Below are 57,671 nucleotides of genomic sequence, written 5' to 3'. Positions count from 1 at the left end.
TATGGCCTATGCCGGGATCATCATGCAGAACGGTACCGAGGAGCAGCCGATGCTGCCGGGGCCCTATGCCGGCGACTACTTCAACACGCTCATGATCGCAAGCTCGGCTCTGGCCGCCCTGTATAAGGCTGAGAAGTCGGGGAAGGGCGAGTCCATCGATTTGGCTATGTACGAGACGCTTTTGGCTATCGGCCAGTACTACCTGGTGGACTACTTGAACGAGGGCATCAAGTGGCCTCGCCCCGGTGCGCGCAACCAGAATCTCTGCGGCATTGGCGAGTTCGCCTGCAAGGACGGCTTTTTGGGCGTGTGCCTTTATGGCGTCGACCAGAACAAGTATTTCCTCGAGACCATCGGCTTGGGGCATCTGTGGGGCACGCCGGAGATTCCCGAGGACACGAGCGGGCTGTGGCTGTCGAATCCCCACGCCGAGGAGATCCAGCGCGCCTTCGAGGAGTATTGCCTGGCCCATTCCAAGTACGAGATTGAAGAGGACTTTGCCGCCCATCGCATTGCCGCCCAGGTCATCAACGACATGGAGGATTTGGTCGAGGAGGAGCATTTGCGCCTGCGCGACACCTGGGCCGATTGGGAGACGGCCGACGGGGAGACCTTCCATGGACTTGGCGTCTTCCCGAAGTTCCAGAACAACCCCGGTCGCATTTGGCGCCCCATGCCCGCTCAGGGCGGCGACACGGTAGACGTGCTGACCAAGCTCGGCTACAGCGATGAGCAGATCGCCCGATTCGCGGCTGATGGCATTGTGAAGTGCGCTGAGTAGCCGTGCCGTCCGCGCGAGCGCATCGCGCCAACTATGCGCAGGGAAGGCCCGCTGGGGAAGGGCGGGCCTTCCTCCCACTGACAAGTTCGAGGGAAGGAACGAACGCCATGGCGACCGTCGTAGGCAATGAGAATCTCCGCGATTTGTGGAACGAGCTGTCCGCAAGCCGCGGCGATCATCTTTTTCTGACCTGCGAGGATCGGGCCGGCCACCGCTGCTCGTTCACCTACGGCGAATTCGACCGCTTGGTGAACCGCACGGCGAACTTCCTGCGGTTGGCCGGGGTGAAAAAAGGCGACAACGTGGCCATCCAGCTGTACAACTCGCCAGAGTACGTGTCGGCCACCTTCGCCTTGGCGAAGATCGGGGCAGTGGCGGTGCCCATCAACATGCAGCTCGTCTTCGGCGAGTGCGCCTTCCAGTTCGACCGCTGCGCCATCCGCACCGTCATCTGCGAGCCGGATTGCCAGGGCTACTATTTCGCCGACGCCATGCCCCCGTGCCCGAACAACACCTGTGGAAAGAGGCGCGTCTATCCTATGGAGCGCGTGTTCGTCTGCCACAGCGGTGGGGAGGGGCTCGTCGCCGGTGCCGTGGACTTCGACGCCGGGGTAGATGCGTGCGCTGACGTGCTGGACGAGCGGTGCGATCTGGACGGCCAGGACACGGCCATGATCATCTTCACCTCCGGCACCACCTCGTGCCCCAAGGGTGTGGAGATCACCCATGCGAACATGCTCTTCGCCGGCCACTACGGCGATTGGCAGTGCGCCTTGGGGCCTGAGGACCGCATGCTTACCACCATGCCCGCCTTCCACTCGAACTTCCAGCTGGCGGCCCTCATGCCCGTGCTCGCGGCGGGCGCCAGCCTCGTCGTGCTGGAGAAGTACAGCGCGCGCAACTTCTGGCGCCAGGTGCGCGAGCATGGAGCCACGGCCATCCAGCTCGTGGCGATGATGGCCCGCACCCTCATGATGCAGCCGTGCGACGCCGCCGAGCGAGAGCACTGCGTCCGGTCGGTGCAGTACTACCTACCCATCACCGATGAGGAGAAGGAGGCCTTCGAGCGCCGCTTCTCCGTGCGTTTGCAGAACTGCTACGGCGCGACGGAGTCCATCTGCTGGGCGCTCACCGACTTGCCCTATGGCCCGCGCCGTTGGCCGAGCGTGGGGCGGCCGGGCCTTGGCTACGAGGCGGAGATCCTGGACGAGACGGGACGGGCGGTGCCGCCGGGGACGGTAGGGGAGATCGCCGTGAGGGGTATTCCCGGCATCAGTCTCATGAAGGGCTACTACGACGATCCCGAGGCCACGGCGAGAACCGTGAATGGGGAGGGCTGGTACCTCAGCGGCGACAAAGGCTACCGCGATGAGGAAGGCTGGTTCTATTTCGTCGATCGAAAATGCAACATGATCAAGCGAGGCGGTGAGAACGTGTCGGCCACCGAGGTGGAAGACGCGCTCTTGATGCACCCGGCCGTAGCCGAATGCGCCGTCATCGGCGTGGACGACCCGGTGCGCGACCAGGCGGTGAAGGCCTTTGTCGTGCTGGTGCAGGGACAGGCGGCCACCGTCGAGGAGATCACGCGCTTCGCCGCTTGCCGCTTAGCCGATTTCAAAGTGCCGACCTTGATGGAGATCGTGGACGAGCTGCCCCATACGAGCGTCGGAAAAGTGGAGAAGAAGCTGCTCTGCTCCCTTGATTAGATATGAAGCCCATTAACGAGGAGGATACAGCATGGCCATCTCAACGGAAATCGTCGGCAGGACGTTCGGCCCGTTCGTTCGGGACTACACCTTCAAGGACTTGGAGATCTGCGCGCTCGGCTGCGGCGCCGACTGGGACGGAAAGACCGATCTGGAGTACGTGAACGAGCACGATGCCGAGAACCCGCGGCTCAAGGTGCTGCCCATCTTCGGCGTGCCGCTGACGGTGAACGAGGAGGTGACGACCACGCTGGACTACGGCTTCGACTACAGCGGATCGCTGCACTACGGCATCGATGCTCACTTCCATGCGCCCTTTAAGATGAACGATCATGTGGAGACCTATGTCGTGCAGGAGGCCATCTGGGATCGCGGGGAGGGCCGCGGGTCGCTCTCCAAACAGGTGGGGAAGTCCTATTCCGCCGACGGCGTGCATCTGTGCACCGTGGAGACCTACGACTGCTGCATCTACGACGGCGGCTTTGGCGGCGAGAGGCCCCCGAAGGACGTCGTCGAGTATCCCGACCGCGAGCCGGATCTCGCCTACGAGGAGGTGTGCGGCTATCAGTGGCCCCTCATCTACCGGCTCATGGGCGACTGGCACCAGCAGCACATCGATTGGGCCTACACCGAGCAGACCGGGCTGGCGCGCCCCATCAACCACGGTGTCTGCACGGCCGGCATCGCCATGCGCCACCTCATCGCGCTGCTCATCCCCGGGCAGCCCGAGCGCCTGCGCCGCTTCAAGTGCCGCTTCACTTCTCCGGTGCTGCCGGGCACGCGCCTTTGCACCCAGGTGTGGAAGATGGGCGAGGGCGAGGCCCGCTTCCGCGTGGTGGACGCGGACGATGGGGCGGCCCGGCCGTTTCTGAACTTCTGCCTCGCCGAGTGGGAATAGGGGGGCGCGCCATGGCGAGCGATGTGAAGGCGATGACTCAGGTGGCGAGCCCGCCGGCAACCGCTGCGGCGAAGGAGATCAGCGGAGATATGGCCCGCAAGGTGCGTCAAACGGCGAAAAGGACCATGGACGATGTGGCCATGACGCCGTTTCTGCGCAAGATCACGTTCTTCTCGTCGGGCGGCTCCTTCCTCGACGGCTACGTGCTGTCGCTCATCGGCGTGGCGCTCACCCAGATCGTGCCGGCTTTCGGGCTGACCGATGTCTGGAGCGCGGCCATAGGCGCGTCGGTGCTCGTCGGCATCTTCGTGGGAACCATCACGGGGGGCTACCTTACCGACGCCATCGGTCGCAAGAAGATGTTCATCATCGATTTGGTGGCGATCGGGCTGTTCTCGCTTCTGAGCGTATTCGTTGCCGAGGCCTGGCAGCTCGTGGCCGCCCGGTTCTTCATCGGCGTGTTCGTCGGCGCCGACTATCCCATCGCCACGTCGCTCATCGCCGAGTTCACGCCCAAGGAGCATCGGTCGATCTCCATGGGAATGGTGTCGGCGGCGTGGTATCTGGGCGCCACCGTGGCCGCCGTGGTGGGCTACGGGCTCTACGGCGTGGAGGACGGCTGGAAATGGATGCTCGGCAGCGCCGTGGTGCCCTGCGTGGTTCTCCTCGTAGGACGGCACGATATTCCCGAGTCCCCCTTGTGGCTGGCGAGCAAGGGGCGCCATGCCGAGGCGCGGGCCGTGATGGATCGCGTGTTCGGCCCCGATGTGGAGCTTGCGCCCGTAAAGCCGACGGACAAGACGCCGCTGGCGACGCTTTTGCATGGCGAGTACCTCAAGCGCATGATCTTCCTCGGGGTGTTCATCCTGTGCCAGGTGGTGCCCATGTACGCCATCTACACCTTCGGTCCCGAGATCATGACCGCCTTCGGGTTGGGGGAGGGCCATGAGGCCATTCTGGGCGAGAGCGCTGTGAGCCTGTTCTTCCTGGTGGGAAGCATTCCGGCCATGTTCTGGCTGAATTCCATGGGGCGGCGCCCCTTGCTGCTCATGAGCTTCGCGCTCATGGCGGCGGGTCTGCTCGTGCTGGGGCTGTGGCCCACGGCGCCGGTGACGGTGATCATTCTCGCATTCGGGCTTTACGCGTTTTTCAGTGGCGGCCCGGGCATCCTGCAGTGGCTGTACCCCAACGAGCTCTTTCCCACCGAGGTGCGCGCGACGGCCGTCGGCATCGCCATCGGCTTCTCGCGCATCGGCACCATCGCGGCCACCTACGGGACGCCTCTCGCCTTAGATGCCTGGGGCGTGGGACCGGTGATGCTCGTGGCGGCGGGGCTCGTGCTGCTCGGGCTCGTTCTGTCGTACTTCTTGGCGCCCGAGACCCGGGGCAAGTCCCTCGCCGAGACGAGCGGCATCGACGATAGATAGAGCGTTGGTTCTCAGGGTTCCAGCTATCGGCAGAAGATCTTAAATTTCGAGAATGGAAGAGCCCCTCTGAGTGATGGGCTCTTCCTGCTTATGCGGGGCTTCGGCAGCAGGGGGGGAGACCCCCTTGGTGCATGGCGATCTTGCCGCACGGATTCGAGAGAGGGCTTGGGATGCGTAGTCTGGGAAGCAAGGAGCGCCAGCCTCTAAGCGGCAGAAGAGCCCGCCTCGGTGGCGGGCTCTTCATGTGCTGAATACCTATGGAGCAGTTCGCCTATCGGCCGGTCCAGTGGGGGGCGCGCTTTTCGACGAAGGCGGCCGGGCCCTCGATGCCATCCTCAGTCTTCTCCAGGAAGCGGTAGGCCGCATCGGAGAAGCGCATGGCGTCCTCCTCGGACATCTGGTCGGCGGCATGCACGATGAACTTCGTCCACTTCAGGGCCAGAGGCGCGTTCTTCAGGCACTCCTCGGCCAGCTCGATGGCGCGGTCGAGCACCTCTTCGGCGGGCACCACGTAGTTGATGAGGCCGAGCGCCTTAGCCTCGGGGGCCTTGATCTTCTTGCCGGTGAGCAGAAGCTCCATGCAGTCCTTGCGGTTGATGTCGCGGGCGAGGCGCACGATGCCGCCGGTGGAGGCGATGATGCCGAGTCCCACCTCGGTGCAGCCGAACTTCGCGTTCTCGGCGGCTACCACCATGTCGCAGGAAAGCGCGATCTCCATGCCGCCGCCGGCCGCCGAGCCGTTGCAGGCGCAGATGACCGGCTTGGAGCACAAGCGCGCAGTGAGGCCGCCGAAGCCGTGCTCGGTGACCGTCTGGCATTCGCCGCCCTCGGAGAGCTCGGAGAGATCCTCGCCGGCGCAGAACACCTTGCCAGTGCCGGTCACGACGATGGCGCGCACCGCCTTGTCGGTCTCGGCGTGGTTCATGATGTTCTCCATGGCCGCGGAGGTCACCCCGTTCAGGGCGTTGGCCACCTCGGGGCGGTTGATGCGGATGATGAGCAAGCCGTCATCGCGCAGCTCGGATACGACGGTGTCGGTGCCAAAGTAGTCAGCCATTGGTTCCTCCTAGATTCTTGAGAACTGATTGCCAGATGATGCGTCCCTCGCATCGAAATCTATGGTAGGCGGGGCGGCTTTCGAGGGCATCGCAAGGGGCGCGGTATATGGGGAATACCCAGCTTAAGGGGCATCACTACATTTTGAGTAACGATGCTTTCACGGGGTTTTGGCGATGACGGCCAAAGCGAGCCGCGGCACTATGGCACCAACGGAGCGCTATCGGCTGCAGCGAGGCGCTCCGCTTGAAACGAACCGATACGTGAGAGAAGTTCTTGAAGAGAAAGGTGCAGAAGTGAAGATCGCAGTGGCATTCAAGGTGGTTCCCGACGATCAGGACATCCAGGTGGCCTCCGATGGCACCCTGGACTTCTCCAAGGCGAAGGGGACGGTGTCGACCTACGACTTGAACGCGCTTGAGGCGGCGGCCCAGCTGGCTGCTGCCAACCCCGGCTCCACGGTGACCGCCGTGACGGTGGGGGCGGCCTCCATCGACGACTCCAAGCTGAAGAAGAACGTGCTCGCCCGCGGGGTCGACGATCTGGTCATGGTCGCCGACGACGCGCTGGCCGCTCTCGATACCGCCGGCACGGCCGAGGAGCTGGCCGCGATCGTGGGCGAGGGGGGCTTCGATCTCATCCTGTGCGGCGACGGCTCTGCCGATGAATACGCCCAGCAGGTCGATGTGCAGCTGGCCGCCCGTCTTGGAGTTCCTTCCGTGAACGCGGTGACGGCCATCAAGGCCGAGGGCGACTCGATGGTCGTCGAGCGCACGCTCGAGGACGTGGTGGAGGAAGTGGAGGTTCCGCTGCCGGCCGTCATCGCCGTGACGCCCGATGTCGCCACGCCGCGCATCCCCGGCATGAAGGACATTCTGGCGGCTGGCAAGAAGCCCATGGATGTGAAGGGCGCTCCCGTAGCTCCCGTGAGCGCCGTCGAGGTCGTCTCCTGTGCGGCTCCCGAGGCCGCCGAGCGCGCCTGCAATGTGGCTGACGCTTCGGCCGACGGCGCCATCGAGGCGTTTGCCGCGGCGCTCAAGGCGGCCCTGTAGGCGTCCCTCCCCACGTTTCGAATTCCACGACCCGATAAGGAGACATGAACATGAAAGCACTGGTTATTGCCGAGCATCCCGAGGCCGCCCGCGAGCTGGCAGCCGGCGCCCGCACTCTTGCCGACGAGGTGGCGCTCGTAGCCTTCGGCGAGGCTCCGGAGAACGTCGCCGATGCCGCCTATATCGTTGAGGTGCCCGAGGGCGCCGTGGCCGACGATGCCTACCTCACCATTCAGTCCGTCTACGAGAAAGAGCAGCCCGCTGTGGTGCTCGCCGAGCCGACCCGCCATGTGAAGTCGGTGCTGGGACGTTTGGCCGCTGCTGCGGGGGCCGCCGCCATCACCGATGTGACGGCTTTCGAGGACGGGGGCGCTCTGAGCCTCTACTTCGGCGGCGTGGGCGAGCGCGTGCGCAAGGCCACGGGAGATGTGGCCTTCTACACGGTGGCCCCTGGCACCTTCGCCGACGCCGAGCCTGCGGGCAGCGCCGTGGCCGAGACCGTGGCCTGGATCGCGCCGGCCCGTTCGCTGCGCCTGGTGTCCTCCCGCGAGCGCGAGAAGGGCGGCGCCGATCTGTTCAAGGCCGAGGCCGTCGTGGCCTGCGGCCGCGGGTTCGCCGAGGAGTCCGAGCTCGACTTGGCCCGCGCGCTGGCCGACAAGATCGACGGCGGTCTGGCCTGCTCCCGTCCCTTGACCGAGGGCGTCGACTGGATGCCCCAGAGCACCTACGTGGGCGTCTCCGGCCTCACGCTCACGCCGAAGGTGTATGTGGCCTGCGGTATTTCCGGCCAGATGCAGCACATGGTGGGCTGCAACCGCTCCGGAGCTGTGTTCGCCATCAACAAGGACAAGAACGCCCCCGTCTTCAAGCAGTGCGACTACGGTCTGGTGGGCGACATCAAAGATGTGCTGCCGGCCCTGACGGCGGCCCTGTAGGCCTTCTCGATTGAGGGCGGGAGGCGCCGACGCGGCCATGGTCGCCGGCCTCCCGCCCTTGGGATCGAGCGTGAATCTGAAAGGAGAGAAGCGTGTCTGACGCAGATTTCGACATCATTGTTGTCGGCAGCGGGTGCGCGGGCGCGGTGGCGGCCTACGTGGCGGCCTCGGCCGGCAAGAGCGTGCTCGTGGTGGAGCGCGGCAACTACGCCGGCGCCAAGAACATGACCGGCGGGCGCATCTACAGCCACTCGCTGAAGGAGGTGTTCCCGGACTTCGAGTCCGAGGCGCCCCTGGAGCGCAAGATCACCCACGAGCGGATCGCCATGCTGAACAGCGACTCCGAGATGACCATCGACTTCACGAGCCCCGTGCTCGCCGAGGAGGGCAAGGACTCCTACTCAGTGCTGCGAGGCCCCTTCGACCAGTGGTTGGCCGAGAAGGCCGAGGGCGCCGGCGCCGAGTACATCTGCGGCATCGCCGTGGAGGAGCTTTTGAAGGACGAGTCCGGCAAAGTCGTCGGCATCCGCGCCGGCGAGGACGAGATCACATCTCAGGTCGTCATCGTGGCCGAGGGCACAAACACGCTTCTGTCCGAGCGCTGCCTCGGGAACGCGCGGCCCGCGCCCTGCCAGATGGCCGTCGGCATCAAGGAGGTGTTCGAGCTGCCCGCGGGCGTGATCGAGGACCGGTTCCTTCTGCCCGAGGGCGAGGGCGCCGCGATGCTGTTCGTCGGCGACTGCACCCACGGCAAGGTGGGCGGCGGCTTTTTGTACACCAACAGGGACTCCATCTCGCTGGGACTCGTGGCCACCATCTCCACGGCGGCCGGCGGCGGAAACGACACGCCGGTCTACCAGATGCTTGAGGACTTCAAGGGCCATCCGGCGGTGGCGCCCATCATCCGGGGAGCCAAGATGGTCGAGCACTCCGGGCACATGGTGCCCGAGGGCGGCTACGACATGGTACCCCAGTACGTGTTCGACGGGGCGCTTCTGGCCGGCGAGGCAGCCGGCCTCTGCATGAACATGGGCTATCAGGTGCGCGGCATGGACTTCGCCGTGGCGAGCGGGCGCATGGCCGCCGAGGCGGCCGTCGAGGCCATCGACGCGGGAGATGCGAGCGCGGCGGGGCTTTCCGGATATGCGCGCCGCATGGAGGACTCCTTCGTCATCAAGGACCTTAAGACCTTCCGCAAGTGGCCCCACGTCATGGAGGAGTGGGACGCGATGTTCAACGACTACCCGACCATGGCGGCGGAGGTGTTCAACGCCATGTTCAGCGTGGACGGGCGCCCGCAGGAGCCCCTGCGCCGCCGCATCATGCCCATTATCAAGAAGCGCGGGCTTTTCAAGACCGCCAACGAGGTGAGGAAGGCGGTGAGCGCGCTGTGAGCCAGATCGCACCGATTACCGTGAACGTTGACGAGCTGATCGCCGTGAACAAGTACGAGGTGGACGAGGAGAGCGCCCACATCGAGCTTGTGGAGGATCCGGACATCGAGGAGTTCAAGAAGCTCGTGCGGGTATGCCCCGCGGCCCTCTACAAGATCGACGAGGACGGCGCGACGAGCTTCGACTACGCCGGCTGCCTGGAGTGCGGCACCTGCCGCATCGCTTGCGAGGGCACCATCGTGAGGAAGTGGGAGAACCCCCAGCCCACCATGGGCGTGGAGTACCGCTTCGGGTAGGCTGCACCTGTCTGCGGAAAAGCCGTGCATAAAAAGGCCCTGCGATTTGCGTCGCAGGGCCTTACTCGTGAGGGGGTGGCTGCCGATCGGTGCCTACAGGTCGGTACCGGCGATCCAGTCGAGGGCGGGGTATTCCACGACGCCGTCGTGGCGCTCCAGCTCGCGGGCGATGGTGATGCGCTGGATGGTGGGGGAGCCCTCCTCCAGCCAGAGAGCCCGGCAGTCGCGATAGAGGCGCTCGGTGGGGCCGTAAGGACTGTCCTCGAAGTAGCCGTCGCCGCCGAAGATCTCCAGCATCTCGTCGGAGACCTTCTTTACCGCCTCGATGGAGAACAGCTTGCACATGGCCGCCTTCTCGGCGATGTAGGGGTTGTGCGGGTCGCGGTCGTAGTCCTCGGCGAAATCGATGATCATGCAGCGCAGGGCGTGGGTGGCGCAGGCCATGTCGGCCAGCTTCATCTTGATGGCCTGGCGCGTGTTGATGGTCTTGCCGAAGGTCACGCGGTCGCGCGCCCGGGCCAGCGACATCTCCAGCATGCGCTGGCACATGCCGAGGTTCGAGTCGGCGATGTGCACGCGGGAGATGGCCAGCGAGTGCATGGCCACTTCCATGCCCTGGCCCTCGCAGCCGAGCAGGTACTTCGGCTCGAGCTTCACGTCGGTCATTTTGAAGCCAGCGTGCCCCGCGCCGCGGCAGCCCATCATATGCGGCATGTCCACGAGCTCGAAGCCCTCGGCGTCCATGGGCACGAAGAAGGCGGAGAGGCGCTCGTCGCCCTCCTTGTCCGGGTCGGTCACGGCGATGACGTAGGCGAACTGGGCCACGTCGGTATGGGAGATGAGCCACTTCTCGCCGTTCAGAATGTAATTCCCATCCGCGTCCTTCACGGCCGTGGTGTGCACGTCGGCGCCGGTGCCGCCGGTCTGCTCGGTGAGCGCGAAGCAGGTGAAGATGGTCTTGTCGGCGAACTTGTCCATGTAGGCGGCCTTCAGCTCGTCGCAGCCGTAGTCGTCCAGGATGCGCCAGTTCAGGTCGGCGGCGTAGTGCAGGTGCATGCGCATGCCGCCCGGGCCGCGCGAGAACTCCTCCTGCACCTGCAGGATCTCCTTCTCGGTGAAGCCCCATCCGCCGTACTGTTCGGGCAGCGCGTAGCGGTACAGGTTGTTCTCGCGGGCCAGGTCGATGAACTCCTGCGGGAACTTGTTGGTGACCTCCACCTCGCGCTGCATTTCCTCGAAGGGGCCTTCCGCCAGCTCGCGGCAGGTCTTCAGGAAATCGCGGAACTCCTCGTCGGTCAACTTGCCCATAAAGCCTCCTCGTGATCGTGTGCCCGTGCCATCGCGCGCGGGCGCGTATACCCTGATGAACAGTTTGACAGCCCGTCTTGAGGTTCGTCCAATAGAAACCGCCCGAAAATTTCCAATGGAAAATAGGCAAAAGCTATGGAAGGGATTGTGGAAGGGCGGCACGCCTTCGAGGGTGCTCCGGCGAGCTACAAATTCCTCCGCATCTGGGCTTCCTTGATCTCGTTTTCGAGGGAGCTGTGGATGATGTTGGCGAAGGGGCCGGCCTGACCGCCGATGGACTCGACGCCGCGGGCGTCGCAGCGGCGGATGTAGTAGTAGAGGAAGGCGCAGGTGTAGAACTCGGCCAGAAAGTCGATGTTGTCCTTCGGCAGGTAGCGGTTGGACAAAATGATGTCGATGTCCCGCTTCATGGCCTCAAGGTACAGCGCGTACAGGTAGTTGCGCAGCGAGTAGGGGCCGTTGTCCACGAGCGCCTGGCGGTAGAAGTTGCGGCGTCCCTCCAGCACCTCGGCGAAGCACTGGAAGAACTCGGCGTGGTCGAGCGAGCGCACGCCGGACTTCTGGGTAATATAGTAGGGGAATCGCGAGGTGGGATCCTCCGGATCGTCGTCGTAGAGGAGCACTGACTCGGAGAAATGCTGCTTTAGGCACTGGCCCATGTCGTAGCGGAAGATCCAGATGATGAGGCGGTCCTTGTTCTCGAAGTGGTAGTAGAAGGTCTTGCGGTTCTTCCCCGTGCGCTCGACGATGTCGCTGATAGACACCTTGCGCAAGGGCATCTCGTCGCACAGCTCCACGAAGGCGTCGGAGATGAGCAGCATGGTGGAAAGCGCGTTCATGGGTTCCTCCTTCAGTTCTCTTCCGCTGCGCCCATTATAGGATCTTTCGAAGAAATATGGGACAGATAAATCGAAATGTGCAATGGAAATGCCAATGACTCGGTTAGTTGCGCCTATTTAACGGGGTCAAAACGGCCACTTATGCGGCAAATGCCTATGGATGACGAAGATTTGCCTATGAAGTACTACACAGATAGATAAATCTGTCCATCGTAAAGCAAAGCAATCTTCGTAGAATAAGAGTCACGAGGAGACTTCAGCTCGGTCGGCGCTTTGAAAGGCGGACAAAGCAAGTCAAATTGGGTAGAGATTTCCAAATGTGAGGATCATGAGAAGGCAACATGGTCAAAAGCTTGAAATCATACCTAATACCCTTGAAACCTGTGGGGAAGTAATTGAAAGGAGTTTAGCCGTGGCGAAGTACCAGAAACTGGTGGAGCCGTTTAAGATCGGCAATGTCGAACTGCGCAACCGTTTCGTGATGCTGCCGATGACTATCGAGAAGGTGGACAACTACCACGTGACCGATGACTTGGTGGACTTTTACGAGCAGCGCGCAAAGGGCCATGCCGGCCTGATCGAGATCGGGTCGTGCTATGTGTGCGACTGCTTCGGCACCGAGCCGAAGTACCACACGACCACCGGCGCCTGCGGATGCTGGGACGATGAGTTCATTCCCGGCTTCCAGCGCATCGCCGAGGTGTGCCACAAGCACGGATCCAAGGTGGCCGCCCAGCTGCAGCTGTGCTACGAGTGGCGTGCCTCTGGCGATGATCCGCTTTTGTCCTACGCTCCTTCCAAGGACGTGCCCTCCGGCCCGTTCGTGGGCATGCCCGAGCGCGAGTACACCAAAGAGGAGATCGCCGAGGTCGTCAAGCAGTACGGCCAGGCCGCCCGCCGCTGCAAGGATGCCGGCATCGACATTATCGAGATCCACGCGGGCATCGGTTACATGGTGATGCGCTTCCTTTCCAAGTACTCCAACCACCGCACCGACGAGTACGGCGGATCGGCCGAGAACCGCGCCCGCTTCCTCTGCGAGATCATCGACGAGATTCACAAGACCTGCGGCGACGACATGCCGATTCTCGTGCGCATCTCCGCCGACGACCTCATGCCCGACGGCAACCGCATCGCCGACACCCTCGAGCTCATCCCGATCATCGAGGCCCACGGCGTTGACGCCTGGTCCGTGCAGGCCGGCTTCCACGAGGCGCCCCGTCCCGTGGCCAACCAGATCGTGCCCGAGGGCGAGTTCATCGACCTCGCGAAGCAGGTGAAGACCGTCACCTCCAAGCCGGTATTCCCCGGCACCCGCATCAATACGCTCGATATGTGCGAGAAGGTCGTCACCGAGGGCTACGGCGACGCGGTCGGCATGGCGCGCCAGTTCATCGCCGATCCCGACACCGCCCGCAAGGTGGAGGAGGGCCGTCCGGAGCAGGTGCGCCCCTGCATCGTGTGCTCCCGCTGCCTGGACAACATCTTCATCGGCAAGCCCTGCCAGTGCTCGGTGAACGCGAACGTGTGGGAGGGCGTGGAAGTGGGCCTGCCCCAGGACAAGCCCGCCACCGAGAAGCAGCACATCGCCGTCGTGGGCGCGGGTCCTGGCGGCCTGGAGGCGGCCCGCGTGGCGGCCGAGCGCGGGCACAAGGTGACCGTGCTGGAGAAGTCCGACAAGCTCGCCGGCCTGCTGACCATGGCCCAGGTGCTCAACGCCAACATCGAGCCTTTGGTCTCCTACTGGAACGAGGAGATGAAGCTTCATCCCAACATCGAGATCAAGCTGAACACCAAGGTCGACGTGGACACCCTGCGCGCCCTGAACCCCGACCAGGTCATCGTCTCGCCCGGCGGCGGCATCATCCCCATCGACGTGCCCGGCATCGACGGCAAGAACGTCGTGAAGTCCGAGGACATCAAGGCCATGTGCAACGGCATCGTCCCCGAGGGCAAGGGCATGATCTGGAAGGCGGCCGTGGCGGCCATCAAGGCCCAGGGCGGCACCGTCGGGTTCATGCGCATGGGCCTGAACATGAAGAGCGGCCCGACCGCCATCGTGGGCAAGCGCGTGGTGGTCGTGGGCGGTGGCTTCGCCGGCCTGGAAGTGGCCGAGGCCATGTGCGACGGCCGCGAGATCTGGGTGATCGATCCGGCCAAGAAGCTTGGCAACGGCATCGGCATCATCGACAAGAACCCCACCATCAACCTGCTCAAGAAGAAGGGCGTGCACCTGATGCCCTTGACCGAACTCATCGAGGTGACCAAGAAGGGCGCCAAGGTGAAGAACGTCGAGACCGGCGAGGAGCAGCTCATCGAGTGCGACACCGTGCTGACCTCCCTCGGCGTGGAGCAGAACACCGACCTGTACGACGAGATCGTGAAGGTGTGGCCGCACGCGAAGCTCATCGGCGACGCTACCACCCCCGACGGCAAGGTGTACCGCACCCTCGAGGCCGTCAAGGGCGGCTACCAGGCCTCCATGGCCATCTAAACGGGCTTATCCCCGGTTACGGGCGCTGGGTTGAAACGGCGCGGCGCCCGCTCTCTCAATTTGGTTCAAACGCGCAGGCGTTTTGAATAAAGGCAACGTTCCTTAAAGGAGGAAGAAATGGATTTCAGCTATTCCCAGCAGCAGCTCGAGATCAAGCGCGGCATCCGCGAGTGGGGCAAGAAGCACCTGACCGAGGAGGCCATCGCCGCCGGCTATAAGAACCGCGGCATCGCCCCCGAGATCGCCAAGGCGTGGGTCGACGACGGTTGGGGAATGTACGGCCTGCCCGAGGAGTACGGTGGAAAGCCCGTCGACCATCAGACCATGGCCATGATCATCGAAGAGCTGAACCACTGCGGCGGCAACATCCCCATGGCTCCCAACCTGCTCATCATGTTCGACATGGTCGAGTTCGGCACTCCCGAGCAGATCCAGTACGCCGTCGACTACTACAAGGAGAACGGCTACCCGCCGTACTGCCTGGCCATCTCCGAGCCCGAGGCCGGCTCCGCCAACCAGTACATGACGACGACGGCCACCAAGAAGGACGGCAAGATCCACATCAACGGTACCAAGACCTGGGTGACCTCCGGTGAGAACTCCGACGGCTTCATCGTGGTCTGCAAGAACGAGGATCCCTCTCCCGAGAACAAGCAGATGTCCATGTACCTCGTGCCGGCCAACGCCAAGGGCGTGACCATCGAGCCGTTGAACAAGATCGGCATGCAGATCATGCCCTTCTCCAAGGTCATCTTCGACGACGTCGTGGTTGACGAGTCGGCGCTGCTCGGCATCGAGGGCAAGGGCTTCCTGCAGCTCATGAAGAACTTCGAGTGGGAGCGCTGCGTGCTTCTGGCGGAGCTGCTCGGCGAGGCCCAGGCCGCCATGGACGACGCCTGCGCCTGGACCAACGAGCGCCAGCAGTTCGGCAAGGGCATCAAGACCTTCCAGCTCGTGCAGGAGCATATCGTCGAGATGCAGATCGAGCTCACCAACACCCGTAACTTCCTGTACCGCACCTGCTGGAAGATGGACAACGGCATTCCGGTGAACAACGACGCCGCCATGCTGAAGCGCTACGGCGCCCCGGCGCTCACCGACTGCTGCTCCCGCGCCCTGCAGCTCATGGGCGGCCTCGGCTTCACCGACGAGACCCGCGTCTCCCGCCTCATGCTCGACTGCCGCGGCTTCCAGATCGGCGGCGGCACCGTCGAGATCATGGTGCACATCTCCGGCCGCGGCATCCTCAAGGAGTACGCCAAGGCTGCCGAGGATCCGGATTACCTCTGGACCATCTAAATCGCGACGGCGATACAGCTTTGATGGAAGGGGCCTGCGCAAGCGGGTCCCTTTTCTTGTGCTTGGAATCGACCTGGGGGAAGCGCTCCGGAAGGTGCTGCTCGCCGCCCGCTGCGCGCTTTTTCCTCCTGCGAACGCGGCAAAAGAAATAGCGAAGATGACGCACATCAGTCGGTACCGTCCCGGCATCGCTGCTGCTGAAGTGGAAGCTATTTCTTAACGGCCGCGTTCTCCGGAGGGCGCGCAGAGGTCGTCGATCAGCACCTTCCGGAGCGCGCGCAGAGGGCGGCGAGCAGCATCCCGAGTGCTTTGAACCAGTGAAATGAGATGCAGAAAAAGGGCACCTGTCGGTGCCCTTTAAGGTTCGTGAGGTCGATTACTGCTGGTCAGCGGAAGGGGTGGGCTTTGCCTTCTTGCGGGTGCGGCGGCCGTGGCAGGTCATGCCGATCTTGCGGATGGTGCAGGTGCGCACGTTGTGGCAGTAGGCGCAGCCGCGGCGCTTCTTCTGGGTCTCGTTGTACAGGCCGATGACGCCCCAGGTGCTCCAGCGATCCGACGGCGTGCCGTCCTCGGCGGCGGTGAGCCTCAGGCGCTTCTCGGTCTGGGTGAAGAAGGCGAGCGTCGTGTTCATGGTGAGGGGGAAGTCCTCGACGCCGGTCTCCAAGGTGCTGCCGCGGTGCAGGCCGCGCTCGTGGGCGTCGTCGGCGACGGCCTCGGCGAGCTTGTCCGCGGCCAAGGAGGCCATGGCTTCCAGGCAAGCGTCGAAGAGCAGCGCGTCCATGTCGCTTTTCACGAGGCGCTCGCGAAGGCGTGCGATCTCCTCGTCGGTGCCGATGGTGGAGACCGCCATGGCCGTGTGCTCCGCCTCGCTCATGCGCTCGTAGGCGGCGCTGCCGTAGAGCACCGCGAGCGTGCCCACGAGCTTGATGGCCGGTTCGGTGTACTTCGGCGGCAGGGTGCAGATGGCGGGGTTGAACAGCTTGTAGACCCCGCGCGGATGCAGCTCGGCGCTCATGGCGTCGGCCATGGCGCAGATGGAGTCGGCGAGCATGGGATCGTCGGAGAGCTCGGTGTCGAGGAAGGCCTCGACGACGGCGGGATCGATCCGCTCGACGGAGCAGTCGATTTCATGGATGACGTGTACTTGCATGGCCGCCTCTATTCTTCCAATGATTCAAGTGGTATCTCTTCTCTGGGACTATTCTATCAATGAATCCGATGAATTGGGATGCTATTGGACAAGTATTGGTAAGATTGATCGTATTTTAGACAAATTAATGGGACAGATTTTCGAATATGTCTATATAATGCCACAGCGGTCTTTTCTACAATGGCTCTCGAGCGGTGCGCCGGCCCTTTTTCGAATCCTGGGAGAAGAGGCGCTGCGCATCGTGTAAACTTCCAAGGAGCATCTGGCGCGCCCGCGCGTCGGTGCCGCTGCCATCCGATGCCCCCGCGCGTCGGAGCCAAGTCGTTCGAGCCGCCTTGCGCGGCCGCCGTTAAGAGAAAGGGAGCCGCCGTGAAACGTGCGCTTACCCCCGGCACCTTCGACCCCATCACCGCCGGACATCTCGACGTTATCAGCCGTGCCGCCCAGCTTGTCGACGAGGTCATCGTTGCCGTGGCTGTCTCCGCAAAGAAAAAGCCGCTCTTCTCCCTCGAGGAGCGAGTGGCCCTTGTGAAGGAGGTCACGCGTGATTTGCCCAACGTGCGCGTCGAGCCTTTCGACGAGCTGCTCGTCGACTTCGCCCGTCGCATGGGCGCCCAGGCCGTGGTGAAGGGATTGCGCGCCATCACCGACTTCGAGTACGAGTTCCAGATGACGGCGCTCAACTATCAGCTGGATAAGGAGCTGGAGACGCTTTTCATCATGTCGACGCCGCAGCACATGTACCTGTCGTCTTCCATCGTGCGCGAGATCGCCTCTCTCGGCGGGGATGTGTCCCAGTTCGTGCCGCCCTGCGTGAACGAGGCCCTCGTCAAGCGCTACGCCGAGCTGCACGCGGCCCAGTAGATCCGGTCGCTCGGCCGAGCCGCGCTCTAGCGGCCATTGGTTGCGGGCGCAAGCCGCGCCCCCAGGGACAGAACGTCCCTTATAAGGGCATAAGAACTTCCAATAACTCCCAGAAAGCCCTGATCTGTCCCATTGCGGACGATCGGGGCTTTGTGCATTTTGGGACAGATAGAAAGATACGTCCGTATAGTGCGGACAAAAGCGGGGGAGTAGTGGTGTTGCGCGTAAAGGACCTTCCGTAAAATTACCCTTAAGAGACCGTATACGGGTGAAAGGGATGAGATGAACATCGTCGTTTGCGTGAAGCAGGTGGTGGACACCGAGGCCGTCATAGCGCTTGACGGGGCCGGAGAGGTGGAGCTAATGGGCCAGACCATGGTCATCGATCCCTACAGCGAGTTCGCCGTGGAGCGCGCTGTGCAGCTGAAAGAAGAGTTGGGTGGCACCGTTACCTTGCTGACGCTTGGCTCTCAGGATTGCCTCGCGGCCGTGCGCCACGGGCTGGCCATGGGCGCCGATGCGGCCGTGCTCATCGAGGACGAGCAGTGGACGGCCCGCGACGCCGCCCAGGCCGCGGCCCTGCTCGCCGAGGCGGCCTCCACGATGGGCGCCGACCTCGTCATGGGCGGCTGGAAGTCGGGAGATACGGCGGCGGCCCAGGTCATGGGGCGCATGGCGGCCATCATGAGGCTCCCTTTGGCGAACATGGCCACGGGTCTTTCCGTGGAAGGCGGCACTATCGTCGCGGAATGCGAGGTGGACGACGGCGTGGAGACCGCGCGGCTTCCTCTGCCCGCCGTCGTGGCCGCCCAGCAGGGACTAGCCGAGCCGCGCTACCCCTCGGTGCGCGATGTCATGCAGGCGCGGCGCCGTGGCGCCGAGGTGCGTCCCGTGGCCGACTTCGCCGCGGCGTCCAAACCGACAACGGTGACCGTCGTCTCCCGGGAGCTGAAGCCGGGCCGCTGCGGCGGCCGCATCGTCGCGGGCGAGGCGCCTGTGGCCGTGGCCGAGACGGTGCGCCTTCTGGCCGAGGAGGCGAAGGTTCTCTAGCTCGCCACTCATTCGCTTCCAACGTTCGCGCAGGATTTGAGAGAAAGGTTTTCTCATGGCTGATATGTGGGTAGGGGTCAACGGCGCCGATGAGGCGCTGCGCCAGGTAAATGCCGAGATGCTGGGGGGCGCCCGGGCGCTGGCCGACCAGGCGGCCGCTCAAGTGGTCGCCATCGTGTGGGGCGCGTCCGCCGCAGGCCACGCCAAGGCGCTCGCCTCGTGGGGTGCCGACCGCGTGGTGATTGTGGAAAGCGAGGCCGCACCGGCCCCCGAGGCCGTGGCCCGCACGCTGGCCCGGCTGGCCGCCGAGAGCGCCCCGGCCGTGGTATTGCTCGCCGACGGCGCCGAATCTCGCGTGGCGGCCCCTCTTCTGGCCGAGGCCCTGGATGCGCCGCTGTTCTCGGACGTGGTGGATATCGAGGCCGGCGACGAGGTCGTCTTCACGCGCCTGCCCTACACCGCCAAGGTGATCGAGCGCGCAACCGCAGCCGCCCCCACCGTGGTGGCCACGGTGCGCCCGAAGGCGCTTCCGGTGCCCGAGGCCGACGCCTCCCGCACCGTCGAGGTCGTCGCGACCCCGGCCGACGCAGCCGACCTCGCCCGCATCGTGCAGTCCGTGGCCCGCGCCGCCTCCGAGCGTGTCGATCTGGCCGAGGCGGACATCGTCGTGGCCGGCGGCCGCGGCTGCAAGGGGCCTGAGGGCTTCGCGGTCATCGAGTCTCTGGCCGATGCCCTGGGGGCCGCCGTGGGCGCCTCGCGCCCGGCCGTGGACGAGGGCTGGGTCGACATCCAGTACCAGGTGGGCCAGACGGGCAAGACCGTGGCGCCCTCGCTGTACATCGCCTGCGGCATTTCCGGCTCCATCCAGCACATGGCCGGCATGGGTGCCTCGAAGTGCGTCGTGGCCATCAACAAGGATCCCGAGGCGGAGATCTTCGCCGGCGCCGACTACGGCATCGTCGCGGATCTCTTCGAGGCGGTGCCGCTGCTGGAGGCGGCCGTCCGCGAGCGCAAATAGGGGAGGTGCGTCATGGGCGAGGTGCCGGCACGCGAGGTTCTGTGGAACATCACGGGCCACTGGCTGATCTACCCCTGCTTCATCGCGGCGCTGGCCGTGGCCGTTGTCTTCTTCGTGCGGCGCTGGCGCCTGTGGAAGATCGGCGAGCCCGAGAATCGCTCCGATAGGCGCGGCGAGCGTCTGCGTGGCGCGGTGCGCGACGCCCTTCTGCAGGTGAAGGTGGCCGAGCGGCGCGGGCCCGGGCTCGTGCATGGAGCCATGTACGTCGCCATGGTCATCCTGCTTATCGCTACCGCCACCGTGGCCGCCCAGGCCGATTTGGGGCTCCCTCTCGTCCAAGGCAACTTCTACCTGTACTTTCTCTCGCTCGCCGTCGACATCGCCGGCGCCGCTTTCTGCATCGCCATGGTGGCCTGCATCGTGCGCCGCATCGCGAACCGCGCGCTTGACACCAGGCCCGGCGACATCGTCGTTTTGGGCCTGCTGCTCGCCATCGGCGTCACGGGATTCGTGCTGGAAGGCCTGCGCATCGCCGGCACCGGCGACCCTTGGGGCGCCTGGTCACCCGTGGGGAGCCTCTTCGCGGGACTGTTCGCTAGCTGGGACCAGGGGCAGATCGAGCTTGCCCATCGCGTGCTGTGGTGGTTCCATATGGCCCTCGCCTTCGGGCTCATCGCCTACTGGACCTATTCCAAGCTCGTCCACGTGCTGCTCGTGCCCGCCGGCGTCTACTGGCGCGACCTGAAACCCAAGGGCGAGCTGCCCTTCATCGACATGGAGGACGAGGGCCTGCTCTCCTTCGGCTGCGGCCGCTTGGAGGAGCTCACGTGGAAGGATCTCTTCGACACCCAGGCCTGCGTGCGCTGCAACCGCTGCCAGGATCTCTGCCCCGCCTATGCCACGGGCAAGCCCCTGAGCCCCAAGGCGTTCATCCAGGACTTGGGCGCCGAGCTGGAGCAGCGGGGGCCCATCATTTACCGCCTGCAGAAGGAGGCGGCGGCCCAGGAGCGGAACGCGGCGGATGCGGCCGAGAGTGAGAAGGCGTCGAAGGCAGTCCCCGCGTTGCCGAAGGCCGAGGCGCTCCTTGAGAACGCCGATCTCGCCGACGCCGAGCGCGCCATCGTCGATCGCCCGCTCGTGGGCGCGGTCATCGCCCCCGAGACCCTGTGGGCCTGCACCACCTGCGGCGCCTGCATGGAGGCGTGCCCGGCCTTCGTGGAGCACGTGCCGAAGGTGGTGAAGATGCGCACCTACCAGGTGTCCATGGAAAGCGCGTTCCCGCCGGAGGCCCAGGCCACCTTCCGCAACCTGGAGAACAACGGCAACCCGTGGGGCTTAGGCTGGCAGACCCGCGCCAAGTGGGCCGAGGGGCTGGATGTGCCCACCATCGCCGAGGCCCCCGATGCCGAGTACCTCTACTGGCCCGGCTGCTCCGGGGCCTTCGACGCACGCAATCGCAAGGTGTCCGCGGCGTTGGTGTCGCTGCTCGCGGAGGCGGGTGTGAGCTTCGCCATCCTGGGCAACGAGGAGAAGTGCTGCGGGGACGCGGCGCGGAGGATGGGCAACGAGTTCGTCTACTTCATGCTGGCCAGCGAGAACATCGCCACGCTTCAGGCCTACGGGGTCAAGAAGATCATCGTGCAGTGCCCTCACTGCTATCAGGCCCTGGCCCGGGACTACCCTCAGCTGGGCGGCCATTTCGAGGTGATCCACCACAGCGAGCTTCTGGCTCGGCTGGTGGAGGAGGGGCGCCTGGTGCGCTCGCCGGAGGCGCTCGGGCGCGTGTGCTTCCACGACTCGTGCTACTTGGGCCGCTACCAGGACGTCTACGAGGCGCCGCGCGCGGTGGTTCGCGCCGCCGGCGGCAGCGTGGTGGAGATGGAGCGCAACCGCCGTGCGAGCTTCTGCTGCGGGGCCGGCGGCGGCCGCATGTGGCTCGAGGAGAGCGCCGGAGCCCGCATCAACGAGGCGCGCTGCGCCCAGGCGCTTGACACCGATCCCGATCTTTTGGCGACTTCGTGCCCGTTCTGCCTGACCATGCTCGCTGATGGTATGGTATCGGCAGATTCCGATGTGCCCGTGAGGGACATCGCCGAGCTGTTGGCAGGAGCGGAAAAATGAGCGAGAGCGCGGGCAAGACGAGTCGTGCGGCCGAGGTGGCGGCGAATGTGGCGGGCGCGACGGAGAGACGGCGCGTCCAGAGCATCCGCGAGCCGCTTTCCCCCGGCGCCTATGTGGAGTACTCCGTGGACGACCAGCCCGGCGTGGTGGAGCGGGCTCGGGCGTATCTCGCCGGGGCGCCGTGCGAGCCCGTGGCCCCGCGCCGCGCCGCCACGGTCATGCTGGTGAGCGAGGGCAAGCCGCACTACCGCCGTTTCGAGAGCCCGCTGGCGGGGGGAGCGCCCATCGAGGAGACCGTGGACGCGGCCCCGGTGGACGTCTTCATGCTGCGCCGCGCCTCCACCATGGCCTTCACGCCGGACGCTGTGGTGTTCCCCGGCGGCGGCATGGACGCCCGAGATGTGGAATGCGCCGTGCCCTGGGCCGGGCCCTCTCCGGAGCAGTGGGCCCGCCTCATGAGCTGCACCGAGCCCGAGGCCCGCGGCATCATCACGGCGGCGGCCCGGGAAGTGTTTGAGGAAAGCGGCGTGCTTTTGGCCTCCGCCCCCGGTGGCGCCGCGCCCATCGACGAGCGCGGCGACCATTGGGCCTGCGAGCGCGAGGCCGTGGCCACGCGGCAGATCTCCTTCGGGGAATTTTTGCGCGAGCGGGGACTCGTGCTGCGCAGCGATCTTATGCGCCTGCGCAGCCATTGGGTCACTCCCGAAAGCGAGGCACGGCGTTACGATACCTATTTCTTCCTGGCGCGGCTGCCCGAGGGGCAGCACGCCGACGGCCGCACGAGCGAGGCCGTGGAGGCGGCCTGGATCGCCCCGGGCGAGGCGCTCATGCGTTTCGATGCAGGGCTGCTCAAGCTCGTGCCCCCGACTATCTCCAATCTCACCTCCATCGTGGCAGCGACCTCGGTGGACGAGGCGTGGAACACTCCCTTCGACGGGCACGTGCGGCCGCATCCGGTGGCGCGGGCGTGCGGCGAGGTGGTGCTCGGCTGCGAGGTGAGCGAGACATGAGTGCGCGCTTCACGCCTCCGGACAACGAGGCCATGGTGGGGCCTTTCGCCCAGTGCGTGCGACATCCCAACGCCACGCCGCTCACCTATCACGGCACCAACAGCTGGATTCTCGCCGCTCCGAACGACGGGGCCTGCGTGGTAGTGGATCCGGGTCCCGACGACGCCGCCTGCATCGGGCGCATCGCCGAGGCCTGCGCTCGGCGCGGCCTCACCGTGGCCGCCGTGGCGGTAACCCACGATCATTTCGACCACGCCGAGTGCGCCGAGGAGGCGGGTCGGGTCTTCGGCGCGCCGGTGCTGGGCGTGGCGTCGGGCACGCTGGGCCCTGGGCCCCTTGAATTGCCCGGAGTGTCGCTGGCCATCGAGGTCGTGCCGCTGCCCGGCCACTCCAGCGATTCGGTGGGCTTTCTTGTGGAAGAGGGCGCGCTCGTGGTGACGGGGGATGTGGTGTTCGCCCAGAGCCCCACGATGGTCTGCTGGCCCGACGGGCGCATGGGCGACTATCTGGCGAGTTTGGACGTGCTCGGGCGCCTGGTGGCCGAGCGCGGCGTGGAGCGCCTGCTGACGGGCCACGGGCCGGTGATCGAGAACCCCTCCGAGCGCATCGAGCAGGCGCACCGTCACCGCCTCCAGCGGCTGCAGCAGGTGGTGTCCGCGGTTCGCAGCGGCATCCCCGCCGATGCCGAGGCCTTAGTGGAGGCTGTGTACAACGACGTGCGGCCCGAGCTGCACGACGGTGCCGTTCGCTCGGTGAACGCCCAGCTGCGCTATGCCTTCGACGAGGGCATCCTGCAGGAGAACCGCTAGGCCCGGCGCCGCGCCGCCGGATACGCGATAGAAGCCGAATGCAAGCGCCCCGCGGGGCTTGAGTAGAGAGGAAACCTATGGCCATCACTTACACCGAGGAGCAGCGCGAGCTGGTGCAGCTCGTGCGCGACGTCGCCCGCAACGAGGTCATGCCTCACGTGGCCGCCGCCGACAAGGCGGGGGAGTGCCCCCGCGAGCTGTACCAGTGGGGCTTCGATCTGGGGCTGCACATGGTGGAGATCCCCGAGCAGTTCGGCGGCATGGGCCTCACCTACGAGACCTGCGCCATGATGTTCGAGGAGCTGGCCTGGGTGGACGCCGCCTACGCCGACACCTTCGTCACGAACTTCGTCGCCTTCCGCAACATCCTTCTGAACGGCACCGAGGAGCAGGCGCGCCATTTCGTGGAAAAGACCGAGGCGGGCGGGTTCGCCGCCTTCTGCCTCACCGAGGCCAATGCCGGATCTGATGTGGCCGCCATGCGCACCACGGCGGTGCTCGACGGCGACGAGTACGTTCTGAACGGCACGAAGACCTTCATCACCAACGGCTCTATCTCCGATATCTACGTGGTGTTCGCCAAAACCGACCCGGAGGCCAGCGCCCACGGCATCACGGGCTTTCTCGTAGACGGCGACACCCCGGGCCTTACTGCTGGCGCCAAGGAGCACAAGATGGGCTTCCGCCTGTCGGACACCACCGAGGTCGTCCTCGAGAACGTGCGCGTACCGAGAAGCGCCGTCATCGGGGAAGTCGGGTGCGGCATGTCCATCGCGCTGAACGCGCTGAACCTCTCCCGCGCCTTCATCTCGACGCTCGCCGTGGGCATCATGCAGCGCGCCCTCGACGAGGCCGTGGCCTACGCCAAGCAGCGCAAGCAGTTCGGGAAGCGCCTCATCGATTTCGAGATGGTGCAGCAGATGCTGGCCGACATGGCCATCAAGACCGAGGCGGCGCGCGTTCTCGTGAACAACTGCATGCGCCAGATGGACGCCGGCGAGATGGTGCGCAAGGACGGCGCCATCGTGAAGACCTTTGTCACCGACGCCATGCAGGAGGTGGTGAGCAACGCCGTGCAGGTGCTCGGCGGCTACGGCTACTCCGAGGAGTACCCGGTGGAGAAGCTCATGCGCGACGCCAAGATCTTCCAGATTTTCGAGGGATCGAACCAGATCCAGCGCATGACCATCGCCAAGGAGCTCGACCGGGAGTATCGGTAGATTAGAAGAAAATTCTATGAGAAAGCCCGAGCGCGATCAGGGGCGCTCGGGCTTTTTTGATGCTTGTCCGGGCGCTGATGGAAGGTATACCTCCATGCTCAAACAGTCCTCGCTCGGCGAAAGCGCCCACTGGGCACTTTCGTTCGCTGCGGAACTGCGCGTGGAGGCACACCTTCCATCAGCGCCCTACTCGAACGAAAAAGGAAGACTCATTCCGCTTCCATTCGCTCCTTCAGAATCTGCGCGAGGATGAAGCGCTTCACCTTGCCGGTAGCGGTGACGGGGATCTCATCGATGAGCTCGATGCGTTCGGGCCACAGGCGCTTGGCCACGTGGCGCTCTTTCAGGTAGGCGATGAGCTCGTCCTGGGTGGGAGGCGCTGCGGGATCGGCGGGCACGACGAAGGTGCAGATGCGCTCGCCGAGGCGCGCGTCGGGCATGCCGATGGTGGCGGAATTCGCCAGGCCGGGGGCGCCTATGAGGTCGTCATCGATCTCGCGGGCCGAGATATTCTCGCCGCCGCGGATGATGACCTCCTTCTTGCGCCCGTTGATGCGGATGCGGCCCTCCTCGTCCATATAGCACAGGTCGCCGCTGAAAAACCAGCCGTCGTCGGTGAGGGCGCGGTCGGTGCGGTCGCGCTCGTTCAGGTAGCCGACGAACATGTGGGGCCCGCGTGAGATCTCCTCGCCTTGGGCGCCCCGGGGCACCTCCTGGCCGTTCTCGTCGATGACCTTGACCTCGATGCCCGCGAAGGGCACGCCGGACCAGGCGCCGTCCCATTCGGCGCACTTCTCCGGCGGCACGAACACATGCGGGCAGCTTTCCGTGGAGCCGTAGATCTCGCAGAGCAGCACGTCGTAGCGGGCCGCGCGCTCGATGAGCGCCGGGGGCAGAGGCGCGCCGCCGCAGCAGAACAGGCGAAGCGTGTCGAAGGCCAGGCCTTCCTCGGCGTCCAGCACGTTCAGCATGTCGTAGATGAACGGGGTGGCCGACATGGACCAGGTGACGCCCTCGGCGTTCATGAGCGCGATGGCCTCCCGTGGACGAAAGTCCTGCTGCAGCACCGCGCGGCCGCCGAGCAGAAGCGGGGAGATGAGCCCGTGGAAGAAGCCGGTGGCGTGGTTCAAGGGCGACGGCATGAACATGACGTCGGCTTCGGTGCGGCCGAGCTCGCCGGTGAAGGCGCGCTCGGAGAACAGGATGTTGTTGTGGGTGAGCATCGATTGCTTCGGCTTGCCCGTGGTGCCCGAGGTGGGCAGGATGCAGGCCACCGAGTCGGCGGACACCGCGACGGGCTCGAGCACGGGCTCGAAGCGACGGTAGATATCGTCGAAGGTGGGCAGGTCGGAATGGCTCGGCGCCTGCTTGTCCAGCACGGCGATGGCGGCAAGCGTGGGCACGGCGTCGCGCACGGAGAGGATCTGCGCCTCGTAGTCGGTGTTATGGGAGAAGGTGGGGGAGATGAAGGCGCGCGTGCCGACGAGGTTCATGGCGTACTCCAGATCCACGTCGTTGTAGTTGCGCGGCACCGGGTGCACCACGCCGCCGACCTTCAGTACGGCCACATAGGCGATGCAGAACTCGGCCCAGGTGGGAAATTGCAGCGTGACCACATCTCCGGGGCCCACGCCCTTCGCGATGAGCCACGCGGCGATTCGCCCGGACTTGTCGTCAACCTCCCCGTAGGTGAGGCGGCTACCCGTGTCGTCGCAGACGTACTCGCGGTCGGGATGCGCAACGGCTGCGCGCTGCCAGATGTCGGCGATGGTGTCTGGTGTCCAATACCCCTCGGCGTACCAGCGCCCTTTCAGCTCATCGTTGATTTTCAGGTCGTCGATCATGTCAGCCCCTTCTGCTCCCTGATCGGCCGCTATCAGTCCCCAGGCGGCCTAACCTTATGGCTACCATCATACAAATGATGGCGCCGAAATTGCCATAGTAACGAATAGGGCATTCATAGGAATGCCCTATTGATATCGCATCAGCTTATCATCGAGGCCCTAGGCCATGCGGCAGGCGAGCTCGTCGGTGAGCACGTTGCGGCGCACCTTGCCCATGAGGGTCTTGGGAATCTCGTCGATGATCTCGATGCGCTCGGGCCACAGGCGCTTGGGCACGCCCGCGCCCTCCAGGTAGGCCGTGACCGACTCCAGGGTCGGCAGTGCGTTGCCGAGCGGCGCCACGAAGGTGCAGATGCGCTCGCCGAGCCGATCGTCGGGCATGCCGATGGTGGCCGACTCGCCCACGCCCGGGCAGCCCACCAGGTTGTCGTCGATCTCGCGGGCCGACAGGTTCTCGCCGCCGCGGATGATGATCTCCTTGCGCCGCCCGTTGATGCGGATACGGCCGTCCTCGTCCATGTAGCCCAAATCGCCCGAGAACCACCAGCCGTCGTCGGTGAGCGCGCGGTCGGTGCGCTCCGGCTCGTTCAGGTAGCCGACGAACTGGTGCGGGCCGCGGGAGATGTGCTCTCCCTGGACGCCCGGGGCGACATCTTTTCCCTGCTCGTCGATGTAGCGCACCTCGATGCCGGGGAAGGGGATGCCGGACCAGTCGCCGTTCCACTCCACGCACTTGCTCGGCGGCACGAAGACGTGCGGGCAGCTCTCCGTAGAGCCGAAGATCTCGCAGAGCAGGATGCCGTGGTTGTGGGCGCGCTCGATGAGCGCCCCGGGCACCGGCGCGCCGCCGCAGGAGTGCAGCACGTAGGTGGGCAGCGATTCGTCAGGGTGGGCATCCAGGTACTTCACGATGTCGTAGATGAACGGGGTGGAGCACATGGACCAGGTGGCGCCCTCGGCGTTGATGAGGTCGACGGCGTCCTTCACGGCGAAGTCCTGCATGAGCACGGAGCGGCCGCCGAGCAGCATCGGCGCGATGAGGCCGTGGAAGAAGCCGACGGCGTGGTTCAGGGGCGCGGGCATCCACATGACGTCGTCGGAGGTGCGCTCGAGGCCCTCGACGAAGACGCGCTCGGAGAACAGGATGTTGTTGTGGGTGAGCATGACCTCCTTGGGCTTGCCCGTGGTGCCGGAGGTGGAGAGCAGGCACGCCACCTGGTCGGATTCGACGGGCACCTTCTCGGCCAAGGGCTCGGTGGTCTTGACGATCTCGGCCACGGTGGGCAGATCCGAGTGCTTGGGGGCCTTCTTGTCGACGAGCGCGATGACCTTGAGCGTGGGGATGTCGCCGGCGATATCGAGGATCTGCTGCTCGTAATCGACGCCGTGGAAGGAGGTGGGCCCGATGTAGGCGCGGCTCTCCACCAGGTTCATGGCGTAGGTGAGGTCGGCCCCGTTGAAGTTGCGGGCGAGCGACTGGATGACGGCGCCGGCCTTGAAGCAGGCCACGTACGCGATGGTGAACTCGGCCCAGTTGGGAAACTGCAGGGTGACCACATCGCCCGGCTCGATGCCCGCATCCACGAGCCACGCCGCCAGGCGGGCCGCCGCGTCGTCCACCTCGCCGTAGGTCATGCGACAGCCCTGGTCGTCGGCGACGTACTCTTCGCCGGCGTGCGCCCGCGCCTGGCGCTCCCAGACGTCACGGATGGTTTCGCGCGTCCAGTACCCCTTCTCGTAATACTCTTTCTTCTTCTCCTCGTTGATCTTGAGATCGGTGATCATAGGCCTTCCTTTCTAAAGAACCTAAAACCCTTTTGCCACGGAAGCGCCCGGCCGCCCGCTGGCGGCACCCCGGTAATCGAGTGCTTCCGTCGATACCCAGAAGAAATTCATGCTTTCAGCATACAAAGGTATTTCTCGGACAGGAAGCCAGAATTGAGAAAAGATAATCGGAATAATTGATGATTCAATAGGTCTAAGCGATGCGAAATTGATTGCAGACCAACAATGTTGAGAAATTGGGTAATAAAAGAAACAATATTTAAATTTTGTCCGTGGAAAACTGCCATTCCATCCTTAAGAATCAGAAGCAAGTCAGGCGGAACAAAATTCCAATGGGCGAAAAAGTAAAACTTGAGTAATTAAGTGCGAAAGGGGTTCATCCATGAGTGTCTACCAGGAGGCCTACCATCTGCCCGAGTTCACCTACGACTACGAGAAGCTGAAGATCGAGCAGCGCGGCTCGGTCTACATCTGCTCCTTCAACGACGCGGACAACCTGAACGCCATGTCCTACGCCCAGATGGCCGAGTTCAACGACTTCCTCATCAAGGTGCGCATGGACAAGGACTGCCGCGTCATCGTGCTGACCGGCGAGGGCCGCTCCTTCTGCGCCGGCTTCAACCTGAACGACCTCGCCCTCGATCCGCCCGAGGACATGGGCCGCATCCAGCGCGACTTCTACATCATGCAGCGCATGTGCTCCGACCAGATCATCAACATGCGCCGCTGCGAGCAGCCCATCATCGGCGCCCTGAAGGGCTTTGCCGTGGGCGGTGGCCTGTCCATCTCCTGCGCCTGCGACATGCGCGTGCTCGGCGAGTCCTACAAGATGAACGCCGGCTACCTGTCCATCGGCTACACCGGCACCGACATGGGCGGCTCCTTCTTCCTCCCGAAGATCGTCGGCTATGCCCGCGCCTGCGAGATCCTCATGAACCCGGCCCGCTTCGACGCCCAGAAGCTTTACGAGTGGGGCTTCGCCAACCGCGTGGTGGCCGACGACGACGTGCTGGAGACCGCCGTGGCCATGGCCGAGGAGATGTGCCGCGAGACCGCGCCCTTCGGTCTGCGCCTCACCAAGGAGGCCCTGCAGTGCTCGCTGGACGGCACCAGCTTCGAGAACTGCATCAAGATGGAGAACCGCAACCAGGTGCTGGCCTCCAACACTAACGACGGCATCATGGGCACGCTGAAGATGAATCCGAAGAACCGCGCCGACGTGAAGGAAAACCCGGAGAAGTACGCCTTCCACAATATGTAAGAGAGGGTCGGCAAAACCGAACCTGCTATCTGGAGCCCCGCAGCCCACAAGGCCGGGGCTCCCTTTTCTCTTTCTAGGTAGAAAATCGCCGCGGGGGAGCCGCGCGGTGCCTTGATTCGCTCAGACAGTCCTCGCTTGGTGAAACAGGACATTTAGTCCTGTTTCAGTCGCTGCGGAACTCGCTCGGTCAAGGCACCCCGCGTCTCCTCTCGAATCGAACGTTGTTGAGACGAGGAGGACGCTATGAAAGTGCTGGGAATCAATGGGAGCCATCGGGCCGGGAAGGGGACGGCGGCGCTTCTGCAGGCGGCCCTCGACGGGGCGGCCGAGCAGGCATCGGCGCTGGAGGTGCCGGTAAGCTGCGAGCTGGTGGAGCTCTCGAAGCTCGATATCGGGTTCTGCGTCGGCTGCAACCGCTGCCTCGCCCAGACGAGCTGCACGCTCGAAGACGACATGAACGATCTCTACGAGAAGCTACGGGACGCCGACGTGGTTCTGCTCGCCTCGCCGGACTACTTCGGCACGGTGAGCGCCCGGATGAAGAACTTCATGGACCGCACGCGCCCCTTCCATATGGTGGAGAACGTGCTGACCGGCAAGGTGGGCGGCGCCATGTCCACGGCCGGGCTCAACAACTGCGGGGGAGAGGGAACGCTCGCTGCTCTGGACAGCTGGTTCGCCACTCAGGGAATGCTCTCCGTGCACCCGCGCACCGCGGGCGCGCCCTTGTCCGGCGGCGTGGTGGCCACGGGCTTCGCGGGGCTCGACGAGACCGGGCAGCCCCGCTGGCGCTCGGTGAAGGCCGACGAGATCGGGTTCGCCCTGGCCCGGCAGCTGGGGCGCGAGGCCGCGTGCCTGGCCGTGCGGCTGGCATAGCATTCCTTCACTCGGCGAGAGCTGACAAAACGGTGGTCAAATTGACGGAATGACGACAGGGTTTCAAACTTCTTACATCGCTCGCGCATAGAGATTGCAGCACCTTGTTGACTTGCTGTTGCTCCCGCACGGCGCGCTAAAGTCTACTTGTCCGGTAATCGTTCGAGCCACTTGGACGATCCAGCAACTCGGAAGGATGGTTCTTCAAGCGACTCCCGGTTCCTTTTCGGTAGTGCGTTAGAAGGAGGCTTATCATGACGCGCGCGTCTGACTTTGTTCCGCTCAATGGCATCTCTCGTCGAACCTTCTGCAAAGGGGCGGCCGTGCTCGGCATTTGGGGAGGACTCGCCAGCTTCGGCCTGGCCGGCTGCGCCCCCCGCACCCGCGCCGAGCGGCTCGCGAGCTCCGCTCCCTGGAAGGCGGGCACCTACACGGCAGAGGTGACGGGCCGCAACGCCCCCTACGCCATGACGGTCACGTTCACCGACGACGCCATCGGCTGCACCAATATCAAGCCCTGCGCCCAGGGCGAGGGCATGGCGCTTGCCCTGGGCGCAGGCGCCGAGCGCGACGTGCTGTGCAAGAACATCTTCGCCCAGCCCGACGGCACCTACTGGATCGTCGTGAACACCCTGCGCTACCCCGATCCCGACGAGCCGGACGCCAACGGCGCCACCATCAACAACATGCTGGCTCTGGGCCACATCGTCGCTGGCGATACCGTGGAGGCCCTGGCCGGCGAGATGGGCGTGGACGCCGCGAACCTGCAGGCTTCCATCGACGCCTACAACGCCGTGGTGGAAGGCGGCACCGACGAGTTCGGCTTCGTGGCCGACAACACCGCCGATGCGGCCATGACCGAGGGCCCCTGGTACGCCTGCCGCAAGGTGCCCACCGTGCACCACACCATGGGCGGCATCCGCGTGAATGTGGAATCCGAGGCCTGCAACGCCGACGGCGAGCCGATTCCCGGCTTGTACGCCGCAGGCGAGTGCACTGGCGGCATCCACGGCGAGAACCGCCTGGGCGGCAACGCCATCGCCGACTGCATGACCTTCGGCCGCAACGCCGGCACCAACGCCGCAAAGTACGCCCTGGCATAATCCTTCCAGGCACAGCCTTCTTCCCGCCACGGGAATAGAAAGCGGGCCCCTCACCGTGAGGGGCCCGCTTTGCTTGCGTAAAATGCCGCCGGTCTTTTGCTAGGAGCGCAGCTGCGCCTCGGTGCTGTTGGCGAAGTAGCCCTCGGGGATGTTCTCGCGGACGAAGTTGGCGAAATCGCGCGCCTCGTCGCTGGGAGAACAGCTGGAGGGCCAGGTGAGAGACACGGGATACCACATGGTGTCGGTGGCCACCTTGAAGCGGATGATGCCCGGTTCGTTGCGGTAGCGACTGGCTATGCACTCGGGCAGCGTCGCCCAGCCGAGCCCCGCCTTCACGCCTTCCACCATGGCCTCGTGGGTGTCGAAGCAGCCCACCATGTTGTGATCGCGCAGCGAGAGCCCGTAGCGTTCCCGGAAGTGGCGGTTGCCCACCATATGGCGTCCGGAATGCCACTCGTAGACGATCATGGGCCACTTCAGCAGCGTCTCTATGGGAACCGATCCGACCGCCTGGTTGTAGGGAGCCTTGTCGGGCGCCAGGAAGACAAGGCGCTTGTAGCCGAGCACCTCGGTCACGATGCCCGGCTCGGTCGGCTGGTTCTCGAGAATGGCGAAGTCGAGCTCGCCGTCCTTGAGCTTTTGAACGAGCTCGGGCTCGTAGCCGGCGTCCAGGTGCACCCGAGCCTCGGGATTCTCGCGCACGTAGAGCGCCACGAGACGCGGGAGGAGGGTCACTCCGTCGGCGTAGCTCATCCCCACGGTGATGTTGGCCGGGAAATGCTCGTCGATAGCGGCGATCTGGGAAGCCATGACGCGCTCCATGTCGGCCATATTCTGAGCGAATTTCACGGCCACCTTGCCCGCTTGCGTGAGGGAAATGCCGGTGGAGGTCCGGTTGATGAGCGACGTGCCGAGCTGTTTCTCGATGGCGGCAATTTTTTGCGACAGGCCGGGGCGCGACATGTACAGCTGGCCGGCTGCCTGCGAGAGACTCCTCGCCTTCGAAAGAACGAGCAGAACCTCGATATCGTCGAACAGCATGAACCCTCCTCGTCGGCGGTGACATTCCGCATCGCTTGGCATCGATCCAGCTCAGACCCCGCTCGCTTCCGCTCGGCTGAATTTACCCATACAGATAATCATTAAACCCGCCTGAAGGGCATCCGTCCAGAGCCTTTAATCAAAAAGTTGGAGCGATTTTTGACGGGGCCTGTAAGAAAAACCTCCATGTAAACGATCCTTTGCATCCCCTACAAGGAATCACGACGGCGAATCGGTGACTGACGAACTAACAATAAGCCATTCCTTCCTATGATGAGGCAAAAGGCACGGAATCTGCCGAAGCGGAATGGGTTGGGCGAACCCTCTTTTCAGCAGATCTTTTCAGTGCCTTCTTGGAAACAAGGAGAAGAGAAGAGGAGGAATCGATGGACAAACAAGGGATCATCGAGGCCAGCCGGAAGCGTCGCGAGGGCGAGCGCATCTTCTACACGTCGTGCCCGGCCAACGGGTGCTGGGACTCGGCCTGTGTGCTGAAGTGCCACGTGAAGGACGAGAAGCTCATCGCCGTTGAGCCCGACGACTCTGTCAACCCCAACGACAGCCGCGAGGATTGCGGCTGGGAGAACACATGGAAGGGCAACGTGCAGATGCGCCCCTGCGCCATGGGCCATTCCTGGAAGAAGGAGCTCCATGCCGACACGCGCCTTCTGCATCCCATGAAGCGCGTGGGCGAAAAGGGCCCCGGCCGCGGCTACTTCGTGCAGATCAGCTGGGAAGAGGCGCTCGACACCATCGCCGAGAAGATGATCGAGATCAAGGAGAAGTACGGCCCCTACGGCATCTTCCATTCCCAGTACCCCAGCTTCGAGAAGAACGGCTTCCCGCTGGCCCCCTGGTGGGAGGCGGGCTTCGGCGCCTGGGGCGAGCACTCCACCTCGGGCCATGCCGCCGGCGAGATGCTGCACCTCGGTGTTGACCTCACCAAGGTCACCCGCGGCCTGCAGAACTCCATGCCCGGTTTCGAGGCGCCCGACCTGTTCAACTCCAAGCTCTTCGTCATGTGGGGCATGGATCCGGTGGTCGCCTGGTTCGGCCCGACGTCCTACTACATGCACCTTGCCCACGAGTACGGCTGCAAGACCATCGTCATCGATCCGCGCTACACGCAGTCGGCCGAGCTTCTGGCCGATCAGTGGATTCCGATTCGCCCCGGCACTGACCTGGCCATGATGCTGGCCGTGGCGCAGGTGCTCTTCGAGGAGGATCTGGTCGATCACGAGTTCATCGACGAGTGGGTCGACGCGGAAGGCTATGAGGAATGGCGCGCCTACGTGATGGGCGAGGGCGAAGACGGCATCAAGAAGACGCCGGAGTGGGCCGCCCCCATCACCGCGGTGCCCGCCGACACCATCCGCGAGTTCGCCCGCCTGTACGGCACCGAGAAGCCGGTGCACCTCCAGTACTTCTACTCCTGCGCGAAGCGCCACATGGGCGACTACTCGGCGTCGGCGTCGATGCTTTTGCAGGCCATGACCGGCAACATCGCCTGCCACGGCGGCTGCGAGTCGGGCGCTTGTCTGCCCACGCCGGGCCGTGTGCCGGCCCCGCGCGCTGATTTCGGCCGCAACCCGGGCGATTACCAGGTGCCGGTGCTGTTCAACAACAACTGCCTCACCGAGATTCTCGCGCGCCAGGACGACTACTGGAGCGGCAAGATCAGCGAGGAGGAGTTCCGCCATCTCATCGGCAGCCCCACCAACGACAGCCCCTTGCCGAACATTCAGATGATCATCTTCGAGAACAACTACGGCAACAACCACTCCAACGTGAACAAGCGCTTCGCTGGTATGGCGAACACCGAGTTCAACTGGGGCTTCCAGTGGCACATGAACCAGCCCACTGCCGAACTGTGCGACATTATCCTGCCGGCGCCCGTGTGGCAGTTCGAGGGCATGGACGAGTACATGTACGGCCACCAGCGCTTCGTGAGCGGCCCCAATGGCATGCGCAACTACTTCACCTTCTGCGGCCGCGGCCTGGACTTCCCGGGTGAGGTGCGCTCCAAGGAATGGGTGTGGACCGAGATCGCCAAGCGCCTCGGCGACGAGGTGGTGGAGGGCTACAACCCCCGCATGAAGGACGTGCCGGTGGAGCAGTGGGTCGACGCCCAGGAGGCCATCTACAAGGAGGCCTTCGAGAAGTGGGCCGACAACGCTACGATCATGGCCTACCTCGGCTACGACCATCGCCCCACTTGGGAGGAGTTCAACGCCAAACCGGTCATCCGCACCGAGATCGATGAGCCCTACTACCCGTTCAAGTCGGCGCTCGACAAGGGGGAAAGCCCGTTCAACACCCCCACGAAGAAGATCGAGTTCGCCTCGAATTTCGTGAAGACCCACGATATGACCGAGAGCCGTTGGCGCGGTCGCATCGACCCGATGCCGGTGTGGAGCCCGAGCTACGTGGAAGGCGACATCTCCACCGCCTCCAACGACGGCTTCTACAACCCGAAGGTGAAGAAGTACCCGCTCTCCCTCGTGACCCCGGTGTCGGTGTACCGCCAGCATTCCAGCAACGACAACAACCCCTTCATGCGCGAGGACGTCTATCGCCACGCCGTGTGGATCTCCGGCGTGGACGCCAAGGCCCGCGGCATCAAGGACGGCGACATCTGCCGCGTGTACAGCGATCGGGGCGAGACGGTGCTGACCGCCTACGTCACCAACCGCTGCATGCCGGGCACCGCTGCCGTGCACCATGGCGGCTGGTACCAGACCAACGGCGAGACGTCCGAGATGAACGTATTCGGCCAGGATATGCGCGGCACGCCGAACATCCTGCTCGACGACGGGCACCTGCCCCACATCTTGGGCGCGCTCATCATCGCCGGTCTCGTCGAGGTTGAGAAGATCGCCGACGGCGACGCCGAGGGCTTCGGCGGCGAGGCCGAGCGCGGCGGCGCCCGCGGCGCGTCGGTGGCCGTGGCATGCCGCGACCGCCTCGCCCGTGCCCAGGGCGACCGCGACGCCGCGGCCGTGGCCCTGGAGGCGGCTTGCGCCCGGGCCGAGGCGGCCGAAGAGGCTGCAGCCATCGGAGCCGATCCCGTGACCGCCGTTGAGAACGCCTAGCCGATTGTATCCGAGAGGAGGAACTATGACCCAGTACGGATTCTTTTTCGATATGAACCGCTGCTACGCCTGCCAGGCCTGCAGCATCGCCTGCAAGGACTGGAACGATATCGATCCCGGCGCCGAGAAGTGGATGACCGTCTACGAGTGGGAGTCGGGCACGTTCCCGGCCATCCGTCTGCACTCGCTGGCGTTCTCCTGCGCCCATTGCGAGAACCCCGCCTGCGTGGCGGTGTGCGAGAGCGGTGCCCTGTACAAGGAGGACGAGTTCGGGGCCGTTCTGGTAGACCAGGACAAGTGCACCGGCTGCCGCAAGTGCTACGACGCGTGCCCCTATGGCGCGCCGAAGTTCGCGACCGATGAGCCGACGGCCAAGATGAGCAAGTGCACCATGTGCGTCGACCGCCTGTCTGAGGGCATGCAGCCGGCCTGCACCATGAGCTGCCCTCTGCGCGCCTTCGACTTCGGTCCGCTCGACGAGCTCATCGAGAAGTACGGCGATGTGCGCTACTGCGAGGGCATGCCCGCGCCGGATGCCACCAACCCGGCTTTCATCATCTGGAACCCCCGCGAGAAGACCCCGCTGCTTCCCTACGACGTGGACGAGGCCATCGCGCTCAACCAGCAGCGCGGCGACTTGGGCACCATGTTCGAAAGCGAAGAGGATCTGAAGGTCTTCGACGAGGGAACCATCGGCCGCGACGAGCTGAAGATGAAGCACGGCTCCGTCATCGAGCTCATGCGCGCCACGCGCAACGACATGGCGTAGGAGACGCCGACGTCGTTCGTGCGACAAAGCCAACTCGGGCGGCGGCCCGTGCCTGCACCCCGCCGCCCTTTTGCTATCGTCTACGTTTACTTCCGGGTGTGGAGGACCTGCAAGTGAACTTAGGGGAAATCGTTCGTTAATTTGAAAGGGGAAAGAAATGGAGTGGATCGGAGTTATCGGCATCGTTGCCGGTCTCGTCTTCTTCGTCATCGCGGCCATGCGCGGCTGGAACGTGCTCATCACGTCCATCGTCACGGCCATCATCATCGCGCTCACCAACGGCATGGACATCATGAATACCATGGTGGGCACCGAAACATCCTACGCCACCGGCTTGGCCGGCTTCATCCGCGGCAACTTGATGATCTTCATGGGCGGCGCCATCATGGGCGAGTTCATGGACAAGTCGGGCGCCGCCAAGGCCATCGCCCAGGCCATCATGGCCAAGGTGGGAACGAAGAGCCCGTACTTCGTGCTGCTGGGCATCTCGGCTGTGGGCGCTCTGCTCACCTACGCCGGCATCTCGATGTTCGTGGCCATGTTCGCCCTCATCCCGCTGGCCCGCCCGATGTTCCGCGAGTGCAACATCCCGTGGCACCTGTTCTGCGCCGCATGGACGCTGGGCGCCTGCTCGTTCACCATGGCCATGATCCCCGGCGTGCCGGCCGTGGCCTGGATCAACGCCGCCAATGGTTGCGGCGTGTCGCTCACCGCCGCCCCCATCATGGGCATCGTGGGCTCCATCATCGCTATTGCGGTGAGCTGCGTCTACATCAAGTTCGCCCTGAAGCGCGCTGAGGCCAAAGGCGAGCACTTTGTGGCCGACGCCGACGATGTGGCCGTGGAAGAGGATAAGAACATCCCGGGCCTGGGCCTGGCCCTGCTGCCGCTCATCATCCTGATCGCCGTCATCATCGGCCTTTCCGCCACTGGCATGAAGAACGTCGTGTACATCGGCATGCTGGCCGGCATCATCGCCTCTATCGTCTGCTTCTTCAAGTACGTGCCCTCCATCCGCGACGCACTCGGCAAGGGCGCCGTGGCCGGCGTGGGCCCGGCCGTGTTCACCTCTGCTGCGGTGGGCGTGGGCACGGTGGCCGCCGCCTCGGTGGGCTTCACGGTTATCTACGAGGCCATCTTCAACATGCCCGGCGGCACCTATGTGTCCGCTGCCACGATGGCCGCGGCCCTCGGCGGCATCATGGGCTCCGGCTCGGGCGCGGTGGGCATCATCGCCCAGAACTTCCTCGAGCCGTACCTGGCCACGGGCGTCGATCCGGCGGCTCTGGCGAAGATCATCGCCACGTCGGCCACGATCGGCGGCGCGCTGCCCAACTCCGGCGCCATGTTCGGCATGCTCGCCGCCATGGGCCTGAACCACAAGAACTCTTACAAGCACATCGCCGCCATCTCCATTGGTGCCGGCATGTGCGCCCTCGTGGTCATGATCATCATGGCGAACGTGGGTATCTACTAGGGAGTCCCTTGAAGTTGCCGTGCTCGCTACGCTGCGGGCACGGCGCCCTCGCTGGGGCGTCCTCCAAGCCCTAGCTGTTTCGGTTGTTCCGCAGGAGGCGTGCCGCTTGCGTGAATGATGTGTTGTTGGGAGATGCGCCGCGGGCGCGGCGCATCCGAGAGAAGGAGAACCACCATGTGCTTCAGACCAGCAGATGTGGCCTCGGCGGGCCCTGCCCAGTGCCCCGAATGCGGCAAGGCGATCGAGATGGTCGGCGGGATCGAGTTGAAGGCCTGCCCGTTCTGCGGCTGCGATTTCACGCCCTATCTTAACGGCTCAAAACCCGTCCCCGGTGCCCCCGCCGCACCGAAGGCTCCCGGTGCTCCGGGCGCCCCGAAGCCCCCGGCGGCCCCCGGCGCCCCGAAGCCCCCGGCGGCGCCTTCGGCCCCCAAGCCGCCGAGCGCCTAGTCGCGTGTCGCGAAGGGGAGCTGGAGCGTTCCAGCTCCCTTCCCGGAAGCGCCCGTTTTGCGAGGGATGGGCGCTTCCGGGAAGGGATAAGCCTCAAGACACGTTAGGGGGATTGAGCGATCATGGGCGGAAACGAGGAGCAGGTGAAGGGGAAGACGACGACGGAGGTGGCGCGGACCGGTCGTGGACGCGCGCCGTCGATGACCGGCGGCAAGGGCGACGATCCGAGCCCTCAGGGTCGGGGAGGGACTGAGGGCTCGGATCGTCGCGGGAAGAGGGGATCGGTCACCGAGCAGGTATCGCTCTTCGAGCGCGTGCCGGCATCGGAGCGCTTGGCCTGGCCCGATATCGCCGCCATCTTGTCGGGCGTGGTGTCGAGCCTTTCGAAGCTCATGGGCGGTGGCATCGTCGCCTTCTACGCCGGCTGCCAGATGGGCGGCGTCACCGTGGCCATCACCTTCGTCCTGTCCTTCTTTCTCACGTATCTGGTAGGCAAGATCTGCTATCGCGAGGGACTTTCCAACAACGTGGTGTCCCGCTACTACATCTTCGGGAAGAAGGGTTCGGCGGCGGGCTCCCTCATCTGGATCTTCGTGATTGTGGGCGTGCTGGCCGTGGGCACGGTGCAGCTCGGCAACGCCATTCTGTTCGCCTTCGGATGGGAGGGCGATGCGGCTCGCTGGGCGCTGTTCACCGGCATCTCGTGCGTGTGGGTGGTCATGGCCCTGTTCGGCACGAAGGTCATCGCCCGCATGAATGCCGTGTTCGTGGTGGCGCTGTTCTGCGTCATGGGCTACGTCATCTACCTCATCGCCGCCGACGGGCAGCTTGTCGACGCAGCCACCCACGGCATCCTCATTCCCGGCGTGCAGCCTTTGGAGGGCTTCGCCTATTCGGTGAACTACGCCATCATGACCAGCGGCCTCATGGCCCTGTTCGCCGCCGATTTCACGCGGTTCGCCCGCAAGGAGCGTGATATCGCGCCCGTTGCCGCCACGGGCAGCCTGTTCGCCATCATCACGTATGTTTGCGGCGCCCTCGTGGTGTACTACGGCTTCGACAAATCGGTGGCCTACTTCAGCGCCCAGGGCATGGATCCGCTTTTGGCCGCCAATGCCGCCGTCACCAATCCGGGCGTGTCGCTCGTGCTCGCGGCCGGCGGGGTGGGGCTCGCCATCATCTGCCTGTCCCAGATGAAGGTGGAGACATCGAACTCCATCGGAGGCGCCAACGCCGTGTCGAACCTCGTTCATTCGCTCTTCGGCCGCAAGCTTCCCTGGGCGGCCGCGGTCGTGGGGGCGAACGCCATCGGCCTCGCCTTCATCCTGGGCAACATCCTCGATCAGGTGAACGCATTCATGAGCTACGGCTCTATTCTCACCTCGTCGTGGTGCATCCTGCTCATCACCGATTACTACCTTGTGCGCGGCAAGATGGGCATCGGCAAGGTGGGCATCGATATGGAGGCTCCCGAGAAGGCGGTGCACTGGCGCGGCGTGGGCACCATCGCGTTCGTGACGGTGGTGGGCAGCGTGCTGTACGCCACCGGGATGGTAGGGGTGCCCTTCCTCGTGGTCGCGCCGCTCACTATGGTTGTCTACATCGCCGTCAGCTGGCTTCTGCGCGACAAGGTTCGATCGGGCGAGATCGGGTAGCGGCAAGACCTTAAAAGGCGCTCAAGGGACGACAGGGGGCACGCCATCTATTCACTTGTTCAGGGACGAGGGAGTTGGTAGAAACTGGTCGGATTGTGGTAGAATATGGTAGCAATCTAAGATGTTGGTAGAAATTGGTAGAAAAACTGGTAGAAACTGAGGGCATCCGTGATTGTGCGTAAAGCAACTTAGAAAATCGTGAAAACTTGATCAGGAGAAGGGCGGGTGCTGTGACCGCTTCAATAGACTCGCTGCTTGCTTATCGTGAAGGCAACAGATTGGAGGCAAAAAGCGCCCAAGTCAGTTTGCCGAAGAGCTTGTGGGAAACGTATTCCGCTTTTGCTAACACCGACGGCGGCTGTATCGTTCTTGGAGTGGAAGAGACGAGAAGCGGCCTTAAGGTGGTTGGCGTGCCCAATCCGGATAATCTCGTGAAGTTATTCTGGGATGCGGTCAACAATCCCGCAAAGGTGAGTGCCAATCTTCTTACTAACAGCGATGTGTCCGTCGAAGAGAAAGATGGGCTGAGCGTCATAGTGATTCGCGTTCCGCGCGCGAGCCATGATGCGCGGCCGGTGTTTCTTGACGCAAATCCCTTGATGAGGACATTCAGGAGAAACGGCGAGGGCGATTACCGCTGCACGCAGCGAGAAGTCAGCGCAATGCTGAGGGATAACAGCGACGGCGTTCAAGACAGAGCCGTGCTGCCCCATCTGGAGAAGGATGCCATATGCCCTGAAACGGTGCGACGCTATCGAAACGCGCTGCGCACGGTTCGCCCCCAGCATCCTTGGCTCGATCTGGAGAACGATGATTTCCTCTTGAGGATAGGCGCTATCGGCCGAAGCGCTGACGATGATCGACTTCATCCGACTCGGGCCGGTCTGCTCATGTTTGGCTACGAGTACGAGATCGTGCGCGAGTACCCGCTTTACTTCATGGAGTACCGGGAAGTATTGGGTGACGCCCGCTGGGATGACAGGGTGGTCACCAACGATGGCGAGTGGAGCGGAAATATCTTCGATTTCTGGCGGATCGTTCTGCCGAGGATCATTGTGCTTTCGAAGAGGCCTTTTGATCTTGAGGGAGGGGTGAGGGTTGATGACACCCCTTTGCATAAGGCATATCGCGAAGCGCTTGCAAATACTCTCGTTCATGCCGACTATTACGGAGAGGCGAGCACGGTGGTGTCAAGGGAGTTAAACCGACTCGTGTTCATCAATCCCGGAACGGTTCGCATCGATCCGAAGGTTGCTCAAGTCGGCGGCATATCGAGCCAGCGAAACCCTGCGCTCATGACGATGTTCAACCTTATCGGCGTCGGCGAACGCGCGGGATCGGGATTCGATGTGATGAGGCAGGGCTGTTCATGGGCGGATGCGCCCAATCCGATCTTCCGAGAAAACTTGTCCCCAGACTATGTCGAGCTGGAATTCCCTTTTGCTGTGCGGGAACGAGCCGGTTCGGGCTCCTCGCCTAATGGCATGCAAGGCGGCGGCGATAATGCCGAGACGGATGCTTTTCTTGTCGCTTCAAGCATTGGGGGCCGGGGATCTCTCTCTGGTTTGTCAGCGCAGGATCGAGTGTTGGAATATATAAGCAGGAGTACCTTTGCCACGCGAGGAGAAATCGAGAAGCTGCTCGGTGTCTCTCGCAGCAGCGCCGGGAATCTTCTCTCCGCGATGGTGGAGGGTGAAATGCTGAAGGTCGAGGGGGCTGGAAGGGCGACAACTTATCGCTTGGCGTAGCGCTCGCAGGAGTGGCAGCCGGTGCACCAACGGTAGTCGAGCAGGAGCGCTTGGCTCGTGCGGTGCGTCCCATGTCTCCCACCGGGCCTTCCAGCCATACCCACTGCCCATCGGACAGGCCGAGGGAGGAGGCGGTGTCCGGGTGAATCTGCACGGTGGGTGGGGAATCCCACCGAGCCGTCCTCGGTCAACACTTCGCGGGTTAGCGAGCAAAGCAATTGCGCTCGAAGCGAAGGCTGCGCTTGTTTTGTTTACCAAAATACCTATAATTTTTTACAAAACACCAGGTCAGATCCTATAAGCGAGAAACTTGTTTCCTAGAATTTCACCGGTTTCGCTCCTATACTTTTGCGCGGTTTCAAAACCCGTTTGAAAACGAGAGCAAGGAGGAGAGATGACCGAGTCTTCAAGCACGCGCGGGCAGCTGACGCGCCGCGGATTCCTGAAGACCGCCGGCGCCGCGGCCGGCGTTGCGGGGCTCGCCGGTGTGGCGGGCATGGCGTCTGTCGACGGCTGGCTCGCGCCGGCCACCGCCGAGGCCGCACCAGAGGAGCATGTGGCGCGCACCTACCACCAGAGCCACTGCGGGGGCATGTGCTCGCTGGCGTGCACGGTGCGCGACGGGCGCATGGTGAAGGTGCAGCCCAACGGCGTGGGCAACCCCGACTTCCAGACCATCTGCCTGAAGGGCATCTCGGAGGTCGCGCACATCTACGGGAAGGGCCGCGTGCAGACGCCGCTCAAGCGCGTCGGCGAGCGCGGGAGCGGTCAGTTCGAGCCGATCAGCTGGGACGAGGCGCTCGACGAGATCGCCGAGCTTATCAAGACCACGCAGGATTCCTACGGCCGCGACTCCATCATGGTGCTCGCCACCGCCGAGGCCGACTTCGGCTTTCTGGCTCCCATGCTGGGCGCGCAGAACGGGGGCTTCGACGGCATCGACGTGGGCACCGGCAACGGGCTCGACCCGGCCATGGGCTTTGGCGCGGGGTACGCGATGTGCGCCCCCGAGGCGCGCGATTGGCAGCGTTCCAAGCTCGTGCTCACGGTGGGATCGAACTACTGCGAGTCGAGCCTGCCCAACGTGTTCACGTTCTTCGACGCCAAAGAAGCCGGCGCGCACATGGTGACGGTCGACCCGCACTATTCCACGACCGCCTCGAAATCCGACGAGTGGATTCCCATTGAGCCGGGCACCGATGCGGCGCTGTTTTTGGGCATGATCTCGCACATCATCGACAACGGTCTTACCGACGAGGAGTTCATGGCGCAGCACTCGACGATGCCGTTCCTCGTCGACGCCGAGACGGGCCTGCTCATCCGCGATCATGAGGAGATCGCCCCGGTCGATGCGGCAGCCGCTGCCGAGCCGGAGACGCCCGAGCAGAACCCCTATTTCGTCATCGATCCGGTAACCGGCGCGCCGGTCCACCACACCCAATGCGCCGCGCCGGCGCTCTCCGGCGCCGCTCAGGTGCGCGGCCGCAGCGCGGTTACGGTGTGGGATAAGCTCGTAGAGGGACAGAAGCCCTACACGATCGATTGGGCGGCCGAGATCACGGGCATTCCCGCCGAGCGCATCGCCAGCCTGGCCGAGGAGTACGCCGAGGGCCCCTCGTCGCTGGCGCTTGGCTGGGGCGGCAACGACAAGATGACCAACGCCGATATCGCCGGGCACGCCGCCGCGGTGCTCGTGGCCATCACGGGCAATGTGGGCAAGCCGGGCACGGGCGTGGGCGTCTACGTGGGTCAGTCCTACAACAGCTACGCCCCGGCACTTGGCGCGTGGGCGATGCCGGAGGACTGGGCTGCCGCCGCATCTGAAGTGAGCATCTACGACATGCCCTACAAGGAGAGCAACTGCCATGCGGCCATCTTCTGCGGCGACATCGTGGCGCAGCATCTGGCCAACATGAACGTGACCTGCGACTGGGCCGACACGCTCGACTTCATCGTGACCATGGATCCCTACTTCACCGAGGGCGCGAAGTGGTCCGACTACATCCTGCCGTGCACGTCGCGCTTCGAGTACGACGAGCCGTTCGGCAATGTGAAGGCGGGCTACAGCCAGATCGTCATCCAGGAGAAGATCATCGACCCGCTCTTCGAGGCGCGCACCGACCTGTGGATCCAGCGCGAGTTGGCGAGCCGCCTCGGTCTTAAGGCCGGCATCCCCGAAAGCTCGGTCGATCGCTGCAACGCGATTCTGTCCACCTCGACTGAGCCGTGGGTGTCGGAGCTCACGGTGGAGAAGATCTCGGAGAACGGCGCCGTGTGGCCCGTGCCCGATCGCGAGGTCATCCGCGAGGTCGTGCCCGATCAGGTGTTCCCGACGCCGACGGGCCGCATGGAGCTGTACTACGACGGCATGGTCCCCTTCGACCAGCAGCTGCCCCAGTGGGAGCCCTGCACCGAGATCGCCGACGAGTCTTTGCGCGCGCAGTTCCCGCTCCAGCTCACCAACACGCGCACGCGCTTCCGCATCCACAACCAGTTCTACGATTCAGACTGGCTCCAGCTGATGTACGAGCCCCTCGTCATGCTGAACCCGGCCGATATGGCCAGCCGCGGCCTTGAGACGGGCGATACGGTGCGCGTGTTCAACGATCGCGGCGAATTTAAGGTGCACGCGGCCGCGAACAACGCCATCCGTCCCGGCTCGGTGCGCATCTACGAGGCGACCACGGCCGACTACACCGTCGCGGGCAACCTGCAGAACGTCACGAACAACACGATGATCGAGCGCGGCTACGACCTCATGTGCGGTCCGGTGATTCCGTTCTCCGACACGCTCGTCGAGATCGAGAAAGCGTAAGGGAGGGACATCATGACCAGACTAGCCATTGCCATCAACCTCGACCGCTGCGTCGGTTGCCACACCTGCGCCCTGTCGTGCAAGATGCAGAACAACGTGCCCGAGGGGATGCTCTGGAACCGCGTGCTCACCGAGGACTGTGACGTTGTGGACGGCGCGCTCGGCACCTATCCCAACGTGACGCGCACGTTTCTGCCCGTGGCCTGCCAGCACTGCCAGAACGCGGCGTGCCAGCGCGTGTGCCCCACCGGCGCCACCTACAAGGACGACAAGGGCCGCGTGGAGATCGACTACGACAAGTGCATCGGCTGCCGCATGTGCATGGCCGCCTGCCCCTACAACGCGCGCAACTTCAACTGGCAGACGCCGGTGCGCGTGACGGGCGCCAACTACGGCGATGCCGAGGTGCCGGTGCGTCCCAAGGGCGTGGCCGAGAAGTGCACCTTGTGCAAGGAGCGCACCGACCGCGGCGAGGAGCCCATGTGCGTCGTGTGCTGCCCGGCCCATGCGCGCATCTTCGGCGACTTGGACGATCCGGACAGCGAGATTTCCCAGACCATTCTGAACCGCAAGGCGTGGACGCTCCTGGAAGGCCAGGGCACCCGTCCGTCCGTTCACTACTTCGAATAGGAGGCTCTCATGGAACTGATCAAGCGATACAAAGTCCTGGCGGCCATCCTGGCCGTGGTGGTGGCCGTGGGCGTGGGGTGCTGGGTGTACCAGCTCATCTTCGGCCTGACGGTGACGGGCATGAACAACGGCACCTCGTGGGGCCTCTACATCACCAACTTCATGTTCTTCGTGGGTCTTTCCGCCGGCGGCCTCATCGTGGCCTCCTCGGCGAGCGTATTCCACATCACGAAGTTCAAGGCGGTGGCGCTTCCCGCCATCATCCTCTCCACGGTGTGCATCTGCGCGGCGGGCATGTTCGTGCTCATCGATTTGGGCGGCATTCAGCGCGTGTGGCGCATTCTGACCGGCCCCAATCCGACCTCCCCGCTTCTGTGGGACGTGTGCGTCATTACCTGCTACCTCATCATCAACGTGCTCTATCTCGTGTTCATGACGCGCGGCAACCAGCATGCCGTGTCCATCGTGTCGCGCTTCGCGCTTCCCTGCGCCATTCTGGTGCACTCGGTGACCGCGTGGATCTTCGGTCTGGAAGCGGCCAAAGAGGGCTGGTACACGGCTATCATGGCTCCCATTTTCGTGGCGAGCGCTATGGATTCGGGCCTCGCGCTTCTGCTTGTGGTGCTCGGCATTCTGAAGAAGGCCGGCATCTACGATACCTCCCGCGAGCTCATGGCGATGCTCGCCGGCCTTCTGTGCACGTGCGTGGCGGTGGACGCGTTCTTCATCTTCTGCGAAGTGCTCACTATGGCTTATCCCGGAGCGGCCGGAGCGGAGACTTTGGCGTTGCTGACGACCGGTCCTACCGCTCCTTTCTTCTGGTTCGAGATCATCTGCGGTTTGGTGGTTCCGTTCTGCATCCTCGTGTTCGCGAAGAACCGCCAGAGCGCCGTGCTCGTCAACGTGGCCTGCGTGCTCATCGTCGTGGGCGTGTTCTGCAAGCGCATCTGGCTTCTGTTCACCGCTTTCATCGTTCCCAACGTGATGGGCGCGCCGGGCATTATCTCCGGCTCGAGTGAGGCGGCGCACGCGACCGGCACGGCGTCGTTTGCGGTGCTGAGCTCGTATGCGCCCACGCCGATCGAGATCCTCGTGGTCGCCGGCGTGATTTCCCTGGTGATCTTGGCGTTCATGGTGCTCGCGAGCAAGCTGATCGTGGATCGCCGCGAGAAATAGGACTAAGGAGAGGAAGGGAGTGCGTCATGGAGTACGCCTTGGAGCACGAGAGGCCCTACGGGTGCGAGGAGGCGGCCGCGCATGAGCTGGCCCGGGCGCTGGCCTTCGCGGGGAACTCATTTCTCGCCCCGATGAGCCAAACGTCCGATGCGGGACTCGGCCGGACATTTTGGGCCGCCTTCCCCGATTTCGGAAGCGAAGAAGTGACGTGCGCTTTGGACGGGCTGTTCGCCTGGGCCGCCGCGGACGAAGGCACGCCGCGCGACGAGCGCGTGCGCGATGTCTCGGTTGAGTACGCGCGCCTGTTCATCGGGCCGCCGGAGCCGGCAGTGGCACCCTGGGAGTCGTTTTATGTGCAGGAAGGTGTGACGAACGGGTTCGGCGAGCCGACGTTTCGCATGCAGGAGCGCCTTCGCGATGCGGGGCTCGAGGTGTCGAACGAGAACAACCAGTATGCCGACCATATCGGTATCGAGCTCCTCTACTGCAGCGCGCTCGCGCAGCGGGCGACCTCGAACGGCCTTGCAAAGGCGGAGGAGGCAGCTTTGCTGAAGTCGTTCGTCGAGGCCGATTTGGTTCCGTGGTTCGGGCAATTTGCAGCGGCGCTGCACAAGGAGGGGGCGACCTATTATGGCCTTCTGGCCGATCTCGCCGGCGGTCTGCTCGGGGTCGTTCAAGCCGCTTCGCCGAATACGTTGGCCTCGGTAGCCTAAAGAAGGCCCCCTCGCTTAGCGCCTGTTCCTGCGTACGCTATAATGTCGCAGGTGCAGGCGCTTTTTTTGCGCGCCGATCGGACGCAGAGGCGGAAAGGGGCGGGACGTGGACTATGCGAAGGCCCATATCGTCACCTTGTGGTGCGCCGTGATCGCCAAGGCGACCCGAGGCGTGACTAAGCTTCTCCCCAAGCAGATGACCCCGCTTCAGTTTCGTCTTCTGGCGCAGCTGACCTTGCCTGAATCCGAACGGGTGCTCCCGATGCGCGCCGCGCGGCTGTTGGTGCTGAAGCCGGCCGATGTCGACGAAGCGGTGGGCGTTCTGGCGGATCGGGATCTTCTTAGGGTCTGCGATGATGGCTGCATCGAGCTGACGCGGGCCGGGCGCGAGAGAGCGGCACGGTTGACTGAGCGTCTGAATGCATTCTTCGCGCTGTGCGTGGATGACCTTTCCGAAGAGGAGCGCGCTGTTTTGGCTGATCTGCTGCGCCGCGCGTTTTCGATGCCGGGTAGCTGCTACGCGCGCAGGCCCCTTGCGGGGGAGGCGTCCGAGGCGTTTGATGCCCGACGCGGGCTGGCGGCGACGGCCATGCTCCATTATGCGGTTCAGACGGCCGTCAAGAAGGCGACGTCGCTATCGCTCACTGATTTCCGCTTTTTGCTGGAGCTCTATCCCAAGCGCCGTACAGCGGCGAGGATGCTGCGCGCTCGCGATATGGTGGCCTTCCTGCGAACGGGGCGGGCCTATGTGACTACGGCCTCGGTGCGTCTGGAGGAGCAGGGCTATTTGGTGCGCGTGCCCGACGAGCGCGATGCGCGTGGCATCCTGTTCAAGCTCACGCCCCAGGGAATGATCTGCGTGCAGGAGGTGGCCGACGACTTGTACGCCGTGCTCGTGTCGATGTTCGGCGAGGCAGTGGAAGAGCGGGCGGTGCAGCGTGCCCTCAAGCACCTGCTCGAGCTGGAGGACGCGGCCCTCGACGAGCTGGGGGAGCTTTCATGGTGAGGCGCGAGGGGTGGTCGTCCGGTCGGGTCGGGGTGCACGAGGTGTGGCAGACCTGCTCGGTGAACTGCGGATCCCGTTGCGCGCTGCGCCTTCAAGTGCGCGACGGCGAGATTCTCTGGACGGAGACCGATTGCCGCCCTGAGGAGCCCGGCAACCCGCAGCTGCGCGCGTGTCTGCGCGGCCGGGCCTTGCGCTACTGGCTGGGCAGCTCCGATCGCTTGAACGAACCGCTGCGCCGGGTGGGGCCTCGAGGATCGGGCCGGTTCGAACCCATCGGTTGGGATGAGGCTCTCGACGAGATTGCCGAGCGCATCAGGGATACGGTCGCTCGATGGGGCAACGAGGCGGTGCTGCTTCCCTACGCGACGGCGATATGGTCGGGTTCCGGTTCGCCGTTCGAGCGACTGATGAACTGCTACGGCGGACATTTGGGCATCTACGGCGACTACAGCTGCATGCAGCTGCAGACGGCGTGCACGTCGCTCTTTGGCGACGACGGCTACTACACTGGGTCGCTGCTTTCCGAAGCGTCCCGGGCCGATTTGGTGGTGCTCTTCGGCGCCAACCCGGCGCTCACGCGCATGGGCGGGGCAAGCGGCGCGTACCGTCTCGTGCAGACGCGCGAGGAGGCCGCGAGGGAGGGGCGCCCTTTCAGGGTAATCGCGATCGATCCGTGCCAGAGCGACGCGGTAACGGGCGAGGGCGATGCGTGGATCCCCCTTCGCCCGGGTACCGACGCGGCCTTTGTGGCCGGCGTTGCCTGGGTGCTCATCACCGAGGGGCACACCGATGAGGAATTTTTGCACCGGTACTGCGTCGGATACGACGGCGCGACGATGCCTGCGGGTGCGCCCGCCTTGGAGAGCTATCGCGCCTACGTGCTGGGGGAAGGGCCGGACGGTGTGGCGAAGACGCCGCAGTGGGCTGCCCGCATCACGGGATGCCCCTCGGCCCGCATCGTTTCGTTCGCCCGCGAGCTCGCCGGTGCGAAGCGGGCGTTCATCATGCAAGGCTGGGGCCCGCAACGCACGGCCTTCGGAGAGCAATCGGCGCGGGCAATCTGTCTGCTTGCCCTGCTCACGGGCAATTTCGGTCTTCCCGGCACGAACAGCGGGGCGCGCGAGCGGCTCTTTAGGCCCGTGCTTCCCGACGATCCGGTGGGGGAGAACCCGGTAAAGGCGGCCATCCCGGTGTTTCTTTGGTCGCGCGCGGTCGAGCGGGGGAGCGAGCTTGCGGCTTCCGACGGCGTGCGCGGCGTCGACCGGTTGCCCTCGCCGGTGAAGCTCATCATCAATCATGCGGGCAACGCGCTCACCAACCAGCACGCCGACATCAACCGAACCCACGAGATCCTCGCCGATGAGAGCCTGTGCGAGTTCATCGTGGGCATCGACGTGATGATGACCGATTCTATGCGCTACGCCGACATCGTGCTGCCCGATGTGGCCCAGGCCGAGCGCGATGTGCTCGTTTCGTCGGGAAACTCCGACGGCGTCCGCGGCGTCATCTCGGCTGCGTCGTGGGGCGGCGATGCGCTCGATCGTCGGTGCGCATGGGAGGTGGCCCGCGAGCTCGCGCGCAGACTCGGGGTGGAGGAGGCCTTCTGCGAAGGCGTCGCCACGTTGGGCGAGATGGACGAGCTGCGGCTGCGCGAGAGCTGCTTTGCCGACGACGCCGAGGGCGTGCGTGCCGAACTGGCCGAGCAGGGGGTCGTGCGGCGTCCCTACGAGGGGGAGGCGGTCGCCTACGCCGATTTCCGACGAGATCCGGAAGCGCATCCTCTGCCCACGCCTTCGGGGAAGGTCGAGATATACGATCAAAAGGTCGCGGAGCTTTTGGCGGACGATCCGAGTCTGCCGGCAAGCCCGATCCCGGCGTACATCGCCGCGCCCGAGGGCGCCGAGGCGGCACTTGCCGGCCCCTATCCCTTCCAAATGATCAGCTATCACGGGCGCCAGAGCGCGCATTCGTCATTTTCCAACGTACCCGAGCTTGCGGTCGTGGTGCCCAGGCGCTTGTCGGTGAACCCCGTCGATGCCGAGCGGCTCCAAATCGCCTCGGGCGCTTTGGTGGTCGTCGAAAACGATCGGGGCGCCCTTGTGTGCCGGGCGCGGGTGACGCCGCGCATCATGCCGGGCGTGGTGGCGCTGCCGGAGGGCGCGTGGCACGATGCGGACATGCAGGGCGATCGCCTCGATTGGGGTGGGTGCGCCAACACGGTCTCCTCCGACGAGCCGACGGCGTGGTCGCACGGCAATCCGCACAACTCGTGTCTGGTGCGTCTGCGCCACCTGACCGACGCCGAACGGGCGGAAGCGGCGCTGCGTGAGGCTGAGGCGGGCCGAGGAGAGGAGGCGCGATGACGCGCGCGAAGGCGACGTCTGCGTCCGTCGTGGGAACGGGCGCTTTGGGCGATTCGCATCATCAGTTCGGCTTCTCGTTCGACCAGCGGCGCTGCACCGGTTGCAAGACCTGCGAGATGGCCTGCCGGGACTACCACGACCTCGGGGTGGGCCCGGCGTTTCGCACCGTGCACGAGTACGCCGGCGGAATCTGGACTCAGAACGACGAGGGGGCATGGGAGCACGATGTGTTCGCCTTCTACGTTTCTATGTCGTGCAACCACTGCACGAATCCCGTTTGCTTGCGCTTCTGCACCTCCGATGCCATTGCCAAGGACGATTTCGGGTTCGTGAGGGTCGATGTCGAGCGGTGCACGGGGTGCCAGGTATGCGCTCTGTCGTGCCCGTATCACGCCCCGCGCTTCAACGAGGCGAGCGCGCACATCGAGAAGTGCGACGGGTGCCACGACCGCGTCGCCGCCGGTTTGGGCCCGATATGCGTGGAGGCGTGTCCCCAGCGGGCCTTGGGCTTCGGCATCTACGATGACCTCGCTGATCATCCGCTTGCGGTCGAGCGCGTGGCCCTGATGCCCGACCCGGTCATCACCCAGCCGAACTACGCGATCGAGCCCTGCGAGGCGGCCCTGCGCGCTGTCGGTCCGGATACCCTGCGCAACCTAGGAGAGATCTGAGGCGCGAGTTTTAAGTTATACCCATTTATACCCAAATGTGGTATAAGTGGGTATAACTTTTCGAATGGAGTGTCGGTATGGCTGATGAACAGGCAAAACGAGAAGAGCTTATTCGGCAAATTGCGAGTCTGCCGACGGGCTCTCTGACCAAGAAGACCGTCAAGGGACGCGAGTATTGGTATCTTCGCGTGAAAGAGGATGGAAAACGGCGCGAGCTTTATGTGCCTCGCGATGAGGTGGAGAGCCTGAGAGAGCAACTTGCTCTCCGCAAGCGCCTTGAGCAAGAGCTTGTCAAGGGCGGGCAGCGGGAGGTGCCTCCCCGTGTGGAGGCCTTCGAAGGCTCTGTACTCGTCGGAGACGAACTCCGTGAGTTCGCGGCGCCCGTTGCGAGCTTTAAGAAGCGCGCCCTCTACGGGAAGCTCCGCGCTTTCTTAGAGAGGGAGCCCCGCGATAAGGTGCTCGTGTTGTGCGGGCTTCGTCGCACGGGGAAGACCACCCTCATTCGTCAGGCGATTCTCGACCTTTCCTCCGACGAGCTTGCGCGTGCGGCGTTCATGCAGGTGACCCCTTTCGATACGTTGGCCCAGGTCAATCGCGACCTCCGCAAGCTTGCCGAGAGGGGCTATCGCACGGTATTTGTCGACGAGGTGACGCTGCTCTCCGATTTCGTCGAGGGCGCCGCTCTGTTCTCCGATGTGTTCGCGACGCGCGGTATGCACCTGGTGCTCTCGGGCACCGATTCCCTCGGTTTCGTTTTCGCGGAAAGTGAGCAGCTTTACGACCGATGCACGCTGTTGCGTACGACGTTCATACCTTATCGCGAGTTCGAGGAGGTGCTCGGTGTTGAGGGCGTGGACGAATACCTGCGCTACGGTGGCACTATGAGTCTGGGCGGCCGCAACTACAACGAGCAATCCACGTTCGCATCGAAGGGAAGCACCGACGAGTACATCGACAGCGCCATTGCGCGCAACATCCAGCATTCGTTGAAGTGCTACCAAGACGGAGGGCATTTCCGGAGCCTTCAGGAGCTTTATGATTCCGATGAGTTGACCAGTGCCATCAACCGAGTGGTGGAGGACGTGAATCACCGTTTTACTCTTGATGTGCTGAGTCGCGATTTCAAATCGCATGATCTCGCGCTCTCAGCTCGAAATCTGCGGCAGGATCGAAAAGAGCCCACGGATATTCTGGATCGCGTTGACATTGAGGCGATCACGCGTCGGCTGCGGGATTTGCTGGAGATTCGGGACGCGGCCGAGCGCACGGTTGAGCTTTCAGAGGGTCATGTCGCCGAGATTCGGGAGTATTTGGCCCTGCTTGATTTGGTGGCGAGCGTGAGCGTGGTCAGTATGGAGAATCTGAATGACCGTCGTTTCCGTACGATTATCTCCCAGCCGGGGCTGCGCTATGCTCAGGCCGAGGCGCTCGTCGAGAGTCTGCTTGCCGACGACGAGTTTTCCGATTTGTCCCTTGTCGAGCGCAACCGCGTTCTCGAGCGCATTCGCAGCGAGATCATGAGACGTATGATGGAGGATCTTGTGCTGCTCGAGACGGCCCTGGCCTTCCCGCGCAAGCAAATCTTCGTGCTGCAGTTTCCCGTCGGCGAGTTCGACATGGTGGCGTTTGATCCAGACGCGGCGCACTGCGAGATATACGAGGTAAAGCACAGTGCGAAGGCCGCGCCCCAGCAGTACCGCTTCCTCGTGGAAGACGGGAAGTGCGCCCAGACCGAGCACCGCTTCGGCCCCATCGTGGCCAAGCGCGTGCTGTATCGCGGCAAGTCCTTCAACGAGGGCGAAGTGGAGTATGTGAACGTGGAAGAGTACCTAAGAAATCTGCCTGGCGCAGGCGAAGACAGAGTGCTCTAGGCACAGGAGGCTCGGTTCAGTGGCGAGGCGGCCCTCCTCGGTTTTGGGAAGGCGCGTGGCGGCCTCGGTGATCTCCAGGATGAAGAGACGATGGTCGCCGGCATCGGTGACAGAGCGAACGCGCGCTTCCATAACGCTGAGGGCGTTCTGAGGATAGGGGAGTGCGTGCCCTCCTTCTGTCCAAGCGCACAGGAAGCCCTCGCTCTTATCGGTATCGCGCCCCGAGTGCGAGCCGCACCAGAGCACGGCCTCGGCCGCCTCGGCGCCCACGGTCGACAGGGTGCAGTGCCCCGTCACCTCGATGGCCTTGCCGCTCCAGGATGTCGATTTCAGTCCCAGGGCCACAAGGGGCGGCTCGTAGGACAGCGGCGTGCAGAAAGCCGCGGGCGCGAAGTTCGCCCGGCCGTCGCGCGCGGTGCCGACGACGATGACGGGCCTAGGGCCGAGCGCCGCGGCGATGGCGCGCCCGGAGAGGAGGCGCTGGGGCGTTTTGGAGACGCGTGGTTGCCTGATGGAAACGGGATCTGGCACGATGGCGCCCGTTACTCGTGTCCGCCGCAGACGGGCCGGGGCGGCACGGGGATGCCCAAAGCGTCGGCCGCCTCCTCGCGCAGCTCCTGGATGGTGGCCATGTAGCAGGCTAGGGCATCGATCCAGCGGTGCAGGGCCGCACGGCCCTCGGGCGTGAGCGAGAACAGGCGCTTGGCGGCGCCGGAGGAGGGCGTGTCCCATTCGGAGGTGACGAATCCCTGCTCCTCCATCTTCTTCAGCGTGCGGTAGATGCCCGCCGGATCGGGCTTCTTGCCGCCGAACATGGGGGAGGCCGCCGCCTTCTGGACGATGACGTAGCCGTGCAGGGGCTCGGCGGATGAGGCCAGCACGGTGAGGATGGTGGGCTGCGACATGCGCGAGAGGGACTTGCCCAGCTCGGCGCATTGCTTCAAATCGTCATCGGACTTCGGGTTGCACACGTGCCACATAAAGGGCCTTTCAATATCGTGGAATATTGCGATCGATACAATAATAGACCAAATCAATCATTTCGGCCAGAAGACAAGAGGAGATTCGCGCCGCCTATGGCGTAGGGGAGCGGCTGGCATATCGCTCAAGAGAGGGATGGCCTTCGGGTCGCCCCTCTCTTTTTGGATGAGATGCAGCAAAAGGTTGCGGCCGATGGTCATTTTTGTAGCAGATGCAACCAAGTATTAGATTGCATCTAATATAGGTAAGGTCTACTATTAGTGCAAGGCTTTCGGTGTTCGAAAATCGAACGCCAGCGAGGGCGGCGCCGCGGCGGCAGCGCTCTCGCGGACAGGCTGGCCTGGGTCCTTGTGGCCCTGTGCGCCTCGGCGGTTTCCGAGGTGCGATCGACAGGAGACGAGAAGAGGAGAGTTATCGATGGGGAACGAGATTGACATCCACGCCCCCGGCGTCGAGATGCGCAAGTCGCTGTGCTACTTCTGCCATGCGAACTGCGGCGTCCTCGCCTATGTGAAGGACGGGGAGGTGATCAAGATCGAGGGCGACCCGAACTACGCGAACCAAGGCGGCCTCTGCTGCCGCGGCAACAGCGCCCTTCTGCATCTGAACCATCCCGCCCGCATCAACCATGCGCTCAAGCGCGTGGGGGCCAAAGGCGAGGGAAAATGGGAGAAGATCCCGTACGACCAGGCCATCGCGGAGGTGGCCGAGCGCCTGAACCAGATCAAGGCCGAATCCGGCGCCGAGGCCGTGGCCACCGCCGGCGGCACGACGCGCACCGACGACTGGGCGCGCCGCCGCTTCCTGAACCAGTTCGGCAGCCCCAACGGGTTCCATAACGCGCTTCTGTGCTGGATCCCCACCTTCATGGCCGAGACCTGCGTGGCCGGTTGGTCGCCCTTCGAGACCGACCTGGGTTCGGCGAAGGTGGTCATGCTCTGGGGCATGAACCCCGGTGCGTCGTCTCTGGGCGCCATGCGCGGCTACACCGACCTGCAGAAGAACGGTATGAAGATCATCTGCGTCGATCCGCGCTTCTCCGAGACGGCCTCGAAGGCCGATCTGTGGCTCCCTCTGCGTCCCGGCTCCGACTCGGCGCTGGCGCTGGCGCTGCTGCGCACCATCATCTGGGAGGGTCTGTACGACTTCGCCTTCGTGCGCGACTGGTGCCAGGACTTCGATGCCCTGAAGGAGCACGTGCGCGACTACACGCCCGAGTGGGCGGCGCCGCTGACCTGGCTTTCCCCCGAGCAGATTCGCGCGGCGGCCCGCATGTACGCCACCAACACCCCCGGCTGCATCCAGTGGGGCTGCACGTGGGACCAGCTGGGCACCGCCTCCACCACGACGAGCCTCACGCTCGCGCTCATGCGCGCGGTGTGCGGCAACTTGGACGTTCCTGGCGGCGACGGCATGCCCGGGCCTGCCCTGAACTACCTCACCGATGAGGAGATGGAGGCGAACGAGTGCCTCCCTGAGGAGCAGAAGGCCAAGCAGATCGGCTCCGACAAGTTCAAGCTGACGAGCTGGCCGGGCTATCAGCTCATTTCCGACAATGCGCGCCGCACCTGGGGCAAGACGCTTCCGACCGAGTGGTTCTGCGAGGCCCACGGCCCGAGCGTGTTCAAGGCCATCATCACCGGCGACCCCTACCAGGTTCGCGCGCTCATCGTGAACGCCACCAACCCGATCAACTCCTACGGCGATTCGAAGATGACGCTTCAGGCTTTGAAGCAGTGCGAGTTCCTCGTGACGGTCGACTACTGGATGACGCCCACGGCGCTGCTTTCCGACTACGTGTTCCCGGCGGCCGGCGCGCTGGAGCGCCCCACCATCGTGACGCACTACGGCGCCACCGATTCCATCCTCGGCGGCAAGCGCGCCATGCAGCCTCTCTACGACCGCCACACCGACATGACGTTCTGGCGCAAGCTCGGCATCGCGTGCGGTCAGCCCGAGGAAATGTGGCCGTGGAAGACCGAGGAGGAGGCCTACTACCACATCCTCGAGCCTCTGGGGCTTCCCATCAGCTGCTACGACGAGTTCGTGGACAACTACCGCATGTACTATCCGCCGCTGCACCAGAACAAGTTCATCGCCAACGGCGGCTTCTGGACGCCCTCGGGCAAGGTGGAGTGCGACTCCTCCATCCTGCGCGAGCTAGGGTACCCCGGCATGCCCACCTATTTGGGCTGCTCCGAGAACGAGGTGGACGACCCCGAGGTGGCCGAGAAGTACCCCATCGTGCTCACCACGGGCGGCGGCTTCATGCCCTTCCATCACTCCGAGCACTTCCAGATGCCCGGCATTCGCTACCTGTACCCCGATCCGTACTTCACCATCAACCCCGCGCTGGCCGAGAAGCTCGGCATCGCCGAGGGCGACTGGTGCTGGATCGAGACGCGCCGCGGCCGCATCAAGATGCGCGCCAACGTGAGCCCCGAGCTCGACCCGCGCGTGGTGTTCGCGCCGCGCGGCTGGTGGTTCCCCGAGCGCGACGGCTCGGCCGATCTCTCGAACCCCTTCGGCTGCCTCGAGTCGAACGTGAACGTTCTGACGTCGGTAGACGTCGAGGACTGCGACCCGATGGGCGGCAGCTGGGCCAACCGCGGCCTGATGTGCCGCGTGTACAAGTGCACCGAGCTGGATCGCGATTACAAGCCCGCCGATGCCCAGTGGTCCATTCCCGGCAATGCCACCGAACCGGGTGTGACGGTCATGCCGAGCGATCAGAAGATGGCCCGTCCGCACGTGCCGTTCGAGACGCCCGAGGTTGAAGAGGCTCCCGAGGGCTTCTACCGGGTGTGGCAGAACGGCCAGCTGTACCAGGAGGGCACGCACTTCCGCCTGGACGAGTCGGGCTGGCTCGTGAACCCGCGCACGAAGGGCTACCACGACGCCTACACCGGCTGGCGCTACGACTCGGCAAGCGAGCTGCTTGTGGACGACGCGATCGGCAAGTCTTACACCATGGATCGCGAGGAGGTCTCCTTCCTCGGCGGCGTGCGCTGCTATCCCGGCGCCGAAGCTCCGTTCGAGGTGCCCGAGCAGCTGACGTGGAACGCCGAGGGCGGCTACGCGCAGCTCGCGGACAAGCCCTACGTGTACGATCCCGCCTCCGGCTGGCTCGTCGACCCCGAGACCGGCGCCTTCCACGACGCCTACTACGGCTGGCTCTACGACGGTGCCACGGGACATTTGGTGGACGAGTCGACGGGGACTCACTACGACATGGAGTACAACCCGATCGTCAACGAAGAGGCCGCGGCCGCCCGTGTCGCCGAGGAAGAGGAAGGAGCCTAAGTTATGACCCGTTACGTCATGGTTGTCGACCAGAGCCGCTGCATCGGGTGCCAGTCGTGTACCGTCGCGTGCCGCACCTGGAACGACCTCCCCCTCGACATCATCTACAACCCCGTGTACACCGAGGGCGTCAAGGGCACGTTCCCGGAGGTGTATCGCACCTGGACGCCGACCCAGTGCATGCACTGCGCCAACCCCGAGTGCGTGCCGTGCTGCCCCACGGGTGCCAGCCAGCAGGACGACGACGGCACCGTATGGGTCGATTACTCGAAGTGCATGGGCTGCAAGGTGTGCGTGAACGCCTGCCCCTACGGCAT

At 64.3% G+C, this 57,671-nt stretch carries 45 protein-coding genes and 1 pseudogene (2 of these 46 running past the window's edge); 36 read left to right on the top strand and 10 right to left on the bottom strand.

What is annotated here, in order from left to right; genetic code table 11:
* From caiB to NE591_RS04965, 4 genes are all read left to right on the top strand, one after another.
* On the top strand, nucleotides 1-781 hold the 3' portion of the coding sequence (caiB, locus tag NE591_RS04980; protein ID WP_157011497.1) for an L-carnitine CoA-transferase. It extends 434 nt beyond the left edge of the window; 781 of the gene's 1,215 nt are visible here — the last part of the coding sequence; its start codon lies off the left edge, out of view; the stop codon is at nucleotides 779-781.
* A 107-nt stretch (nucleotides 782-888) separates the two neighbouring features.
* Nucleotides 889-2,487: a crotonobetaine/carnitine-CoA ligase gene (gene caiC, locus NE591_RS04975; RefSeq protein WP_157011499.1), complete on the top strand. Its 1,599-nt coding sequence runs from the start codon at nucleotides 889-891 to the stop codon at nucleotides 2,485-2,487.
* Between the two features lie 31 nt (nucleotides 2,488-2,518).
* Entirely contained in the window at nucleotides 2,519-3,385 is an 867-nt protein-coding gene (locus NE591_RS04970; RefSeq protein WP_157011501.1) for a MaoC/PaaZ C-terminal domain-containing protein, read from the top strand.
* An 11-nt stretch (nucleotides 3,386-3,396) separates the two neighbouring features.
* Nucleotides 3,397-4,812 (top strand): MFS transporter, encoded by a 1,416-nt coding sequence (locus NE591_RS04965; RefSeq protein ID WP_157011503.1) that lies wholly within the window; start codon nucleotides 3,397-3,399, stop codon nucleotides 4,810-4,812.
* A gap of 271 nt (nucleotides 4,813-5,083) precedes the next feature.
* Here the strand turns inward: NE591_RS04965 and NE591_RS04960 are convergent, their stop codons facing one another.
* Nucleotides 5,084-5,869 carry an enoyl-CoA hydratase/isomerase family protein gene (locus NE591_RS04960; RefSeq protein WP_157011505.1) on the bottom strand — a complete coding sequence of 262 codons (786 nt, stop codon included), beginning with the start codon at nucleotides 5,867-5,869 and terminating at the stop codon, nucleotides 5,084-5,086.
* A gap of 295 nt (nucleotides 5,870-6,164) precedes the next feature.
* Between NE591_RS04960 and fixA the strand changes: the two genes are divergently transcribed.
* From fixA to NE591_RS04940, 4 genes are all read left to right on the top strand, one after another.
* Nucleotides 6,165-6,920, top strand: a complete 756-nt coding sequence (gene fixA, locus NE591_RS04955) for a putative electron transfer flavoprotein FixA (RefSeq protein ID WP_161127185.1) — start codon at nucleotides 6,165-6,167, stop codon at nucleotides 6,918-6,920.
* 50 nt (nucleotides 6,921-6,970) lie between these two features.
* A complete protein-coding gene (locus NE591_RS04950) occupies nucleotides 6,971-7,855 on the top strand; it encodes an electron transfer flavoprotein subunit alpha/FixB family protein (RefSeq protein ID WP_157011509.1) in 885 nt (294 codons plus the stop codon).
* A gap of 92 nt (nucleotides 7,856-7,947) precedes the next feature.
* On the top strand, nucleotides 7,948-9,249 hold the full coding sequence (locus tag NE591_RS04945) for an FAD-dependent oxidoreductase (protein WP_161127186.1): 1,302 nt from the start codon (nucleotides 7,948-7,950) through the stop codon (nucleotides 9,247-9,249).
* Nucleotides 9,246-9,545 (top strand): 4Fe-4S dicluster domain-containing protein, encoded by a 300-nt coding sequence (locus NE591_RS04940; protein WP_161127187.1) that lies wholly within the window; start codon nucleotides 9,246-9,248, stop codon nucleotides 9,543-9,545. The genes NE591_RS04945 and NE591_RS04940 overlap by 4 nt, the downstream gene beginning before the upstream one ends.
* A 93-nt stretch (nucleotides 9,546-9,638) precedes the next feature.
* Here NE591_RS04940 and NE591_RS04935 read toward each other — a convergent pair whose 3' ends face one another.
* Together NE591_RS04935 and NE591_RS04930 are read right to left on the bottom strand one after the other, a co-directional pair.
* On the bottom strand, nucleotides 9,639-10,853 hold the full coding sequence (locus NE591_RS04935; RefSeq protein WP_161127188.1) for an acyl-CoA dehydrogenase family protein: 1,215 nt from the start codon (nucleotides 10,851-10,853) through the stop codon (nucleotides 9,639-9,641).
* A gap of 185 nt (nucleotides 10,854-11,038) precedes the next feature.
* Nucleotides 11,039-11,692 carry a TetR/AcrR family transcriptional regulator gene (locus NE591_RS04930; RefSeq protein ID WP_161127189.1) on the bottom strand — a complete coding sequence of 218 codons (654 nt, stop codon included), beginning with the start codon at nucleotides 11,690-11,692 and terminating at the stop codon, nucleotides 11,039-11,041.
* 412 nt (nucleotides 11,693-12,104) lie between these two features.
* Here NE591_RS04930 and NE591_RS04925 point away from each other — a divergent pair, with 412 nt between their 5' ends.
* Both NE591_RS04925 and NE591_RS04920 read left to right on the top strand, forming a co-directional pair.
* Nucleotides 12,105-14,186 (top strand): FAD-dependent oxidoreductase, encoded by a 2,082-nt coding sequence (locus tag NE591_RS04925; protein ID WP_114539147.1) that lies wholly within the window; start codon nucleotides 12,105-12,107, stop codon nucleotides 14,184-14,186.
* 117 nt (nucleotides 14,187-14,303) lie between these two features.
* A complete protein-coding gene (locus tag NE591_RS04920; protein ID WP_114539146.1) occupies nucleotides 14,304-15,485 on the top strand; it encodes an acyl-CoA dehydrogenase family protein in 1,182 nt (393 codons plus the stop codon).
* Between the two features lie 376 nt (nucleotides 15,486-15,861).
* On the opposite strand, the gene NE591_RS04915 is transcribed toward NE591_RS04920, so the two are convergent.
* Complete coding sequence (locus NE591_RS04915; RefSeq protein WP_256156408.1) at nucleotides 15,862-16,635, bottom strand: phage tail protein; 774 nt, start codon at nucleotides 16,633-16,635, stop codon at nucleotides 15,862-15,864.
* A 369-nt stretch (nucleotides 16,636-17,004) separates the two neighbouring features.
* Here NE591_RS04915 and coaD point away from each other — a divergent pair, with 369 nt between their 5' ends.
* The 7 genes from coaD (at nucleotide 17,005) to NE591_RS04880 (ending at nucleotide 24,727) form a co-directional block, all read left to right on the top strand.
* Nucleotides 17,005-17,499, top strand: a complete 495-nt coding sequence (gene coaD / locus NE591_RS04910) for a pantetheine-phosphate adenylyltransferase (protein WP_022739795.1) — start codon at nucleotides 17,005-17,007, stop codon at nucleotides 17,497-17,499.
* A gap of 282 nt (nucleotides 17,500-17,781) precedes the next feature.
* Entirely contained in the window at nucleotides 17,782-18,549 is a 768-nt protein-coding gene (locus NE591_RS04905) for an electron transfer flavoprotein subunit beta/FixA family protein (protein ID WP_157011517.1), read from the top strand.
* A gap of 55 nt (nucleotides 18,550-18,604) precedes the next feature.
* Complete coding sequence (locus tag NE591_RS04900; RefSeq protein WP_256156407.1) at nucleotides 18,605-19,567, top strand: electron transfer flavoprotein subunit alpha/FixB family protein; 963 nt, start codon at nucleotides 18,605-18,607, stop codon at nucleotides 19,565-19,567.
* Nucleotides 19,568-19,579: 12 nt separating this feature from the next.
* A complete protein-coding gene (locus NE591_RS04895) occupies nucleotides 19,580-21,688 on the top strand; it encodes a heterodisulfide reductase-related iron-sulfur binding cluster (RefSeq protein ID WP_256156406.1) in 2,109 nt (702 codons plus the stop codon).
* Nucleotides 21,685-22,698: an NUDIX hydrolase gene (locus NE591_RS04890; protein ID WP_256156405.1), complete on the top strand. Its 1,014-nt coding sequence runs from the start codon at nucleotides 21,685-21,687 to the stop codon at nucleotides 22,696-22,698. Before NE591_RS04895 ends, NE591_RS04890 begins: the two co-directional genes overlap by 4 nt.
* Nucleotides 22,695-23,507, top strand: coding sequence for an MBL fold metallo-hydrolase (locus NE591_RS04885; protein ID WP_161127196.1), 813 nt, complete (start codon nucleotides 22,695-22,697; stop codon nucleotides 23,505-23,507). The genes NE591_RS04890 and NE591_RS04885 overlap by 4 nt, the downstream gene beginning before the upstream one ends.
* 77 nt (nucleotides 23,508-23,584) lie before the next feature.
* Nucleotides 23,585-24,727 carry an acyl-CoA dehydrogenase family protein gene (locus tag NE591_RS04880; protein ID WP_161127197.1) on the top strand — a complete coding sequence of 381 codons (1,143 nt, stop codon included), beginning with the start codon at nucleotides 23,585-23,587 and terminating at the stop codon, nucleotides 24,725-24,727.
* Between the two features lie 209 nt (nucleotides 24,728-24,936).
* On the opposite strand, the gene fadK (NE591_RS04875) is transcribed toward NE591_RS04880, so the two are convergent.
* Both fadK (NE591_RS04875) and fadK (NE591_RS04870) read right to left on the bottom strand, forming a co-directional pair.
* A complete protein-coding gene (fadK, locus tag NE591_RS04875) occupies nucleotides 24,937-26,571 on the bottom strand; it encodes a medium-chain fatty-acid--CoA ligase (protein WP_161127198.1) in 1,635 nt (544 codons plus the stop codon).
* Between the two features lie 159 nt (nucleotides 26,572-26,730).
* Nucleotides 26,731-28,356 carry a medium-chain fatty-acid--CoA ligase gene (gene fadK, locus NE591_RS04870; RefSeq protein WP_161127199.1) on the bottom strand — a complete coding sequence of 542 codons (1,626 nt, stop codon included), beginning with the start codon at nucleotides 28,354-28,356 and terminating at the stop codon, nucleotides 26,731-26,733.
* 382 nt (nucleotides 28,357-28,738) lie between these two features.
* Between fadK (NE591_RS04870) and NE591_RS04865 the strand changes: the two genes are divergently transcribed.
* The 3 genes from NE591_RS04865 (at nucleotide 28,739) to NE591_RS04855 (ending at nucleotide 31,596) form a co-directional block, all read left to right on the top strand.
* Nucleotides 28,739-29,617 (top strand): enoyl-CoA hydratase/isomerase family protein, encoded by an 879-nt coding sequence (locus tag NE591_RS04865; RefSeq protein ID WP_161127200.1) that lies wholly within the window; start codon nucleotides 28,739-28,741, stop codon nucleotides 29,615-29,617.
* A gap of 243 nt (nucleotides 29,618-29,860) precedes the next feature.
* Nucleotides 29,861-30,493 carry a flavodoxin family protein gene (locus NE591_RS04860; protein WP_114539135.1) on the top strand — a complete coding sequence of 211 codons (633 nt, stop codon included), beginning with the start codon at nucleotides 29,861-29,863 and terminating at the stop codon, nucleotides 30,491-30,493.
* A 254-nt stretch (nucleotides 30,494-30,747) separates the two neighbouring features.
* Nucleotides 30,748-31,596: an FAD-binding protein gene (locus NE591_RS04855; protein ID WP_114539134.1), complete on the top strand. Its 849-nt coding sequence runs from the start codon at nucleotides 30,748-30,750 to the stop codon at nucleotides 31,594-31,596.
* Nucleotides 31,597-31,695: 99 nt separating this feature from the next.
* Here the strand turns inward: NE591_RS04855 and NE591_RS04850 are convergent, their stop codons facing one another.
* A complete protein-coding gene (locus tag NE591_RS04850) occupies nucleotides 31,696-32,637 on the bottom strand; it encodes a LysR family transcriptional regulator (RefSeq protein WP_256156402.1) in 942 nt (313 codons plus the stop codon).
* A 386-nt stretch (nucleotides 32,638-33,023) separates the two neighbouring features.
* Here NE591_RS04850 and NE591_RS04845 point away from each other — a divergent pair, with 386 nt between their 5' ends.
* The 6 genes from NE591_RS04845 (at nucleotide 33,024) to NE591_RS04820 (ending at nucleotide 41,825) form a co-directional block, all read left to right on the top strand.
* The gene (locus tag NE591_RS04845; protein ID WP_256156401.1) at nucleotides 33,024-35,729 is read left to right on the top strand and encodes a molybdopterin-dependent oxidoreductase; all 2,706 of its coding nucleotides are present in this window, start codon (nucleotides 33,024-33,026) and stop codon (nucleotides 35,727-35,729) included.
* Between the two features lie 25 nt (nucleotides 35,730-35,754).
* The gene (locus tag NE591_RS04840; RefSeq protein ID WP_256156400.1) at nucleotides 35,755-36,498 is read left to right on the top strand and encodes a 4Fe-4S dicluster domain-containing protein; all 744 of its coding nucleotides are present in this window, start codon (nucleotides 35,755-35,757) and stop codon (nucleotides 36,496-36,498) included.
* Between the two features lie 157 nt (nucleotides 36,499-36,655).
* The gene (locus NE591_RS04835) at nucleotides 36,656-37,975 is read left to right on the top strand and encodes a GntP family permease (protein WP_256156399.1); all 1,320 of its coding nucleotides are present in this window, start codon (nucleotides 36,656-36,658) and stop codon (nucleotides 37,973-37,975) included.
* A gap of 174 nt (nucleotides 37,976-38,149) precedes the next feature.
* Nucleotides 38,150-38,422 carry a hypothetical protein gene (locus NE591_RS04830; RefSeq protein ID WP_147319494.1) on the top strand — a complete coding sequence of 91 codons (273 nt, stop codon included), beginning with the start codon at nucleotides 38,150-38,152 and terminating at the stop codon, nucleotides 38,420-38,422.
* 122 nt (nucleotides 38,423-38,544) lie between these two features.
* Nucleotides 38,545-40,077 (top strand): hypothetical protein, encoded by a 1,533-nt coding sequence (locus NE591_RS04825; RefSeq protein WP_256156398.1) that lies wholly within the window; start codon nucleotides 38,545-38,547, stop codon nucleotides 40,075-40,077.
* A gap of 230 nt (nucleotides 40,078-40,307) precedes the next feature.
* Nucleotides 40,308-41,825, top strand: coding sequence for an RNA-binding domain-containing protein (locus NE591_RS04820; RefSeq protein ID WP_256156397.1), 1,518 nt, complete (start codon nucleotides 40,308-40,310; stop codon nucleotides 41,823-41,825).
* A 64-nt stretch (nucleotides 41,826-41,889) separates the two neighbouring features.
* On the opposite strand, the pseudogene NE591_RS16210 reads toward NE591_RS04820, so the two are convergent.
* A pseudogene (locus NE591_RS16210) lies at nucleotides 41,890-41,985 on the bottom strand (molybdopterin dinucleotide binding domain-containing protein); the annotation flags it as partial.
* A 234-nt stretch (nucleotides 41,986-42,219) separates the two neighbouring features.
* Between NE591_RS16210 and NE591_RS04815 the strand changes: the two are divergent.
* From NE591_RS04815 to NE591_RS04780, 8 genes are all read left to right on the top strand, one after another.
* Nucleotides 42,220-44,640: a molybdopterin-dependent oxidoreductase gene (locus tag NE591_RS04815; protein WP_256156396.1), complete on the top strand. Its 2,421-nt coding sequence runs from the start codon at nucleotides 42,220-42,222 to the stop codon at nucleotides 44,638-44,640.
* A 12-nt stretch (nucleotides 44,641-44,652) separates the two neighbouring features.
* Nucleotides 44,653-45,270 carry a 4Fe-4S dicluster domain-containing protein gene (locus NE591_RS04810; protein ID WP_256156395.1) on the top strand — a complete coding sequence of 206 codons (618 nt, stop codon included), beginning with the start codon at nucleotides 44,653-44,655 and terminating at the stop codon, nucleotides 45,268-45,270.
* 9 nt (nucleotides 45,271-45,279) lie between these two features.
* Complete coding sequence (gene nrfD, locus NE591_RS04805; RefSeq protein WP_256156394.1) at nucleotides 45,280-46,446, top strand: NrfD/PsrC family molybdoenzyme membrane anchor subunit; 1,167 nt, start codon at nucleotides 45,280-45,282, stop codon at nucleotides 46,444-46,446.
* 26 nt (nucleotides 46,447-46,472) lie between these two features.
* The gene (locus NE591_RS04800; protein ID WP_256156393.1) at nucleotides 46,473-47,159 is read left to right on the top strand and encodes a molecular chaperone TorD family protein; all 687 of its coding nucleotides are present in this window, start codon (nucleotides 46,473-46,475) and stop codon (nucleotides 47,157-47,159) included.
* A 106-nt stretch (nucleotides 47,160-47,265) separates the two neighbouring features.
* Nucleotides 47,266-48,165 carry a hypothetical protein gene (locus NE591_RS04795; RefSeq protein WP_256156392.1) on the top strand — a complete coding sequence of 300 codons (900 nt, stop codon included), beginning with the start codon at nucleotides 47,266-47,268 and terminating at the stop codon, nucleotides 48,163-48,165.
* Nucleotides 48,159-50,528, top strand: coding sequence for a DMSO/selenate family reductase complex A subunit (locus NE591_RS04790; protein WP_256156391.1), 2,370 nt, complete (start codon nucleotides 48,159-48,161; stop codon nucleotides 50,526-50,528). The genes NE591_RS04795 and NE591_RS04790 overlap by 7 nt, the downstream gene beginning before the upstream one ends.
* Nucleotides 50,525-51,199 (top strand): 4Fe-4S dicluster domain-containing protein, encoded by a 675-nt coding sequence (locus NE591_RS04785; protein ID WP_256156390.1) that lies wholly within the window; start codon nucleotides 50,525-50,527, stop codon nucleotides 51,197-51,199. The genes NE591_RS04790 and NE591_RS04785 overlap by 4 nt, the downstream gene beginning before the upstream one ends.
* Before the next feature lie 77 nt (nucleotides 51,200-51,276).
* Entirely contained in the window at nucleotides 51,277-53,070 is a 1,794-nt protein-coding gene (locus NE591_RS04780) for an AAA family ATPase (protein ID WP_256156389.1), read from the top strand.
* On the opposite strand, the gene NE591_RS04775 is transcribed toward NE591_RS04780, so the two are convergent.
* Both NE591_RS04775 and NE591_RS04770 read right to left on the bottom strand, forming a co-directional pair.
* Complete coding sequence (locus tag NE591_RS04775; RefSeq protein ID WP_256156388.1) at nucleotides 53,029-53,601, bottom strand: flavin reductase family protein; 573 nt, start codon at nucleotides 53,599-53,601, stop codon at nucleotides 53,029-53,031. The genes NE591_RS04780 and NE591_RS04775 overlap by 42 nt on opposite strands.
* An 11-nt stretch (nucleotides 53,602-53,612) precedes the next feature.
* Nucleotides 53,613-54,050: a PadR family transcriptional regulator gene (locus tag NE591_RS04770; RefSeq protein ID WP_256156387.1), complete on the bottom strand. Its 438-nt coding sequence runs from the start codon at nucleotides 54,048-54,050 to the stop codon at nucleotides 53,613-53,615.
* Between the two features lie 418 nt (nucleotides 54,051-54,468).
* Here NE591_RS04770 and NE591_RS04765 point away from each other — a divergent pair, with 418 nt between their 5' ends.
* Both NE591_RS04765 and NE591_RS04760 read left to right on the top strand, forming a co-directional pair.
* Nucleotides 54,469-57,354 carry a molybdopterin-dependent oxidoreductase gene (locus NE591_RS04765; protein ID WP_256156386.1) on the top strand — a complete coding sequence of 962 codons (2,886 nt, stop codon included), beginning with the start codon at nucleotides 54,469-54,471 and terminating at the stop codon, nucleotides 57,352-57,354.
* Nucleotides 57,355-57,357: 3 nt separating this feature from the next.
* Nucleotides 57,358-57,671, top strand: partial view of a 4Fe-4S dicluster domain-containing protein gene (locus NE591_RS04760; protein ID WP_117284715.1) — the 5' portion only. It continues 268 nt past the right edge of the window; 314 of the gene's 582 nt are visible here — the first part of the coding sequence; it begins with the start codon at nucleotides 57,358-57,360; the stop codon falls past the right edge of the window.

The sequence above is a fragment of the Adlercreutzia sp. DFI.6.23 genome (genome assembly GCF_024462535.1).
GTDB classification, from domain to species: Bacteria; Actinomycetota; Coriobacteriia; order Coriobacteriales; family Eggerthellaceae; genus Adlercreutzia; species Adlercreutzia rubneri.
This window is presented reverse-complemented; position numbering and strand designations above follow the sequence as displayed.

Excerpts from the sequence above, each read along its gene's own strand:
- NE591_RS04790 (WP_256156391.1), top strand. The coding sequence starts at position 48,159 with ATGGTGAGGCGCGAGGGGTGGTCGTCCGGTCGGGTCGGGGTGCACGAG.
- nrfD (WP_256156394.1), top strand. The coding sequence starts at position 45,280 with ATGGAACTGATCAAGCGATACAAAGTCCTGGCGGCCATCCTGGCCGTG.
- NE591_RS04840 (WP_256156400.1), top strand. The coding sequence starts at position 35,755 with ATGACCCAGTACGGATTCTTTTTCGATATGAACCGCTGCTACGCCTGC.
- NE591_RS04915 (WP_256156408.1), bottom strand. The coding sequence starts at position 16,635 with ATGCAAGTACACGTCATCCATGAAATCGACTGCTCCGTCGAGCGGATC.
- NE591_RS04810 (WP_256156395.1), top strand. The coding sequence starts at position 44,653 with ATGACCAGACTAGCCATTGCCATCAACCTCGACCGCTGCGTCGGTTGC.
- NE591_RS04930 (WP_161127189.1), bottom strand. The coding sequence starts at position 11,692 with ATGAACGCGCTTTCCACCATGCTGCTCATCTCCGACGCCTTCGTGGAG.
- NE591_RS04770 (WP_256156387.1), bottom strand. The coding sequence starts at position 54,050 with ATGTGGCACGTGTGCAACCCGAAGTCCGATGACGATTTGAAGCAATGC.
- NE591_RS04970 (WP_157011501.1), top strand. The coding sequence starts at position 2,519 with ATGGCCATCTCAACGGAAATCGTCGGCAGGACGTTCGGCCCGTTCGTT.
- NE591_RS04865 (WP_161127200.1), top strand. The coding sequence starts at position 28,739 with ATGAGTGTCTACCAGGAGGCCTACCATCTGCCCGAGTTCACCTACGAC.
- NE591_RS04825 (WP_256156398.1), top strand. The coding sequence starts at position 38,545 with ATGGGCGGAAACGAGGAGCAGGTGAAGGGGAAGACGACGACGGAGGTG.
- NE591_RS04895 (WP_256156406.1), top strand. The coding sequence starts at position 19,580 with ATGGGCGAGGTGCCGGCACGCGAGGTTCTGTGGAACATCACGGGCCAC.
- NE591_RS04855 (WP_114539134.1), top strand. The coding sequence starts at position 30,748 with ATGACGCGCGCGTCTGACTTTGTTCCGCTCAATGGCATCTCTCGTCGA.
- NE591_RS04885 (WP_161127196.1), top strand. The coding sequence starts at position 22,695 with ATGAGTGCGCGCTTCACGCCTCCGGACAACGAGGCCATGGTGGGGCCT.
- caiC (WP_157011499.1), top strand. The coding sequence starts at position 889 with ATGGCGACCGTCGTAGGCAATGAGAATCTCCGCGATTTGTGGAACGAG.
- NE591_RS04860 (WP_114539135.1), top strand. The coding sequence starts at position 29,861 with ATGAAAGTGCTGGGAATCAATGGGAGCCATCGGGCCGGGAAGGGGACG.
- fadK (WP_161127198.1), bottom strand. The coding sequence starts at position 26,571 with ATGATCGACGACCTGAAAATCAACGATGAGCTGAAAGGGCGCTGGTAC.
- NE591_RS04905 (WP_157011517.1), top strand. The coding sequence starts at position 17,782 with ATGAACATCGTCGTTTGCGTGAAGCAGGTGGTGGACACCGAGGCCGTC.
- NE591_RS04900 (WP_256156407.1), top strand. The coding sequence starts at position 18,605 with ATGGCTGATATGTGGGTAGGGGTCAACGGCGCCGATGAGGCGCTGCGC.
- NE591_RS04780 (WP_256156389.1), top strand. The coding sequence starts at position 51,277 with ATGGCTGATGAACAGGCAAAACGAGAAGAGCTTATTCGGCAAATTGCG.
- NE591_RS04785 (WP_256156390.1), top strand. The coding sequence starts at position 50,525 with ATGACGCGCGCGAAGGCGACGTCTGCGTCCGTCGTGGGAACGGGCGCT.
- NE591_RS04880 (WP_161127197.1), top strand. The coding sequence starts at position 23,585 with ATGGCCATCACTTACACCGAGGAGCAGCGCGAGCTGGTGCAGCTCGTG.
- NE591_RS04835 (WP_256156399.1), top strand. The coding sequence starts at position 36,656 with ATGGAGTGGATCGGAGTTATCGGCATCGTTGCCGGTCTCGTCTTCTTC.
- NE591_RS04765 (WP_256156386.1), top strand. The coding sequence starts at position 54,469 with ATGGGGAACGAGATTGACATCCACGCCCCCGGCGTCGAGATGCGCAAG.
- NE591_RS04960 (WP_157011505.1), bottom strand. The coding sequence starts at position 5,869 with ATGGCTGACTACTTTGGCACCGACACCGTCGTATCCGAGCTGCGCGAT.
- NE591_RS04815 (WP_256156396.1), top strand. The coding sequence starts at position 42,220 with ATGACCGAGTCTTCAAGCACGCGCGGGCAGCTGACGCGCCGCGGATTC.
- fadK (WP_161127199.1), bottom strand. The coding sequence starts at position 28,356 with ATGATCACCGATCTCAAGATCAACGAGGAGAAGAAGAAAGAGTATTAC.
- NE591_RS04965 (WP_157011503.1), top strand. The coding sequence starts at position 3,397 with ATGGCGAGCGATGTGAAGGCGATGACTCAGGTGGCGAGCCCGCCGGCA.
- NE591_RS04920 (WP_114539146.1), top strand. The coding sequence starts at position 14,304 with ATGGATTTCAGCTATTCCCAGCAGCAGCTCGAGATCAAGCGCGGCATC.
- NE591_RS04830 (WP_147319494.1), top strand. The coding sequence starts at position 38,150 with ATGTGCTTCAGACCAGCAGATGTGGCCTCGGCGGGCCCTGCCCAGTGC.
- NE591_RS04845 (WP_256156401.1), top strand. The coding sequence starts at position 33,024 with ATGGACAAACAAGGGATCATCGAGGCCAGCCGGAAGCGTCGCGAGGGC.
- NE591_RS04890 (WP_256156405.1), top strand. The coding sequence starts at position 21,685 with ATGAGCGAGAGCGCGGGCAAGACGAGTCGTGCGGCCGAGGTGGCGGCG.
- NE591_RS04800 (WP_256156393.1), top strand. The coding sequence starts at position 46,473 with ATGGAGTACGCCTTGGAGCACGAGAGGCCCTACGGGTGCGAGGAGGCG.
- NE591_RS04850 (WP_256156402.1), bottom strand. The coding sequence starts at position 32,637 with ATGCTGTTCGACGATATCGAGGTTCTGCTCGTTCTTTCGAAGGCGAGG.
- NE591_RS04935 (WP_161127188.1), bottom strand. The coding sequence starts at position 10,853 with ATGGGCAAGTTGACCGACGAGGAGTTCCGCGATTTCCTGAAGACCTGC.
- NE591_RS04950 (WP_157011509.1), top strand. The coding sequence starts at position 6,971 with ATGAAAGCACTGGTTATTGCCGAGCATCCCGAGGCCGCCCGCGAGCTG.